We start from the raw sequence: 57,063 nt of genomic DNA, 5'->3' as shown, positions 1-57,063 counted from the left end.
CTGCACCGAGCAGTCGCGTTCGCCCAGCGCCAGCACGCGGCCCGCACCGTCGCCAAAGATCTGCACCTCGACGTGCCGCGCGTTGTCCACATACCGCTCGATGAACGCGCCGCCATCGCGAAAGAAGTGCTCGCCCATGCGCTGCACGCTGTCGAACGCCACGGTCAGTTCCGCCTCGTTCTCGCAGCGCGAGAGACCGATGCCGCCGCCGCCCGCCGTGCTCTTGAGCATGACGGGATAGCCGATGCGCTCGGCCTGCGACAGCGCCTCACCCAGGCTGGACAGGAGCCCGGTGCCCGGCGTCATCGGCACGCCGGCTTCCGCAGCCAGTTCGCGCGAGCGGTGCTTCAGCCCGAACTCGCGGATCTGCAGCGGCGTGGGGCCCACAAAGGCGATGCCTGCGGCCTCGCAGGCGTCCGCAAATTCAGCGCTTTCCGACAGAAAGCCGTAGCCGGGATAGATCGCCTGCGCACCCTGTTCGCGTGCGGCGGCCAGCAGCAGGTCCATGCGCAGGTAGCTGTCGGCCGCCTTCTCGCCGCCCAGCGCCACGGCCACATCGGCCTCGCGCACGTGCGCGGCGTTGCGGTCCGGGTCGGAATAGACGGCCACGCTGCGGATGCCCAGCCGCTTGAGGGTGCGGATGGCGCGGACGGCGATTTCGCCGCGGTTTGCAATCAGAACGGTATCGAACACGGTGCGACTCCCTGAGGTGAGGGCGGGGTTATCGAGTGGGTAGCGGGTAGTCAGCGGGTGGCGGCATTCAGGCTGGCCAGATAGGCCCGCCAGCCGCCGAACGCGGTGATGTCGCGCGCGCCCTCCAGGCCGCGCGGTTCGCAGATGAAGCCCTTGACCAGCCGGCCGTCGGCCAGCTCCAGCGTGCCGATGCCCAGCGGCGCGGGAATCTCGGCCACGAACGCGCCGAAGGCCGTCACCGGCACGTCCCACAGCTCGACCTCGATGGCGGCGCCGCTGTCCATCTTCACCAGCCCGGGCTTGGGCGGTGTAGTGTTGGCCAGGGCGAAGAGGCGGTAGTCGCCCGCCGTCGCCGTGTTCTCGACAAACACCGCGTGGCGCGACGTCAGTTGGTGGTTGAGCGGCATGCCGGTCAGATGCGCGCCCACGACGGCGACGCGCACGGTGTCCGCGGACGGTGCGCCATCCGCCGCCAGCGTGGGCAGCGGCATCCCGGTTGCGCCCAGCGGCAGCCCGCGCCGCGTCTGCCATTGCCTGCCGAACTGCGCCAGCGCGCGATCCTGCCACGCCAGTCCGATCAGCGTGATGCCGGACGGCAGCCCATCGGCTCGCATGCCGGCCGGCACTGCCAGCGCGGACAGATCGGCCAGATTGGCGAAGTTGGTGTAGATACCCAGGCGGGAATTGAGCGTGACGGGGTCCGCTTCAAGCTGGGCGATGGTGTAGATGGACGGAGAGGTCGGCACCACCAGCGCGTCAAAGCCTTCCAGCGCGCGATGGATCTGGCGGGTGAGCTCGGCGCGCCGGTACTCGGCCTTGAAGGCGTCCAGCGCGGTGTAGTTCGCGGCTTGTTCGACAATGCCGCGCACCACCGGATTGATGGCGCCGGGGTTCTCTTTCCACAGCGATTCCACGGCCGCAAAGCGTTCGGCGACCCATGGCCCTTGATACAGCAGCGCGGCCAGTTCGCTGAACGGCGCGAAGTCGATGGTCTCGACCTGGGCGCCCTCGGCACGCAGTGCACGCACCGCGTCGTCGAACACGGCGGCGGCCTGCGTGTCGCCAAAGAATTCCAGCGATGCGGGCACCGCCAACCGAGGCGCCTTCGGCCACGGCAGCGACGCGCCAACCGGCATGGGGCGCGAATACGGATCGGCATCGTCGTATCCGCCGGCCACTTGCGCCACCTTGTCGGCGTCGTCCACCGTCAGCGCAAAGATCGATACGCAGTCCAGCGTGCGGCACGCCGGCACCACGCCTGCGGTGCTGAGCCAACCCTTGGTGGGTTTAAGCCCGACGATATTGTTGAAGCCGGCCGGCACGCGGCCGGAGCCCGCGGTATCGGTGCCCAGCGAAAACGCCGCGATGCCGCGCGCGACCACCGATGCCGAACCGGAGCTGGAACCGCCGCTGACGTAGGCGGGATCGAACGTGTTGGCCACGGCGCCATGCGGCGATCGCGTGCCCACCAGGCCGGTCGCGAACTGGTCCAGATTTGTCTTACCGATGAGGATGGCGCCGGCCGCGCGCAGACGGCGCACGACGGTGGCGTCTTCCTGCGGTGTGTAGGCGAACTCGGGGCACGCCGCGGTCGTGGGCCAGCCGGCCGCATCGATGTTGTCCTTGATCGCGAAGGGCACGCCATACAGCGGCAGGCGCGAGATGTCGCCGCCCGCCGCGGCCAGCAAGAGGCGCAGGCCGTCGAGCTGGTCGTCGAGCTGCGCGCGGTCAACGCGCCGGATCCAGGCATTGTCTTCGACGTCATCCGGCGCGGCCACATGGCCGGCCAACAAGCCTTCAGGCTGCGCACCGTCGCGGTAGGCGGCCTGCCATTGCGCGATCGTCCAACCGGCGGGGTGCTTCTGCGTTGCTGCGGCATTCATGCTGGAATCCTTTCTTGTATACAAGTACGGATTCCCAAGCAAAGTGTGTGCCATGTTGGCCGCGCACGCCGATTTCCCTCTGACGCGCGGCAAGACCGCGCGCCTGCCGCTTTCGCATGCCATGGCATCGGCATGCACGCCGCACCGTCATCGCGCGCAACACGCACCGATTCTGTGCAGACGGCACCGTTCTGATCCCCGCCGCGCGGCGCCGCCATCGCCACGCGCCTTCGCGTAAACCCGCCCGCTTCATACAGCAGCCGCATGCCTGCCAAAACTTGGCATGCGTTTTGCTTTCGAGTCCCTGTGCGACTGCATTTTCAGAACGTTCTCTCGCCGGCCAAGCCGGCACCTTCCATCCAGGAGTCACCATGAAACGCAGACTAGCCCTTAAGCAACTGACCGCCGTGAGCCTGTTGGCCATGACAGGATGGATGCCGCAGGTCCATGCCGCCGAGGACACCATCAAGGTCGGCATCCTGCATTCGCTCTCGGGCACCATGGCCATCTCGGAAACGTCGCTCAAGGACGTGGCCCTGATGACCATCGATGAGATCAACGCCAACGGCGGCGTGATGGGCAAGAAGCTGGAAGCCGTGGTGGTGGACCCCGCCTCGAACTGGCCGCTGTTTGCCGAGAAGTCGCGCCAGCTGCTGGCGCAGGACAAGGTGGCGGTGGTCTTCGGCTGCTGGACCTCGGTTTCGCGCAAGTCGGTGCTGCCGGTGTTCAAGGAACTGAACGGTCTGCTGTTCTACCCCGTGCAGTACGAAGGCGAAGAGCTGGAGAAGAACGTGTTCTACACGGGCGCCGCGCCCAACCAGCAGGCCATTCCCGCCGTCGAATACCTGATGAGCGAAGACGGCGGCGGCGCCAAGCGCTTCGTGCTGCTGGGCACCGACTACGTCTATCCCCGCACCACCAACAAGATCCTGCGCGCCTTCCTGCATTCCAAGGGCGTGAAGGACAGCGACATCGACGAGGTCTATACCCCGTTCGGCCACTCCGACTACCAGACCATCGTCGCGAACATCAAGAAGTTCGCCACGGGCGGCAAGACTGCGGTGATCTCGACCATCAATGGCGACTCGAACGTTCCCTTCTACAAGGAACTGGGCAACGCCGGCCTGAAGGCCACCGACGTGCCGGTTGTGGCGTTCAGCGTGGGCGAAGAAGAACTGCGCGGCGTCGACACCAAGCCGCTGGTCGGCCACCTGGCTGCGTGGAACTACTTCCAGTCCGTCAAGAACCCCGTCAACGATGCGTTCATCGCGAAGTGGAAGGCCTACGCCAAGGCCAAGAATCTGCCCAACGCCAACACCGTCGTGACGAACGATCCGATGGAAGCCACCTACATCGGCATCCACATGTGGAAGCAGGCGGTTGAACAGGCCAAGACCACCGACGTGGACAAGGTCATCGCGGCGATGGGTGGGCAGAAGTTCAACGCGCCGGACGGCTACACGATCGAGATGGACAAGACCAACCACCACCTGCACAAACCCGTCTACATCGGCGAGATCAAGGCGGACGGCCAGTTCAGCGTGGTGTGGAAGAGCAAGGGTCCGATCCGCGCCCAGCCGTGGAGCCCGTACATCCCGGGCAACGAAGGCAAGCAAGGCCTGTAGTCTCAACCCCAAGGAAAAGGCAGCCATGCGCATCGCGGCAATCGCACACTTCTTGCGTCGTTTCCTCCTGGCATGGCTGATCGCCGTGCCGGCGCTGGCCGCGCCCGCGGCCGCCGCCGGCGTGGACCAGGCCCTGCTTGCGCCGCTGGCCGGCGACGACACCGACGCCAGGCTGCAGGCGATTGCCGCGCTGGGCCAACTGCCCGATCCCGCTGCGGCCGCGGTGCTGCAGGCGCTGGGCAGCGATCAGCTCTACGCCACTGCCGACGGCCGCGTGCTGATCGGCGCCGGCGGGTCGCGCGCCACTGACCCCTCCACGGGCGCTGCCGTGGACCTGCCCGCGGACGCGGGCACGATTTCCATCAACAACCGCCTGCGCCGCGCCATCGAGGCCGCGCTGGCGGGATCGCGCCTGTTCTCCGACAACGCCAACGAGCGTCTTGACGCGGCCCGGCGGCTGCAGCAGACCGGCGACCCGGCGCGCCTGCCGATGCTGGAAAAGGCGCTGGCAGCGGAGAAGAACGAGGCCGTGCGCGGCGCACTGCTGATCGCGCAGGCCAATCTGGAACTGAAAAGCGAAGACCCCGCCAAGCGCCGCCACGCGGTGCAGGTGTTGGGCGACACGAAGAATGCGGCCTTCCGGCCCACGCTGGCGGCCCTGACGCAAGAGCGCGACGGGACGTACACCGAACCCGACGCCGGCGTCCGCGAGGCGGCGGCCAATGCGCTCAAGCAGATCGATCGGCACCTGGCCACGATCGAATGGGCCGGCAATCTCTTTTACGGCGTGAGCCTGGGCAGCGTGCTGCTGCTGGCCGCGCTGGGCCTGGCCATCACCTTCGGCCTGATGGGCGTCATCAACATGGCGCACGGCGAACTGCTGATGATCGGCGCGTATGTGACGTACGTGGTGCAGACGGTGTTTCGCGCCTGGCTGCCGGGCTGGCTGGACTGGTATGTCGTGGCCGCGTTGCCGCTTGCCTTCGTGGTGACGGCGCTGGTGGGCATGGCGCTGGAACGCACCGTGATCCGCTGGCTGTATGGTCGTCCGCTTGAAACGCTGCTGGCCACCTGGGGCATCAGCCTGATGCTGATGCAGGGCGTGCGGTCGCTCTTCGGCGCGCAGAACGTGGAGGTCGGCAACCCCAGCTGGATGTCGGGCGGCGTGACCGTGCTGGGCGGGCTGGTGCTCACCTACAACCGGCTCGTCATCATCGGCTTTGCCTTCTTTGTCGTCTTCCTGGTGTGGGCGTTGCTGAACCACACGCGGCTTGGCCTCTTCGTGCGCGCCATCACGCAGAACCGGCGCATGGCCGACTGCGTGGGCGTGCCCACCGGCCGCGTTGACATGCTGGCCTTCGGCCTGGGCTCGGGCATCGCGGGGCTTGCGGGCGTGGCGCTGTCCCAGCTGGGCAACGTGGGGCCGGACCTGGGCCGCGGCTACATCGTCGACTCGTTCATGGTCGTGGTGCTGGGCGGCGTGGGCCAGCTTGCCGGCACCGTCATCGCCGCGCTCGGTCTGGGCGGCGTGAATAAATTCCTGGAGCCTTACGCGGGAGCTGTCATGGCCAAGATCACCATCCTGGTGCTCATCGTGCTGTTCGTCCAAAAGCGGCCACAAGGCCTGTTCGCCCCCAAGGGCCGGAGCGTCGAATGAAACAGACCGCGCTGACCGACCTGAACCTGCTGGCGCGCCGCCCGATCTTCTCGGGCCGCGTGTGGGCGGCGCTGGCCGCGGGCGTCGTCCTGCTGGCGCTGTTGCCGCTGATGAATCTGGTGTTTCCGCCCGGCCATGCACTGCATGTGTCGGCCTACGCCGTGGCCTTGATGGGCAAGTTCATGTGCTACGCCATGGCGGCGCTGGCGCTGGACCTGGTGTGGGGCTATGCGGGCATCCTGTCGCTGGGCCATGGCCTGTTCTTTGCGCTGGGCGGCTACGCGCACGGCATGTACCTGATGCGCGCCATCGGCCGCGACGGCGTCTACCAGAGCGACCTGCCCGACTTCATGGTGTTCCTGGACTGGAAGACCTACCCCTGGTACTGGTCGTTCACGGAACACTTCTGGTACGCGATGCTGCTGGTGGTGCTGGTGCCCGGCGTGCTGGCCTTCGTCTTCGGCTACTTTGCCTTCCGCTCGCGCATCAAGGGCGTGTACTTCTCGATCATCACGCAGGCGCTGACCTTTGCCGCGATGCTCCTGTTCTTTCGCAATGACACGGGGTTTGGCGGCAACAACGGTTTTACCGACTTCAAGCGCATTCTGGGCTTTGACATCACCGCGCCGGGCACGCGCGCCACGTTGTACTGGGTGACGCTGGCGGCGCTGGCCGGCGCGCTGATTCTTGCGCGCATGGTCACGCAAAGCAAGCTGGGACGCGTGCTGACCGCCGTGCGCGATGCCGAAAGCCGCGTGCGCTTCATCGGCTACGACCCGCTGGGCTTCAAGCTGTTCGTGTGGACGCTGTCGGCCGTGCTGTGCGGCATCGCCGGGGCGCTGTACGTGCCGCAGGTCGGCATCATCAATCCCGGTGAAATGTCCACCGAGAACTCCATCGAGATGGTCATCTGGGTGGCGACGGGCGGGCGCGGCACGCTGATCGGCCCCATCATCGGCGCGGGCGCCGTCAACGGCCTGAAGACCTGGTTCACCAGCGTGCTGCCGGAATACTGGCTGTACGCGCTGGGCCTCATCTTCGTACTGGTGACCCTGTTCCTGCCCACCGGCATCGTCGGTCTTGCCCGCCGCATCGCGGCCCGCGTCCAGGAGAAAAAGGCATGACCACCACGCACATCGAATCGGCCACGCTGGACGGCGGCCCGAGCGGCGACGCCGGCTATGGCCGCGTCAGCCCCAAGGGCCTGGACACCAGCCACGGCGCCATCCTGTACCTGGAAGCCATCACGGTCAGCTTCGACGGCTTCAAGGCGTTGAATGATCTGACGCTGGATATCGGCGTGGGCGAACTGCGCTGCATCATCGGCCCCAACGGCGCCGGCAAGACCACCATGATGGACGTCATCACCGGCAAGACGCGGCCCACTGCTGGCACGGCCTACTTCGGCCAGAGCATCGACCTGACGACGCTGAGCGAGGCGCAGATCGCGCACGCGGGCATCGGCCGCAAGTTCCAGCGCCCCACGGTGTTCGAACAGCACACCGTGTTCGAGAACCTGGAATTGGCGATGAAGACGGACAAGCGCGTGCGCCCCACCCTGTTCTCGCGGCTGTCCAGCGAACAGGCCGACCGGATCGGCGAAACGCTGGACCTGATCCGGCTGCGGCCCGAGGTATGGCGGCCCGCGGGCCTCTTGTCGCACGGCCAGAAGCAGTGGCTGGAGATCGGCATGCTGCTGATGCAGGAGCCGCAGTTGCTGCTGCTGGACGAACCCGTGGCCGGCATGACCGACGCCGAGACCGAACGCACCGGCGAACTCTTGAACGAACTGCGCGGCCGGCATTCCCTGATGGTGGTGGAACACGACATGGACTTCGTGAACCAGATCGCGGGCGATGGCAAGGTGACGGTGCTGCACGAAGGCTCGGTGCTGGCCGAAGGCCCGATGAGCCGTGTGCAGGCCGACCCGCGCGTGATCGAAGTCTACTTGGGGCGCTGAACATGCTGGACGTAAGCACGATCGACCAATACTACGGCGGCAGCCATACCCTGCGCGGCGTGTCGCTGTCGGTGCGGCAAGGGGAATGCCTGGCGCTCCTGGGCCGCAATGGCGTGGGCAAGACGACGCTGCTCAAGTGCGTCATGGGCGTGCTGCCCGTGGCGCGCGGCGGCATCGCCTTCGACGGGGCCGACATCACGCGCCTGGCGCCGCACCAGCGCGCCGCGCGCGGCATGGCTTATGTGCCACAGGGCCGCGACATCTTCGCGCGGCTGACGGTCGAAGAAAACATCCTGATGGGCATGGCGACCAAACCCGCGGCCCGCGCCCGCCGCATCAAGGAGGAAGTCTTTGAACTGTTCCCGGTGCTGAAAAGCATGCTGGCGCGGCGCGGCGGCGATCTGTCTGGCGGGCAACAGCAGCAGTTGGCCATCGCGCGGGCGCTGGTGGCCGAGCCCAAGCTCATCATCCTGGACGAGCCCACCGAAGGCATCCAGCCGTCCATCATCAAGGACATCGCGCGGGTGATCCACATGCTGCGCCAGCGCGGCGACATCGCGATCCTGCTGTGCGAACAGTATTTTGATTTTGCGCGCGAGCTGGCGGACCAGTTTGTCGTGCTGTCGCGCGGCGAGGTGGTGGCAAGCGGCGGGCGCGATGCCATCGACGGCGAGGACGTGCGGCGGCATCTGTCGGTGTGACGGCGGCGCGGCGCCGGACTGCGGCGCGGTGGATGGACTATGCTCCGGGTCTTGCCTTGCTCAATGGCATGGCGCAGTTGCATTGTGCAGATTCATCGCGCATCACCCGAAAGAGGAGCCCTCATGTCCGACGTCATCATCTATCACAACCCCAAGTGCGGCACCTCGCGCAACACGCTGGGCCTGATCCGCAACGCCGGCATCGAGCCGCAGGTCGTCCTGTACCTGGAAACGCCGCCCTCGCGCGACACGCTGAAAGCGCTGTTCAAGAAGGCCGGCGTCAGCGTGCGTGATGCCCTGCGCGAAAAGGGCACGCCCTACGCGGAACTGGGTCTGGACGACACGTCGCTGTCGGATGACGCGTTGCTGGACGCGATCGAGCAGCACCCGATCCTGCTGAACCGTCCCTTTGTGTCGACGCCGCTGGGCGCGAAGCTGTGCCGGCCGTGCGAGCTGGTGCTGGACATTCTTCCGTCGCCGCAGAAGGGCGCTTTCTCGAAGGAAAGCGGCGAGCCGGTTGTCGATGCGCAGGGCAATCGCATCCAGAAGTAGACACGGGCGTGCTCGCATCACTACAGCATCCTGGCCTGGATGCTGTGATTCAAGCCTCAACGATCGGGCCAGATTTGGCCTGCCCAAGCCAAAGCTGGCCCGGCCTTTTATTGTTTTTTTTCAAACGCTTATAAAACGGCGGGTAACACTTGGCCCGAAAAGTCATTGAAAAAAACACTTTTCGCCGTTTCGAGGATTTCGAGAACGGCAAATTTCCCGTCGAGGCATATCTAAGCGGTTGATAAGAAAGCGCAAGTTGCCGCCTGCGACCAAGCTGGCACGGAGATTGCAACAGACCCATGATGCTCTGGAGTCTGCCATGCCAACCCAATCCCATCTGCGCTTTACGTTTGCTGTCGGCGACAAGCTTTTCGAAGTCGTCAAGTTCTCGCTAACAGAAGGGCTGTCCGAGCCCTTCAAACTAGAAGTGGATCTAGCCAGCACCAATGCCGCCATCGATTTCGGCAGCGTGCTCGACCGTGCCTCGCTACTCACGATCTGGCATGGCGAAATCCCTGTGCGCTACGTGCACGGCGCTGTGTCAGCTTTCGTCCAGCACGAAACCGGCTTTCGCCGGACGCGCTATTCCGCCGTCGTCGAGCCGCGTCTGGCGCGCTTGCATCTCAGTTCTGATTGGCGCATTTTCCAGGGCCGCACCGTTCCGCAGATCGCCGAGGCCGTGCTCAAGGCACATGGACTGACCCAGGACTACGAGCTGCGCAGCACCACCGAGCACCGGTCCCGCGAATATTGCGTGCAAGCCGGCGACACCGACTACCACTTCATCGAGCGCATCATGCGTGAGGAAGGCTTCTTCTATTCCTTCCGCCATAGCGCGCAGGGCCATCAGCTGGTCCACAGCGATCGCCTGTTCATCCACGGCCGCGTGGGCGACGAGCCGGTGCAATACAACCCCACGCCCGGTGGCGACCAACCGCAACCCGCGCTGCGCCGCTTCGTCTACCGCGAAAACGTGCGCACCGCGCGCCAGACGCAACGCGACTACACCTTCCATCATCCCCGCTATACCCATCAACATTCCCGCGACGGACGCGACCTGGATCATCAGGGACGCCGCTACGAGCGCTATGACTATCCCGCCCGCGCCAAGTTCGATGAGGCCGGCAAGCCCTTCGCCGAGAACCGCCTGCGCGGGCTCCGCCGCGACTCGCGCGTCGCATTTGTGGAAGGCGATGACCCGCGGCTGCAACCAGGCATTTCCTTCACGTTGGCCGGTCATCCGCGCGAGGACATGAACCGCGGCTGGCGCCCAGTTCGCATCGTTCACCGCGGCACGCAACATACCAGTCAGGCCGAGGAAAGCGCTGACGCCTCGTTGGGCACGCATTACCACTACGGGGCCGAACTCGTGCCGGACGACGTCGAATGGCGCGCCGCGCCGCTGCCCAGGCCACACATCGACGGGCCGCAGAACGCCGTCGTGGTTGGCCCGCCCAACGAAGAGATCTACACCGATGAATATGGACGTGTGAAAGTCCAACTCCCATGGGACCGTCTCGGCAAGGAGGACGAACACAGCTCCTGCTGGATCCGCGTCTCGCAGAACATCGCCGGCGCCACCTGGGGCCACACGGCCATTCCGCGCATCGGTCAGGAGGTCATCGTCTCTTACTTCGATGGGGATCCTGACCAACCCGTCATCACCGGCCGCGTCTACAACCGCCTGCAATTGCCGCCCTACGAACTGCCGCGCCACAAGACGCGGATGACGATCAAGAGCAAGACGCACAAGGGCGAGGGCTTCAACGAACTGCGCTTCGAGGACGAGAAGGACCAGGAAGAAATCTACGTTCACGCGCAGAAGGACCAGAACATCCACGTCAATCACGACGAGACCACCTTTGTGGGTCACGACCGCAGCGAACAAGTCGAGAACGACGAGACCATCACCATCGGCCACGACCGCAAGGAAACTGTTGGCAACGACGAACAGGTGAATATCGGCCAGGACCGGCGCCTTGACAACGGGCGTGATGACTATCTGACCGTGGGCCGCAATCAGGTTATCCACACCGCCAAGGACCGCACTGAACAGGCCGGCGGCAACCGCCGCGACAAAACTGCGGCGAATCATTGGATGACCATCGGCGGCCACCAGGAACAGACGGTCGAAGGGCATGCCGAGTTACAGACGGGCCAGGCGATTCGCCAGCGCTCCCGCGTCGTCCAGTTGCAGGCAGGTGAGGTCTTCCGACTGCGCGGCCCGGGCGGAACCATCACCTTGCAGGACGGCGGCATCACGCTCGATGGCGTCGCCGTGGTCCTGAAAAGTTCCATTTCGCAGCAAGGCGGCGGCAAAGGCAACTCGCTCTCGATCACCGGCGCACCTGATGAAGCAACAGCCGCCGAAGAAAACTGGCTGTGGCAGTTCACGCGTTGATTTTGCAGGAGCACGACAAAGATGTCGGACACGCCTAAACCCACCTCTCGAATGGGTTATCCGTTCAAAGCGAAGGACGGCAAGCCGTTTGCGGACGCCCAGCCGGTGTACGAAGGGTTGGCGCTCGCACAGGGCGGCCACTTCCCCCTGGGCAGCAACGGCCACTTCCACGGCGGGATCCACTTCGACCGCACGACCGGCAACGTCTTTTCCATCGATGACGGTGTGCAGTGCCTGGCGGACGGAGAAATCGTCGCCTACCGGCTGGACAGCAGATACCCTGACGCCACGCCCACCGTCGACATCGGCGCGGACGAGTCCTCAACAGACAAGGCGGCCCGACGCCCCTACTCCACGGGCTTCGTGCTGGTACGGCACCGCCTCCAAGCGCCCGCACTGCCACCACCAGCAAGCAAGGATGAAGCCGCGCGGGTCATTAGCGAACAGGACTACGGAACCCGGCTGGCGGCCCGCGCCAATGGGTCCACCGTTGGCTGGATACCAGCACACGCGCGCGTGGCGCTGCTGGATATGCGGGACGGCTGGGTCAAGGTGCGCATTTTGCCGCCCTCAACTGCCACGTGGACTCATGAGCCCGTGGACACTCCCTGGCTACCCATCCTCAGCCTGGATACCGTGCCGGTCAGTCTGCCCATTCGGTGGTTCAGCGAAGGGCCGCTGACTGCCACGGTCCTGCAGCGCGGCCAACCCAAGCCGCCAGCGCCACCCGACGCCTCCGCAACGCATAACCCGCAGCCCGCCGCGCCCTCCCTGATCCTGTATAGCCTCTACATGCACGTGGCCGACGGCGCCAGCTATGCCGCAACGCCCAACCGCCCCAAACCGACGTGGTGGCCAAAAAAGCAATACCAAGTCCGTCAGACACCCAACAAATGGACGTTGCAAGGCAAGCGGATCGGCGGCCTCATGGTGAGGTCCGCGCCTGCCAGCAAACCCGACAATGAACTTGGCATACTGGTTCACGGCTCTGTACTGGAAGTCGAGGCCGTTGCCGGCAACGACAAGTGGGTCACCGTCAAGCGCATCATTAAGGGCGGCATCGCCACGAAGCCGGCCGGCACGCAAATCACCAGCCTGGACACAACGGGCTTCGTCTTCCTGAAGGAACTGGACGAACTCCGCACGCCTGCGTCGTTCGACAGAATTGAAACGCCCTCGCCGCCCATTCCTGTCAACAGGGGAGACCTGATCGGGCATATGGGTGAGCAAGTCTCAAGCGGCGAAGCGCTGATCGCCGGACAGCCCACCTCGCGCCCCACCCTGCATCTGGAAGTATTCAGCGGCGAAGACGTTCCGCGGTTTCTGCGTGACTGCCGGAAACACGCGGACAAATTGCCGGAAAGGCACTGGACGCTGCTGCGGTTGCGTAAGGACGATCAGATCAGGGGTGAACCCAACGACAGCGCCCCTGTGGCCGTCACCATGAGTAGCGATTGGACGATCGCCGTGACGCGCGAAACATCCCTGCAAAACGACGACAAGGGACAACGCTGGGTAAACGTAAAGGTTCACGCCGCAGATGGCTCACCCGTCGTTGGCTGGGCCAAAGACAAAGATCGTCGGTGCACGCCTTGGCATTGGCCGGACTTTGAAGTGGTGGATGCAGCCAGCAATGACGCGGGTACGTGGTGGGAGGGAACGGCTGAGGCGTTTATCGACTTTTTGCGTGGCGGTGCACGACTGGCGGAAAGTCCGTTCTTTAAACAGGTTCGCCGGCTGGCCGGGATGGATGAGGACAGGGAATGGGGTGAAGAGGCACTGGACGCGGCCTTGAGAGACAGGATTGCCTCCCGACGACTTGGCGGATTGATCGCTTATCACACCAGCGAATGGTTTGTGCCTTCATGGGCCAGTAAGTACGGCGTGATATCTGACGTCGCGATGGGGTTGGGAAAGCGGGCGATGGAGAACTTGAAAGCGGAGAAGAATTGCGTAATGCGGCTGCGGTGGTGGAGTGATGTGGCTGCAGATGTGGGTTTGCCGGACAAAGCGAAGGTTTATCACTTTCATCCTGCAGGTGTTGCCGCGAACTTGGCAAAGAAGTCTTGCATCAACATTGACGCATTCATGATCGAGTATCACAAACGCCACGGGGACTTTTCAAACTCTCGCGGTAAGAAACTCGACTCACACTCGACGCAAAACCTGCGGTTACTGATATCCGGAATTCTGGCCTACCATGAAGCGGAGACTAAGCCGTGCCAAATTCCACATATTGCATATATGCTGGCAACCGCCAGACACGAGACGCTCTGGAACGACGTTTATTTTCAACCGCGAAGTGAGGGAGGTTCCGCCGCTTACTTCAACAAGTACGATCCGGTTCTTGCGACGTTGGAGCGTCATAGAAGAAGAGCGCTAGATATGGAAAACACCAATGAAGGAGATGGATTTAAGTACCGCGGTCGCGGGTATGTCCAATTGACATGGAAGAAAAACTACAGGAGATGTGGGGAGCACCTCGGTTTGGACTTGATCAACTCACCCGATAGGGCGTCAACCGTCTCAGTTGCTTCTGGCTGCATGGTTTACGGAATGTATTCTGGAATATTCACTGGAAGGAAGCTCGAGACATATATCAACGATGCAAAAAAAGACTACATCAATGCAAGAATGGTGATTAACGGCACCGACAAAGCCGAACTGATCGCCAGCTACGCCTCCCTATTTGAAGAAATTCTGGAAGCCTCTCGATGAAACTTCTTATCTGCTCATTAGTGGCTATCCTCATGATCCAGGCGCCGATGGTCGTTCACGGTATCCCGTCTTACCTCGGTGCTATCCGAGCACACTCGCAGCCGCCCGGCATTCTTAAGCATGCCCATAATCTCGCTGAACAGCGCCAGATCGTGATGGATGGTCGGACGAATGGTGTTTTTATTGAACTGTCGGAGGACGGGGCGCCGATTATCATTCAGGAGACAACAAGCTCCATGACAAAATATCTTTCACTCACTCCCGCGGTTAACTTCGATGGACATTCGTTAACTATAGACTGTAGCTTCGTTAGGTCCAATAACGGCGACGAACTCTCGGTAGGCACTTATTGCAGGAACGAAACAGAGGCGACGGCAGACAACATAGAAGATTCAATTAACGATAAACACATGCTTGCCTATTCGAAGGATGCAAGTTGGCTGGCTAAAACTTACAAAATCGGCAATTGCCGAGACCGGCGCGGTCTCCAATATTTTGGGTTGTACGTCGTCCGCTGCTCCGAAAGCGCGAATGACGAGGTCACAGACGACATCACCATATTTTTCTTAAATGAAAAATTCGAAATCATTGAAAAATCAGAAGGCCTGGAGTTTTCGCCTCTAAAATCGGAAACGGAACCCGAATCCAGGTTTTTTTGGGGAATTTCTGCAGAGACCCCATATCGGATAATAAAAAAAAATGATAGCGCCGTTCCCAGCTTCCTGAGAAAGACTGCCGACAAGTAATTGGCGGAGAATGCTAACACGGCGCCACACACGACCGGAATCGCGTTAATTGGCGTCTCGGATCGACGAACTAAAAAATCGAAAACTGATGCCACACCGGTGCCATGGATGCTGAGTTCCGACGAGGCCGCGCCTGCCAGCAAACCCGAGAATGAACTTCGCATTCTGGTTTACGGCTCTGTACTGGAAGTCGAGGCTATTGCCGGCAACGACAAGTGGGTCACCGTCAAACGGATCTTTAAAGGTGGCATCGCCACCAAGCCGGCCGGCACGCAAATCGACAACCGGGACACAACGGGCTTCGTCTTCCTGAGGGAACCGGACGCACTCCGAGCGCCCGCGTCGTTCGACAGAATCGAAACGCCCTCGCCGCCCATTCCTCTCAACCTGGGAGACCTGATCGGGCATATGGGTGAGCAAGTCTCAAGCGGCGAAGCGCTGATCGCCGGACAGCCCACCTCGCGCCCGACCCTGCATCTGGAAGTATTCAGCGGCGAAGACGTTCCGCGGTTTCTGCGTGACTGCCGGAAACACGCAGACAAATTGCCGGAAAGGCACTGGACGCTGCTGCGGTTGCGTCAGGACGATCAGATCAGGGGTGAACCCAACGACAGCGCTCCTGTGGCGGTCACCATGGGTAGCGATTGGACGATCGCCGTGACGCGCGAAACATCCCTGCAAAACGAATGCGCAAAAACCGAACGAGCCGAAGCGGATACGCTGCTTAACGAAGCCTACAGACGCCTTGGCGATAGAATCAACACGCAATATAAATCGCACAATGACTTGGAGAAAACTCGAAGAATCGACGTTATGCAAGCTCAAAATTCCTGGATACGTCTTCGCGATGCCGACTGCAACTTGGAAGCATTTTTTAGAGACCGGATCCCAGACTTTCGAGACAACAATCAATCGCTGTGTTGCGGCGAAGTCATTTTCTCGATCGACGTATTTAGACCAGCTTTTCAAATAAAAGCCAGATGAGTATTTTGAGCATGCCTGCGCTGCCGATGCCACGCATTGCCGCCGAGCCGTCAGAACGCAGATCGCCAGCCTGGAAACAACAGGCTTCGTCTTCCTGAAGGGGAGGCCTTTGCAAGGAAACTGAAGGCAAACACGACTACGATCGCGACAAGCAAGTTATTACACAGCGATGACGCGTCATGGATTTCCTGGAAAGCCTCAACCAGTCCTTATTTCTCCTGATCAACGCCGACCCCGCCACGCCCGCGTGGCGGATCCACGCCGCCATGCTGGTGGCGAACAAGCTCATCTTGCTGCTGGTGCCGGGCGTCATGGCCGCCGTGTGGCTGTGGGGCAAGGAAGCCCACCGCGGCTTGATGCTCAAGGCGTTGGCCAGCATCGCCGTGGCGCTGGCCGCCAGCTATTTTTGCGGCTTGCTGTGGCCGCAGCCGCGGCCATTCGTTGTCGGCTTGGGGCATGCCTTCTTCACGCACAAGGCAACGTCGTCGTTTCCCAGCAATCACACGATCATCATTGCGACCTTCGCCTTCGCGCTGATCCTGGACCGGCGCTGGGCGGGAGGGGGATGGCTGACGTTGGCGGGCGCCTTGCTCGTGGGGACGTCGCGCGTGTACCTGGGCGTGCATTTCCCGCTGGATATCGCCGGCGGACTGGTGCTGGCGCCCTTGGCTGCGGCGGTCACGATCCCCGTGTGGCGACGTGCGGGCGCACCAGTGACAGCGGCGGCGCAGGGGCTGTATCGCAAGGTGCTGGCCCTGCCGATTGCGCGGGGATGGATTCGCGCGTGAAGGCCGGGCGATGATGGCGGGCGTGAAGGCGGGGCGTTGAACGCAGCCGTGAAAGCGGTGGTGAACGCCGGCCTGAAGGCAGGCGCAAGCGCAGCCGCAAAGGCTGCGCCCTTGCGGCCGTCCCGCCTCAATTCACCGCGACCTTCGCTTCCGTGACCAGCCTCGCGTAATTCGCGGTATCAGCGCCGATGCGCGCCTTCATCTCCGCGGGCGTGTCGCCGATCGGCACCGCGCCGATTTCCGCCATGCGGCGCGTGAAATCGGGTGATCGGATGATCTTCACCATTTCGGCATTCAGCCGGTCCACCACCTCCTTGGGCGCGGCGGCCGGCGCCAGCACGCCGAACCACGTGCCCATGTTGAAGGGCTTCAGGCCGGCCTCCTCCATCGTTGGCACATCCGGCAGCGCCGCGGAGCGCTGGTTGGTGGTGACGGCCAGCGCACGCAGCTTGCCGCTCTGGATGTGCGCCAGCACCGGCGTGATCGTGTCGAACGACATGTCGATCTGACCGCCCAGCAGATCTGTCGTCAGCGGACCGCTGCCCTTGTACGGCACATGCAGCAACTGCACATGGCCCGCGCGCTCGAACTGTGCGCCGATCAGATGCTGGCCCGTGCCCATGCCGTTGGAACCGTAGGTCAGCTTGCCGGGCGACGCCTGCGCCTGTTTCAACAGCGACGCCACGTCCTTGGCCTGCAGCTTCGGATTGACGACCAGCACGTTGGGCACCAGCGCCACCGTGGTGACCGGCGCGAAGTCCTTCTGGAAGTCGTAATGCAGGCTTTTGTAGACGCTGGTGGCGATGGTGTGATGCACCGCGCCCATCAGCAACGTGTAGCCGTCCGGCGCCGCCTTGGCGACATAGTCCGCGCCCAGCGTCGAACCCGCGCCCGGCTTGTTCTCCACCACCACCGGCTGGCCGAGGCTCTTGGCCAGCTCCTGCCCCAACGCGCGCGCCAGCACGTCCGTCGTGCCGCCCGCCGGGAACGGCACGATCAGGCTCACGGGACGCGCCGGGTAGGACTGCGCCTGCGCGCCGCCCGCGAATGCAACGCCGATCAGGCAGGCGAACGCCAGGGCGCGCGCGGTCATCGCTTTCTTATGCATGATTTGTCTCCTGTCTACGAATGAACTTCGCTTGTTGTTGTGTTGCCGGGCGCAGGGGTCGGATCTGATGTCCTCTACCTGACCGGATGTCCTGAAGCCGTAAGACAGATTCAGGTGTCTGACACCGGAAACGGTCCTACATCAAAGGGGGGTGTCTGACACCGGAAACAGTCCTACATCAAAGGGGGGTGTCTGACACCGGAATCCGTCCTACATCAACGAGGGTGTCTGACACCGGAATCCGTCCTACATCCGGAAGCTGTCTACGCCGCCTTGGCTTGCGCCGATTCCGCCAGCTTTGCGCAGACCGCCTTGGTCACCTGCTCGGTCGTCGCCCGTCCGCCCAGATCGCCCGTGTGCAGTGCGGGATCGGCCGTGACGCTTTCAATGGCCTGCATCAGCCGCGCCGCCGCATCTGTCTCGCCCAGGTGTTCCAGCAGCATGACCACCGACCAGAACGTCCCGACCGGATTGGCGAGTCCCTTGCCCATGATGTCGAAGGCCGAGCCGTGGATGGGTTCGAACATGGACGGGTAGCGGCGTTCGGGGTCGATGTTGCCGGTGGGCGCGATGCCCAGGCTGCCGGCCAGGGCGGCCGCCAGGTCGCTCAGGATGTCGGCGTGCAGGTTGGTGGCGACGATGGTGTCCAGGGTCGCGGGCCGGTTGACCATGCGGGCGGTGGCGGCGTCGACCAGTTCCTTGTCCCAGGTCACGTCGGGAAATTCGCGGCTGACCTGCACGGCGATCTCGTCCCACATCACCATGGCGTGGCGCTGGGCGTTGGACTTGGTGACAACGGTCAGCAGTTTGCGCGGCCGCGACTGCGCCAGCTTGAACGCGAAGCGCAGGATGCGCTCGACGCCGGCGCGCGTCATGATCGACACGTCGGTCGCGGCTTCGATGGGATGCCCTTGATGCACGCGGCCGCCAACGCCGGAGTACTCGCCTTCGGAGTTCTCGCGCACGATCACCCAGTTCAGCTGTTCGGGCGTGCAGCGCTTGAGCGGGGCGTCGATGCCCGGCAGGATGCGCGTCGGGCGTACGTTGGCATATTGGTCGAAGCCCTGGCAGATCTTCAGGCGCAGGCCCCACAAGGTGATGTGGTCGGCGATGTCGGGATCGCCGGCCGAGCCGAACAGGATCGCGTCCTTGTCGCGCAGCGCATCCAGGCCGTCGGCGGGCATCATGACGCCGTGCTTGCGGTAGTAGTCGCCGCCCCAGTCGAAGTCTTCAAATTCGAACCGCAGACCGCCCTGGGCCGCGAGTTCCTGCATGACGCGCTGGCCGGCGGGAATCACTTCCTTGCCGATGCCGTCGCCGGGGATGGTTGCAATGCGATAGGTCTTCATGGTGCCAGCGCTCCGTGCGGATGAGTCTGCTGGCACTGTACCGAGCGCGGCGCGTGGTGGACGCGCCGAAATTCACAACATTTTCAACTTGAAGTTAAAAGTGCGGAACCAGTCGACGACGACAGCGACGACGGCTGCGCGCTACGCCAGGCGGCCTCGTGCGCCAGCAGCCAGCGCTTGCGGTGCAGGCCGCCGCCGTAGCCCGTCAGCGTGGCGTTGGCGCCGATCACGCGATGGCAAGGAATGACGATGCCCACGGGATTGGCGCCGTTGGCCAGCCCGACCGCGCGCACGGCCGTGGGACGGGCGATTCGCGTCGCCAGCGTGCCGTAGCTGATGGTGCTGCCGCCTTCGATGCCGCGCAGCGCGTGCCAGACCTGCTGCTGGAAGCGCGTGCCGCCGAAGGCGACCGGAAGATCCGAAATGGCGTTCACGTCGCCATCGAAATACGCTTGCAGCGCGCGGCTTGCCTGCGAAGGCTGCGCGGCGTCCTGCAGTTGCACCGCGCCCCGGCCGTACTGGCGCTGCAACAGCAGGTGCATGCGGGATTCGTAGTCTTCCCAGTCCACGGCGCGCAGGTGGGCTTGGGCATCGGTCAGCACGAGCATCCGGCCAATGGGGGTGGGAACCCGTTCCAGCAAAAAGGTGTGTACCGGCATGATGTCGCTCCGGATAGGTGTGCAAGCCGCCAATATAGACTCGCCGCCCGACCGGGCGCTGGCGGTTTTCGGACAGCAGTGTGACATTCACAACCCTGTCCGAAATCCGCTAGATCTTGCCCGCCCGGCGGCGTTAGCATCGCTTCATGAACCTGAACCACGATGCCTGCTACAGCGCCATCCAGGTGCGCGACGCCCGCTACGACGGCCGCTTCTTCACGGCCGTCAAGACCACGCGCATCTATTGCCGCCCGGTCTGTCCGGCGCGCACGCCCCTGTCGAAAAACGTCACGTTCTTTACGACGGCCGCGGCCGCGCAGGAAGCCGGCTTCCACCCTTGCCTGCGCTGCCGCCCGGAAACGGCGCCCGAAGTCGGCCCCGGCCACGAGTTGCCGCCCACCGTGGCGCGCGCATTGCAGCGCATCGAACTGGGCGCGCTGGACGAGGCCGGCGTCGATGCGCTGGCGCAGCGCCTGGGCGTGGGCGAGCGGCAGCTGCGGCGCCAGTTCCGCCAGCACCTGGGCGCCTCGCCCGTCGCATTCGCGCAGACGCGCCGCGTGCTGCTGGCCAAGCAGCTCATTCATGAAACGCAGTTGCCCATGGCCGAGATCGCCTTCGCGTCGGGATTCGGCAGCATCCGCCGTTTCAACGAGGTGTTCCTCGACCTGTTCGGCCGGGCGCCCGGCGAACTGCGGCGTTCAGGCAAGCCGGAGGTCCCGGCGGGCCAAAATGGGGAAATCAAGCTGCTGCTGCGCTACCGTCCGCCCTACGACTGGGACGCCATGCTGGCGTTCCTGCGGCTGCGCGCCATTCCCGGCGTCGAGTCCGTGACCGGCGACACCTATGCGCGCACCGTCAGCCTGGATGGTGCGCAAGGCACGGTCATGGTGCGGCCGGGCGCGGGCGATGCGCTGCAGGTGGCGGTGCGCTTTCCTCATCTGCCGTCGCTGCCGGCCATCATCGCGCGCCTGCGCCGCGTGTTCGACCTGGCCAGCGACCCGGCGGCAATCGCTGCGCAGTTTGCCGCCGATCCGGTCATGACGGCGCTGATGCAGGCGCGGCCGGGGCTGCGCGTGCCGGGCGCGTGGGACGGCTTTGAACTGGCCATGCGCGCAGTGCTGGGACAACAGATCACGGTGGCCGCCGCCATCCGGCTGGCGGGCAAGCTGGTGGCGGCGCATGGCAAGCCGCTAGCGCAGCCGGACGGTGCGCTGACGCACGTGTTTCCCGAGCCGGACGTGGTGGCCGCCGCCGAACTGGCCTCGCTGGGCATGCCGCGCAGCCGGGCGGCGACGCTGTCCGCGGTGGCCGCGGCAGCGGTCGCGGACCCGCATCTTTTTGACGCCGCCGTCGACCTGGAAGACGCCGTGCGGCGGTTGCGCACGATACGCGGCGTGGGGGAATGGACGGCGCAATACATCGCGCTGCGGCAACTGCGTGAGCCGGATGCGTTTCCGCATGCGGATATCGGCCTGATACGCGCGCTGGAAAAGCTGGAATCGCGGGCCTACACACCCGCGCAACTGTTGGCGCGGTCCGAGGCCTGGCGGCCGTGGCGCGCCTACGCGGCGCAGCACCTGTGGACAGCGTGATCGAGGTTGAAGGAATCACGCGCAACGGGATCTCGCACAAAGGAACAGCGCTTCACCACCGCCCCTCCGACCCTTCGCCGAAATACGCCACCAGAAAATCCACAAACACCCGCACCTTGGCGGACAGGTGGTGCCTTTCCGGGAAAACGGCGTAGATATCCGCCTGCGGCAGCGCATAGTCCTCTAGCACCTGGACCAGCCGGCCGCTGCGCAGGTAGCGCGCCAGGTCCCATTCCGCGCGTTGCAGGATGCCCAGGCCGGCCAGGCCCCAGGTCAGGGTGACCTCGCCATCGTTGCTGCTGAGATTGCCGCGCACCTTCACGGTTTCGCTGCGCCGGCCTTTCGTGAAACGCCACAGCCCGTAGGCAGCGTCGTTCTGGCGCAGCACGATGCACTGGTGCCGCGCCAGATCATGCGGCGTGGCCGGCGTGCCGTGCTTTTTCAGGTAACCGGGCGACGCGCACACGAGGCGCCGGTTGGGCGCGATCTTGCGCGCGATGAGACTCGTGTCGGGTAGATCGCCAAAGCGCACCGCAACGTCAAAGGCCTCGCGCACGAAGTCGGCCGGCCGGTCGGTCAGCTGCAGTTGCAGCGAGACTTCGGGATACTGCTGCGCGAATTCCGCGATGGCCGGCGCGATATAGCTGCGCCCGAAACCCAGCGGCGCATTGACCTTGAGCAGGCCGCGCGGGGCGGCCTGACGGCTGGCGATGATCGCGTCCAGGTCGTCGATCTCGCCCAGGATGCGGCGGGCGTTTTCCAGATACACCTCGCCCTCGGCGGTAAGACTGAGGCGCCGCGTGCTGCGGTTGAAGAGCCGCACGCCCAGCCGCGCCTCGATCTGCGCCAGCCGCTTGCTGACTGCGGCAGGGGTGACATCAAGCTCGCGCGCCGCGGCCGACATGCCGCCCGCGCGCGCAAGCTCAACGACAAGGAGCAGTTCGCTGGAATGCCCCATCGGTGCGGCCCGCGCGGCTTAGTCGCGGAAGTTTTCGAACTGCAGCGGCAGCTCGACGTCGGTCTTTTTCAGCAATGCAATGGCGGTCTGCAGGTCGTCGCGCTTCTTGCCCGAGATGCGCAGCTTGTCGCCGTTGATCTGCGATTCGACCTTGAGCTTGGCGTTCTTGATGGCGGCGATGAGCTTCTTGGCAACGGGCTGTTCGATGCCCTGCTTGATGGTGACCTTCTGGCGGGCGCCGCCCAGGTTTTCGAGCGGGTCGGCCACGTCCAGGCAGCGCACGTCGATGCCGCGGGCAGACAGGCGGCCGCGCAGGATGTCCAGCATCTGCTTGAGCTGGAACGCGCTGGAAGCGACCTGGGTCACGACATAGCCCTCGAGTTCGAACTTGGCTTCGGTGCCCTTGAAGTCGAAGCGCGTGGACAGTTCGCGGTTGGCTTGGTCGACGGCGTTGGTCAGTTCGTGTTTGTCGACTTCGGAGACGACGTCAAAAGTAGGCATGACACGGGGTCCTGTGAAAATTGGCGGGAAAGTGCAATGCCCGCCATTTTACCGGCCCCGCGTCCGGCGTCACGCCGTCATGTCGTGACCACCAGCAGGCGCTCGGGCTGCAAGGGATGCGGCATGACATGGGCGTCGATACCGTAGGCCAGGAACAGGTTCTTCGGCGTCAGCACCTCGGCCGGCGTGCCCGACGCGATGGCCCGGCCGCCGCACAGCAGGAGCAAGCGGTCGCACCAGCGCGCCGCCAGGTTCATGTCGTGCAGGATCACCAGTACGCCGGTATCGCCGTCATGGGCAAGGCCCGCCGCGACGCGCAAGAGGCCGCCCTGGTGCTTGGGGTCCAGACTGGCGGTGGGTTCGTCCAGCAGCAGATAGCGCGGCTCACCCTGCGCCCGGGCCGCCTTGCACTGCACCAGCACGCGCGCAAATTGCACGCGCTGCTGCTCGCCCCCGGACAGCTCGGGATAGCGGCGCGCATTCAGATGCGACACGTCGGCCCAGCCCAGCGCCTGATCCACCAGCGTGTCCACCTGCGCGGGCGACAGTTCGGGAAACGGGTACGCCCCCATTGCCACCACGTCACGCACGTCCAGGTCGAAGCTCAACCCGGGCTTTTGCGGCAGCACGGCACGCAGGCGGGCCTGTTGGCGATGCGCCAATTGCTGCACGTCGGCATCGCCCAGGCGGACCGAGCCGGCTTCCGGCGCCAATTCGGCGGACATCGCGCCCAGCAGCGTCGACTTGCCCGCGCCGTTCGCGCCCAAAAGGCCGACCACTTCGCCGGGCCGCACCGCCAACGACACCTTGTCCAGAATGCGGTTGCCGCCCCGCGTCAATACGAGATCGTCGGCTGCAAGCATCAACCGTGCCTCCGGCCGCGCGCCAGCAGCCACAAGAAAAAGGGTCCGCCCACCAGACTGGTCACCAGCCCGATTGGCAGCTCGGCCGGCACGACGGCGACACGCGACAGCCAGTCGGCCAGCGTCAGCGCCAGCGCCCCGCCCAGCACGCAGGCCGGCAGCAGCCAGCGGTGATTCGCGCCCAGCGTCATGCGCACCAGATGCGGCACCACCAGGCCGACAAAGCCGATACCGCCCGTCGCGGCAACCAGCGGCCCAACGATCAGCGCGCACGCCAGCACCAGCTGCGCGCGCACGCGCTTGAGCGCGTAACCCAGGTGCTGCGCTTCGCGCTCGCCCAACAGCAGGGCATTCATGACGCGCCACTGGCGCATCAGCCACCAGGACATCAGCAGCACCCACGGGCCCAGGAACGCCAGCAACGTCCACTTGGCGCCGGCCAGGCTGCCCATGGTCCAGAACGTGAGGTCGCGCAACTGCGCGTCATTGGCCACGAATGTGAACAGGCCGATCATGGCGCCCGCCACCGCGTTGATGGCGATGCCCGCGAGCAGCAGCCCCGCCATGCCGGGCACGCGCCGGCCCAGCGCGTATGCGCAGAAGGTGGCAAGCAGGCTGCCGGCGAACGCGGCCGGCGCCAGCACCCAGAAGCCGCCCGAGGTCAGCACGATGGCGGCCACCGCGCCCAGCGAGCCGCCCGCCGAAATGCCGATAAGGCCGGGCTCGGCCAACGGATTGCGAAACAGCGCCTGCATCGCCGCACCGGATATGGCCAGCGCGGCGCCCGCCACCATCGCAAACAACACCCGGGGCAGCCGGATGTCGATCAGGACGTTGCGCCACAGCGCATCGCCCGGCGCGGGGTCGCCAAACAGCAGCGTGGGCATGTCGCGCAACGGAATCTGGACCGCGCCGCTGCTGCTGGCGGCCAGCGCCACCAGCGCCAGCACGGCGCCCAGCACTGCCAGCGCCAGCGGCGCGGAGACGCGCTTTGCGCTAGCGCCCCATGACACCGGCCGCCTCCCGCTTGAGTTCGGTCAGCGCCAACGGCAGGCGCGGGCCCATGCCCAAGAGGAGCAGGTCGTCCATGACGATGACGCGCTTGTGCGCGGCGGCGGGCGTGGAAGCCAGGCCCGGCAGCGCCAGCAGCTTGTCCACGCCGCCGGAAGCTTCGAGCGAAGTGCGCGTCACCACGATGACGTCGGGCGCCAGCGCGCTGACCGCTTCGGCCGAGAGCGGCTTGTAGCTCTGCTGGTCCTTGAGCACATTGGCCAACCCCGCCATCGTCATGACTTCGTTGGCCGCCGTGCCGCCGCCCGCGCCTTGCAGCGTGCCGGTGCGGTTCATCACCAGGATGGCGCGCGCGCCAGTGCCCGGAATCGCCTCGACCGCCTTCAGGTCGCGAGTGATCTCGGTCACCAGCGCTTCACCCGCCGGGGCCACGTCCAGCGCCTCGGCGATGTTGCGGATGCGCGCTTTCAGCGAATCCACCGACGGGGCGTCCGGCACGGTGACGATGCGCACGCCGACGTCGCCCAGCCGCTTGAGCGCGTCCGGCGGACCGGCCTGCTCGGACGCCAGCACCAGATCCGGCTTGAGCGCCAGCACGCCTTCCACCGGCACCGCACGGTAATAGCCGACGCGCGGCAGCTTGGTCGCGGCCTCCGGGTACAGGCTGGAGAGATCGTCTCCCACCAGCTTGCCGCCCTGCCCGAGCTGATACACGATCTCGGTCACGGTGCCGCCCAAGGTCACCACCCGTTCGGGCGGCGCCGCCTGCGCGCCTGCCGCCAACAACCAGGCCGCCACTGCCAACCATTTCTTCATCGCTCTCGTTTCCTTATGCGCTCAAGCGGCCAGCGGCGCGCTGCACAGGCTGACCATCAGGTCGCGCCATTGCGGGATTTCCCGCTGACCGGGTTTGCGTTCACCGAAGAACTGCACGATCAGGTCGCCCGTGCTGGCGTACACCTCCAGCGAGGTGACCCAGCCGTCGGTCGTCGGCTTGTTGACCACCCAGGCCGACGCGATGGCCGTGGTGTCCAGGTGCAGGTTGAACTTGGGATCCAGCACGTTGAACCACGGGCCGGTGCGGCGCAGCGACTGCACCGGACCGGAGTGGATCTGGATCATGCCGCGGTTGCCCACGAAGCACATGATGCGCAGGCCCGCTTCGGCCGCCGATTGCAGCATGCGCTCCACGGCGTCGGCAGGCACCGGCTGCGCCAGGTCTTCGCCGGCCGCCGTCAGGGCCGCCAGGCGCGACACCTTGAACTTGCGCAGCAGCGGGAAGAACTCGTGCGTGTCCTTCATGCCCAGCCACGCTTCGCGCCAGGCGGAAGCGTCCTCGACCTGCTCGGCGTCGGCGGACGGCGCGTAGGCTTGGGCCACGGGCCATTGCGACTCGCCCGCGAAGCGCGCAACCAATGCATCCCACGCGGCAGCGTCCGTGCCGTCAGTGCGGTAGACCTTGTGCACCGCAACGCCCGCGCCGTCGAAGAACTGCAGACTCTGGCGGCCATCCTGCTCGACCGCCCAGGCCGACTTCCAGGCGGTGAAGAACACGCGCAGGTCGATGTCCGGTCCCAGCACCAGACCTACCGGACCGTCGGCCTGGATGTCCTGATACACGCCATGGCGCTCGTGCACACACCAGTCGTTGCGCGTCAGCGCCATCACTTCGCCCAGCGTGCCCAGTTCGTGGAAGATCTCTTGCGGCGTGCCACGCAGCGCCGTCGCCTTCACGCCGCCACAGCCCGCGGCCACCCACTCGGCCTCGGACACGCCCAACGCTTGGGCCAGATTGCGGGCGCGCAGCCCGGGTTGCGACGCCGCCAGCGCCTCATTGCGGGCACGCAGTTCTTCAGCGCGGGTCGAGAAATCATTATTCGTCATCGTAGGCCCTCCGGCCGGTGCAAAAAAACACTGCAGAAAACCGCCGCCGGTCCGGTCGCGCCGAATGGGCGGCGGACCGAACTCAATATTGATATGTCAGTGAGACGCGCACGCTGCGTCCCGGTTCCGTGTACCAATCCACCGCACGCGGGATCGCGGTGGCGCCCGCGGTCGGCACGTTGATGGCCTCCCAGTACTTCTTGTCGAACAGGTTGAACACGCCCGCCTGCACCTGCAAGCCCTTCACCGCAGCCGGACGCCAGTAGCCCATCAGGTCCACCACGCCATAGCCCGGCGCCTTGAAGTCGGGATTGGGCGCGTCGGGCGACGCATCGGGATACTCGACCTTGTTGCGCTGCATGGCCGTGGTGAGCATGGCGTCCACGCCCCACACGTCGCGGCCATACCCGACGCCCAGTATCGCCTTGAGCGGCGCGACGGAGTTCAGGTACTGCCCCGTGCCCTCGTCCTTGCCCACCGCCCAAGCCAGCGAGCCCCACGTGCGCCAACCCGGCGCAAACTTCCAGTGCGCGCTGGCCTCGGCGCCGTAGATGCGGACCTTGGCGCGGTTGACGTTGCCCGTCACGCCCAGCGGATACTGCCCCGCCCAACCCAGCTGCCACTGCGGCGAATTGGGATTCAGCGGCACATCGCCATCGATAAAGTTCTGATAACGATTATCAAAGAACGATACCGCACCGCCGAGGTCGTCGGTACCGAGCTTGGCGCCCAGTTCCCAGCCCTTGCTGGTTTCGGGTTTCAGGTACGGGTTGCCCACGCGCAGATAGGTGCCGGGGCCGCCGTAGTTGGTGTAGAGCTGCGTGGCGCTGGGCGCCTTGAAGCCGTAGGCGTATTGCGCATAGAGGCTGAGCTGCTCGGCCGCCCGCCACGTGCCCAGCAGCTTGGGCGAGAAGCGGCTGCCGCTGTTGCTGGGCGGCAGCGCGGCCGCGTTGGGGTTGCTTTCATAGCCGGCGGTGGACTGCGGCCGTTGCTCGTAGTGGTCGTAGCGCAAGGCCGGCGCCAGCGTGTATTTGCCATCGGCAAAGCTGAACTCGTCCTGCACCCACAGCGCCCACTGATTGCCCTTGGACTGCGGCACGTCGGCCTGGTTGGTGTGCAGCATGTCGCACGCGCGCGGGCCGAACGGCGCGAGCGTGCCGGGTCGGATCACCGGGCAGTTGTCGTAGCCGCTGGAATTCTGCTCGGTCTTGTTGCCGTACCACTCGCCGCCGAACGACCACAGCTGGGACACCGACGCGCCCGCGATGCGCTTGGTGAACTCCGTGCTGGCGCCGAAGAGCGTCTGCTGGATCGAATTGCTGCGGCCGTAGGGACCGTTGGGAAAGCCGTAGCGGAACGGATCGCCCGGCCTGATGAACGCGCGCGCATCGACGCCCCGGATGCCGTCCAGCGAATTGTCCAGTCGCACGCGCTGCCAATACACAACGGCGTGTGCGGTGTCGACCAGGCTGCCCGAGTCCGGCGCCGTGTACGTGTAGTCGAACGACACGCGCTCGCGCTCGGTTTCCTTGCGGGTGCTGTTTTCGCCGATGAGGTAGCTGGTGCCGGGGCCCTGCTCCCACTTGTTGTCGATGTCGGCATTGCGCTTGAAGTATTCGCCCGTCAGGCCGAACACATGCGCGCCGTCCACGCGCTGCTGCAGCTTCATGAGGAAGCTGCGCTGATCGTAGTCTTCGGGGCTGGGCTTGCTGCGCTTGGCGCCGTACCCGCCGGCGTCGCCGCGGTTGTCCAGTTCGTGGCCGTTGCGCACGCCGGCCTGCACCAGCCAGAACGTATTGCTGTGGATCTGGCCCGCCAGCGCGGCGTTGGCGCCCCAGCTGTTGTCGGCGGAGTCGTAATCGGTCTTGGCCAGCGCGCCAAAGGTCTTGCCGCCGCCCAGCAGATCCGCCGGATTCAGGGTGTGCAGGTCGGCGATGCCCGAAATCGCGCCCGAGCCGCCGCCCGTGGCGTCCGCGCCGCGCACAATGTCCAGGCGCGACAGGCTGTTGAAGTCCACCGCTTCCAGGCCGCCCTTCACGCCGCGCGCGCCGTCGTCCAGCCACGGCAGGCGGATGCCGTCCACCCGCGTCAGCACACGGTCCTGGTCCAGGCCCCGGATGTTGATGCTGTTGGTCGTGCGATTGAAATTCACGCCCGGTTCCGCGCGCCGGCTCAGGTCGGTCCAGTTGCGGATCTGCAGATCGTCCAGGCGGCGGCGATCGGTGCTGGTTTCCCAGGCCGGCGTGACGACGGCCGCTTCGCCGTCGATCTGCACCGGCGCAAGCTGCGTCACGCTGCCCTGCGGCAACGCCTGCAGCACGAAGACGCCCGCGCTGCGTTCCTGCACGCCCAGCCCGCTGCCCGCCAGAAGACGCGCGAACCCTTCATGCACGGAGTACGCCCCCTGCAGTCCGGCGGTGCGGCGCCGGCCCACCAGCGCCGCATCGAACAGCACCGTCACGCCGGCGCTGTCCGCAAAACGCGGCAGCGCGTCCGCCAGCGATCCCGCCGGGATGCTGTAGCCGCGCGCCCCGGCCTGCGTCACCGCGGCGCCTTGCGCCTGCGCGGCGGAGGCCGGCAGCATCGCGGCGGATGCAGCGGTCAGGGCCAGCGCCGCATGCACGGCAGCGGTAAGACGGGTCAGCCGGCATTGCGCGCCTCGGGCTGCTCGGGAGCCGCTTGCGCGGCCGGCGGGGTAGTAAGCCATGGTCGTCCTTTGGATCCAACAGGTATCGGCATCCGTGTGCCTATACAGACCATGACCCGCGTGAAATCAAAACCGGACAGCATTTTCAAAAATATTTTCAGCGCGCCGGAAAAAGGCGGGGCAACGCCGTGAACGTGATCCGCCATGCCGACCCCGCGCCTCACGCCGAGGTGTCGCGAGGCACGATCGTTACCCAATACGGCGTGCGGTAGCGCACCTGCACGGGCAAGGTGGCGGGCAGCGCCGCCAGCACCGCGTCCGTGTCGTGCAACTGGAAGGCGCCGGAGATGCGCAGGTGCGCGATCTCCGGCGCGCAGCGCAGGATGCCCTGCCGGTAGCGGCCAAGCTCGGCCGCGAAGGTGTCCAGCCGCAGTGCGCTGGCGTACAGCACGCCGCGCAGCCAGTCGCTGGCATGCGGATCGGCGGGCGTCGCGGGGCCGGCGCCATCGGGCGACAGGCTGCGCTGCTCGCCGGCCGCCACGTCCACGTAGCGCCCCGGCTGTCCGGCGCTGCTGACGCGCACGCGCCCTTCCTGCACGCTGAGCTGGCAACGCCCGCTCTCCTCGCGCACACAGAAGCGCGAGGCCTGCGCCTCGATATCGCCCAGCCGCGTCCGCACGATGAAGGGACGCGGATGGCTGGCGGGGTCCGCCACCGCATGGACGGCGATCTCGCCGGCGCGCAGGCGCAAGAGGCGCGTCGCGTCGTCGAACAGCACGTCGACGGCGCTGGAGGTATTCAGGTGCAGCGTCGAGCCGTCGGCCAGGATCACGTCGCGCCGCTCGCCGGCGGCGCTCCGGTAATCGGCGCTCCAGTCCAGGGGATCGGCCCGCCAGGCAGCCCAGCCGACCGGCGCGGCCACAATCAGGGCAACCAGCGTCTTGAGCGTGGCGCGGCGGCTCTTGAGGTCCGGTCGATTCAGCGTTGCCATGCCCAGCGCCGACGGAATGAGGCCGAAGCGCGCATTCACGCGCTGCGCCCGCTGCCAGGCATGTTCGTGCTCGGCCTTGCTGGCGCGCCATTGGTCGCAGGCATGGACGTCCGCGTCGGTAGCCCGGCCTGAGCTCAGCCGCATCAGCCACCGCGCAGCCTCGCGTGCGACGTTGCGCTCGACGGCGGGCAGCTCGGCTGCCGGTTCCGCTGGCGCGCTCACATCACCGCCATGATGCATTGCTCGTATCCCTTGGTGATGTAGCGGTGCACGGTGCGCAGCGACACGTTGAGCTTGTCTGCGATTTCGCCATGGCTCAGGCCTTCCAGTTGCGCCATCAGGAACGCCTGGCGGGCGGGCAGCGACAGGCCGGCCAGCATTTCTTCAATTTCCTGCAGCGTCTCCAGGATGATGAAGCGCTGTTCGGGGGAAGGAGCGAGCGCCTCGGGCATCAACGCCAACGCTTCCATGTAGGCCTGCTCGACCGATCGGCGGCGATGGTGGTTCAGCAGCAGGCGCTTGGCGATGGTGGTCAGGTACGCGCGCGGCTCGCGCAGCGCGTCCAGTTCGTGCCGGTGCCGCAGCACGCGCACGAAGGTGTCCTGCGCAAGATCGGCGGCATCGAAGCTGTTGCCCAGCTTGGCGCGCAGCCAGCCGTGCAGCCATCCGTGATGGGTGCGGTACAGCATGTTGACGGCGTCGCCCGAGGCGAGCACGGAATTCGGCACGGACGGCTCCCTGACTCACTAACTACAAAATTCATAACTACAAATAACAATCGTTCTCATTCTAAATGCAAAACCATGATCCTGGTCAAGTCCGCGCGTCGGGTTTGCGGAGATATCATCCGTACGACGTCCGCCGCCTCCCGCGGCGGCGCTTTCCACAGGCTGATCCCATGCTCTACGCCGTCCTGCAATTTCTCCACGTCATGGCCGTGATCCTCTGGGTGGGCGGCATGCTGTTCGCCCACTGTTTTCTGCGGCCGGCGGCCGCGAAACTGGATCCGCCGGTGCGGTTGCCGCTCTTGGCCTCGGTGCTGGGCCCCTTTCTGAATGCCGTGCTGGCGGCCATCGTGCTGATTCTCGTGACCGGCGCCTGGATGATCGGCTCGTCGGCCAGCCAGGCCGCGCAGACGGGCGGCTCGTTCTTCATGCCCCGCAACTGGACGCTGATGGCCAGCGGCGGCATCGTCATGGTGGCGATCTTCGGCCACATCCGGTTCGCGCTGTTCAAGCGGCTGGCCGCTGCCGTGGCGGCGTCCGACTGGCCCAGGGGCGGCCAGGCGATGGCCGGCATCCGGCGCTGGGTCGGTGTGAACCTGCTGCTCGGCATCGCCATCGTGGCGGTCATGTTCCTGGGCTAGCGAATGACTGGCTCCCGCCAGGACCAATCGGATAAACGCCGGTTGGTATCGGAAATCTTGGCCTTGATGCAATACGGCGTACATCCGCGCTGGCCACACTGCGGATGACTCTCGCGGGTCACGTCCACGACAACCGGGAAATCCCATGATCAAACGTGCATTGCATCTGGCCCTCTTCGGCCTGTTCACCGCCGGCGCCGCCCAGGCCGCCGCCATCGACAACAGCGCTATCGGCCAGCCCGAGTTCCGCGCGCACAAGGCCACCTACGGCGTGGTCTACCGCCTGCCGGCAGACGTGAACGCCGTGCTCGACGCCAAGATCACCGGCGTCCTCAAGGAAGATCTGATCAAACTCGGCCTGAAGACCGAAGCCGACACGCCCAACCTGCCGCACGTCACCGTGGTCCACATCCACAACGCCGATCCGCAGACGCCCGCGCGCATGCTGAAAGCGTTGCCCAAACCGCCGGCGCCGCTGCGCGTCACGCTCAAGACCTTCTATCCGACCGAGGCCGCCAAGGGCGCGGGCCATCCGTGGTGGCTGGACCTGGGTGTGGTCAAAAGCGGCCAGGGCTTCGAGGACATGATGCGCTACAACACCGTGGCCACCGCCGCCCTCGCCCCGCTGCGCGACGGCCCGCTGCCGCGCGTGACCGGCCCGGTCTACGCCAAGATGGGAGATGCCGGCAAGGAACTGGTCAAGACGCTGGGCGTGAGCGGCGTGAACGTCATGCAGGACGGCAAGGAAGTGCGCGCGCACAACCCGCACACCACGCTGGTCTACAGCATGACGCCGTACGACGCGCGGCTGCAGGACGCCATGAAGGCGGAATCCGACAAGTTCAACGCCGTGCTGCCCGAGGGCATCGAGACGACCTTCAAGGACGTGTCCATTGTTGAGATCGGCTTTGCAGGCAATGTCGTGCGCGAGATCTACCGCGTCAGTCTGGAAGACGGGTCGGTGCTGGACGTGGCGTCGGGCAAGCCGGCCGCCAAGTAAGACTGCGGATCCGGGGCTCAAATCCCGGGCAGGACATTCGCCGCCTGCTGCCAATCCATGGCAGTATTGCGCCGTCTGCCCTTCCCCCGCCCCCATGTCCCGCACCGAACGCCTCCTGGAGCTGCTCCAGACCCTGCGCCGCCACCGCCTGCCCGTCAGCGGCCATCGGCTTGCGGCCGAGATGGGCATCAGCCTGCGCACGCTGTATCGCGACATCGCCACGCTGCAATGCCAGGGCGCGGAAATCGAGGGAGAACCGGGCGTGGGCTATGTGTTGCGGCCCGGCTTCATGCTGCCGCCGTTGATGTTCAGCACCGAAGAAATCGAGGCGCTGGTGCTGGGCACGCGCTGGGTGGCCCGCCGCTCGGACGAACGCCTGGGGCTGGCCGCGCGCAATGCGCTGGCCAAGATCGGTGCGGTGCTGCCGCAGGAACTGCGCGACGAGCTTGACGCCATTCCGCTGCTGGTTGCCCCCAGCGCCGTGGCCGTCACGGACCGCGTCGACGTGGCGCTGATCCGCCAGGCCATCCGCGGCGAACAGAAGCTGGAAATCACGTATCGCGATGACAAGGGATCCGATTCCAGCCGCGTCATCTGGCCGTTCGCGCTGGGCTTTTTCGACAGCGTGCGGCTGGTGATGGCCTGGTGCGAATTGCGCGGTGACTTCCGCCATTTCCGCACCGACCGCATCGCCACGCTGGCTATCGGCGCCAGGTATCCCAAACGACGGCACATCCTGCTCAAGGCGTGGCGCGCGCTGGATCACGAGGCGCGCAAGGACTGATGTTCACTACTGCCAAAAACTGACAGTACCTCTGCCTATCATGAGCGCATCCAACCCCCGGAGCGCATCATGTCAGACACCAATTTCGTCATTCTGTATGTGGAAAAGCCGCAGGCCAGCGCCGCGTTCTACAGCGCGCTGCTGCAGCGCCCGCCCATCGAATCGTCGCCCACGTTTGCGCTGTTTGCGCTGGACTCAGGGCTGATGCTGGGCTTGTGGTCGCGCTACACGGTGGCGCCGGCAGCCGCCGGACGCGGCGGAGCGTCCGAACTGGCGTTCACGGTGGCCGATGCCGATGCGGTCAACCAGCGTCACGTGGACTGGAGCCTGCGCGGCCTGCCCATCCTGCAGGCGCCGACCGACATGGATTTCGGCCGCACCTTTGTGGCGCTCGACCCCGACGGCCATCGACTGCGCGTGTTCGCCCCGGCCCCCGCGCCGGCGCCAGCCGCGCCCCGCACCGAGCGCGCCGTCGCGGCCGTCTGATGACAAACGGCCGCGCCGAAAAGCGCGGCCGTTGACGACCCATCACGCACGCTGCCGCGTATTCATGGCGACCGCTTCGCCGCGTTTCTTGAACAGCAGGTAGTACGCCGCGGCGAGCAGCACCAGGAACGGCACGCCAAACACCAGCGTCAGCTTGAAGACGCTGGTGAAGTACGTGGTCACCAGAATCGCCAGCATTGCCCCCGCGCCCAGCAGCGTCAGCACCGGAAATCCCGGCATGCGGAACGACAGCTTTGCGCCGCCTTCGCGGACCCAGCGGCGGCGGAAGAAATAGTGCGTGACGAAGATCATCATCCAGGTAAAGAGCGCGCCGAACATCGAGATGGCCATCATCAGCGTGAAGGCCGTTTCGGGGTACAGCACGTTCAGCACTGTGGCGATGGCGATGCCGCTGGTCGACAGCAACAGCGCGTTCAGCGGCGTGCCGTTGCTGGACAGCCGGCCCAACGCCGACGGCGCATGGCCCGCGCGCGACAGGCTGAACATCATGCGCGTGGTGATGTAGAGCTGGCTGTTCATGGCCGACAGCGCGGCCACCAGGACGATGAAGTTGATGACACCTGCCGCGCCCGGAATATCAAGCACCTCCATCACCTGCACGAAGGGGCTGCCGCCCTTGCCGGCATCATCCCACGGCACGATGGCCAGGATGAGCGCCAGTGTCAGCAGGTAGAACACGACAAGCCGGACAATGGTGGCGCGAAACGCCTGCTTGACCGCGCGTTCCGGATCCTCGGCTTCACCGGCTGCCACGGCGATCATCTCGACGCTCAGGTAACTGAAGATCGAGATCACGACCGCGATCCACATGCCCCACACGCCGTTCGGAAAGAACCCGCCATGCGCGGTGTAGTTCGCGGTGCCGTACTGCGGGTTGCCCCAGACCACATAGGCGCCCAGGATGATGAAGCCGATGATGGCGCTGATCTTGATGGTCGAGAACCAGTATTCGATCGTGCCGAAGGCCTTGACGCTCAGGGCGTTGATGAGGATGAGCGCCGCGGAAAAGATGCACACCCATAACCATCCGGGCACGCCGGGAAACCAGAAAGCCATGTATTTGGCCACCGCCGTGACTTCCGTGCCCACGGCCAGCACCACGCAGGACCAATACGCATAGCGCACCAGAAAGCCCGCGAGCGGGCCGATGTAGTGTTCGGCATAGGCGCCGAACGAGCCGGACGTGGAATGCGCGACCGTCATTTCGGCCAGGCAGGCCATGAGCAGCAGCGTGATCACGCCGCCGATGGCATAGCTGATGAGCACGCTGGGCCCGGCAAAGCCGATGGCGAATTTACTGCCCAGGAACAGGCCCGTGCCGATGGCTCCGCCGATGGCAATCATGCTCATCTGGCCGGACGTCAGCCGGCGCTTGAGCCCCTGTTCGCGTTCGGCAATCTGGCCGAACCCTTTCTGTTGTTGCATTGTCTCCTCCTGTACTGCGCATTTTTGTGTGATGTACGGCCCGCGAGGCCGGCGCGACGAGGCCTGATACCGGAATCAGGTCACGGCGGAACGCTGCTTGAACTCGGGCTTGTCCCACGCGCGGGTATCCAGCACGTCCTTCAGGATGTCGACCGCGTCCCAGACGTCGGCGTAGCCGAAATACAGCGGCGTCAGGCCGAAACGCAGGACCTCGGGTTCACGGTAATCGCCGATCACGCCACGTGCGATCAGGGCTTGCATGACTTCGAAGCCGTTGGGATGGCGGAAGCTGACGTGGCTGCCGCGATCGGCGTGCGTGCGCGGCGTCACCAGCGTCAGCGGATGGCCGGCGCAACGCGATTCGACCAGTTCAATGAACAGGTCGCTCAGCGCCAGCGACTTCTTGCGCACTTCGTCCATGCCGGCGGCATGCGCGACATCGAGGCCGCATTCGACCATCGACAGCGACACGATGGGCTGCGTTCCGCACAGGTAGCGGCGGATGCCGCCCGCGGGCTCGTAGGCCACGGCCATGTCGAACGGGCGGCTGTGGCCCCACCAGCCGGACAGCGGCTGCCAGAAATCCTTGGTGTGACGCGGGGCCACCCAGATGAACGCGGGCGAACCGGGGCCGCCGTTCAGATACTTGTAGGTGCAGCCCACGGCGAAGTCGGCATTGGCGCCATTCAGGTCGACGGGCACTGCTCCCGCGGCGTGCGCCAGATCCCAGATGGCCAGCGCGCCGTGTTCGTGCGCCTGCGCCGTGACGGCGGCCATGTCGTGCATCTGGCCGCTGCGGTAATTGACGTGGGACAGCAGCATGACGGCAACGGAGTCGTCCAGCGCCTTGTCCAGCGGCAGGTCGTCGTCGATCAGGCGCATTTCGTAGCCCTGCTGCAGCAGGTCGATCATGCCCTGGATCATGTAGAGGTCGGTGGGGAAGTTGTCGCGCTCGGACAGGATGACGCGGCGCGCGGGGTGCTTGTGCTGCTGGATGCGCAGCGCGGCGGCCAGCGCCTTGAAGATGTTGAGCGACGTGGTGTCGGTGACGACCAGCTCGCCCTCGCGAGCGCCCAGCAGGCGGCCCAGCTTGTCGCCCAAGCGCGCAGGCAGATCGAACCAGCCCGCGGTGTTCCAGCTGCGGATCAGGCCCGTGCCCCATTCTTCGGTGATGACCTGCGCGGCGCGGGCCGCGGCGGTCTTGGGCAGCACGCCCAGCGAATTGCCGTCTAGGTAGAGCACGCCGGGCGGCAGGTCGAATTGTTCTTTCACGTGGGCCAGGGGATCCTGGCGGTCGGCGTTGACGCAGGCTTCACGAGTGTTCATGTTCCATTCCTTCAGCAAATTTCCGGATACATGCTATCAGCGCAGTCAGTCCGAAAAATTGCAAATACCGTCGTGACTTACCCGCGTTTTCCGCATTAAATTGCATCCATCATCATTTTTTCGAACTGGATTGCGCCATGCAGATTGACGTCATAGACCAGCGCATTCTGGCCCGCCTGCAGGAAGACGGCCACCTCAGCAATCAGGACCTGGCGGAACAGGTGGCCCTGTCGCCCTCCGCCTGCCTGCGCCGTGTGCGCGCGCTGGAAGAAGCCGGGCTCATCCGCGGCTACCGTGCGCTGCTGGACGCCGAGAAGCTGGGCTTCGAGCTGGAGGCCATCGTGCATGTGTCGCTGGACCAGTCGCGCGCGGGATGGCACGAGGAGTTTCTGGCGGGCATCGCGCTGCACGACGAGATCACCGAGGCGGCCATCGTCACTGGCGCGTCCAACTACATCCTCACCGTGCGTACGCGCAACCTGTCGGCATTTTCGAATTTTGTCGAGGACAAGCTCAGCAAGATCCCGGGCGTGCGCGATCTCTGTTCGCATATCGTCATGCGCAAAGTGAAAGACCGTGAAGGCATGCTGCCGCTGGCGGCCTGGCGCTGAGGGGACCTCGCCGTCGGCGTGAAGCAAGGCGCGCTAGCTTGGCGCGTGCTCCAGAAAGCCGAAGACCGTCACGAAATGGCAGGCCGTGCCGCCCATGACGAACAGATGCCAGATGCCGTGCGCATGGCGCCAGCGTTTGTCGTTGGCATAGAACAGCGTCCCGATCGTGTAGATGGCGGCGCCCGCCAACAGCCACGTCAGCCCCGCCGTCGATAGCGCGCCCGCGATCGGCGCGGCAAAGGCCACACCCAGCCATCCCATCAGCAAATACAGCGGCAAGGCCGGCGGCGCGTTGCGCGCCCACCAGAGTTCGCGGCTGATGCCCACGAAGGCCAGCAGCCAGATCGCCACCCCCATCGCGGCGCCCCACCGATGATCCACGGGGCCGTACGCCAGCGGCGTGTACGTACCGGCTATCAGCAGATAGATCGCGCAGTGGTCCGCCTTGGCCCACATCGCCTTGCGGCGCCCTTGCGTGCAGTGGAACAGCGAAGACGACGCATACACCGCGATCATCGACGCCGCGAACACCGCGCAACTGACGATCTGCCGCGTGTCCACGCGCAGCTCGGCCGCGCGGGTGATCAAGGCGCCGGAAGCCAGCACCGCCAGCGCCAGCCCGGCCAGATGCGTCACGCCATTGAGTCGTTCGCCTTCCTGCATGTGCGCCCCCGCCCCGGCGTCGTGCCGGCGCCTGTCATCATGGCGGGCTTGTGTGACAGGCGCGGGTCAGCGGCATCACCCCACGAAATCCACCGCGGCCGGATAGCCGTCAATGGCGCGCGCGGCCAGGATCGCGCGCTGCACCGCGATCGCCATGACCTCGGCGGCCATGACACCCAGCAGCATCACGTTGGCGGATTTGCCCGACGCGCCCGTGCCCAGCGCGAAGATCGTGTCGCCGTCGAGCATGGTGTGGATGGGGTTGATCGTGCGCGCCAGGCCGTCGTGCGCCATGCCGGCGATCTTCTGGGCTTCGGCCTTGGTGATCCGCGCATCAGTGGCCACGGCGCCGATGGTGGTGGCCGCGCCCGCGCGCATTGACTTGGGCAGGTCGCCCGCCAGGATGGCCGCGCGCGTGTCGAACAGCATCTTGCCGTCTTCGGTGCGCGCGCCGGCCAGGATGCGCCCGGTGGCCGGGTCCAGCACATCGCCCACGGCATTGACCGCAACGATGGCGCCCACCGTCACGCCCGCCACCGTCAGCGACGCGCTGCCGATGCCGCCCTTCATGGCGCGCTTGGGGCCATACAGCTTGCCCACCGTCGCCCCCGCGCCCGCGCCCACGTTGCCTTCCTGCGGCGCGTCGGCGGTAGCCGACCGGCAGGCCTGGTAACCGGCGGCGGCATCGGGCCGCACCGACGCGTCGCCCACGCCCAGGTCGAACAACACCGCGCTTGGCACGATCGGCACGAAGGCCACGCCTACGTCAAAGCCGATCTTCTTTTCTTCCAGATAGCGCATCACGCCCGACGCCGCGTCCAGGCCGAACGCGCTGCCGCCTGTCAGCACTACCGCGTGCACCTTGTCGACCATGTTGATCGGGTTGAGCAGGTCGGTCTCGCGCGTACCGGGCGCCGCGCCGCGCACGTCCACGCCGCCCGTCGCGCCGGCCTCGGCAATGATGACCGTGCAACCGGTGGGCCGGCGCGTCTCGGTGTAATGCCCCACCCGCAAGCCCGCCACATCGGTGATGCTGCCGCCGCCCGGCATGGGCGCCGCGCCGCCAGAGGCCTGCGTGGGCATTGCCCCCGCCGCGGCAGCGCCCGCTGCCGCCACCATGAACGCACGCCTGTTCCATTGCTGTTCCACACCCGTCTCCGCCAACGTAACGCCAGAAGGATCCCGGACCGACTGCCCCGGGCTTTCGTGCCCCGGGCTTTCGTGCCCCGGGCTTTCGTGCCCCGGGCGTTCGGTAAAGCTATATGACTTGTAGCTATATTTTTACTATTCCATATGCTTTGTGGAAAAATAGGCCGGTTGTTAGAGTGCCGCTACGCCGGAGGGCATTGCAGGCCCACATGCTCTCCACAGTGATCATCCGTGGAGCATTGCCATGAAACTCTTCCGTACGCTGCTCATCGCCGGCCTCGTGCAGGTCGCCGCCCTGTCCGCCGCCCATGCCCAGTCCGAACTGGACCAGATCAAATCCGCGGGCGTCTTCAAGATCGGCACCGAAGGCACCTACGCGCCTTTCACCTTCCACGACGCATCGGGCAAGCTTACCGGCTTTGACGTGGACATTGGCCGCGCCATCGCCGAGCGCCTGGGCGTGAAGGCGCAATTCGTCGAAGGCAAGTGGGACGGCCTGATCGCCGGTCTGGACGCCAAGCGCTACGACGCCGTGATCAACCAGGTGGGCATTACGGATGCGCGCCGCGCCAAGTACGACTTCTCCGATCCCTACATCTCGTCCGCCGCCGTGCTGATCGTGCGCGACGACAACACCAGCATCAAGTCCTTTGCAGACCTGAAGGGCAAGAAGTCCGCCAACACGCTGACCAGCAACTTCGGCAAGCTGGCGCAGAACCACGGTGCGGAAGTGGTCGCCGTGCAGGGCTTCAATGAAGCCATCGACCTGCTGACCTCCGGCCGCGTCGAAGCCACCGTCAACGACAACCTGTCGTTCCTGGACTTCAAGAAGCAGAAGCCCAACGCCCGCGTCAAGATCGCGGCCACCGACAAGACGGCGGAATTCAGCAATTCGGGCGTCCTGATCCGCAAGAACAACCCCGAGCTGCAGGCCGCCATCAACAAGGCGCTGGCCGACATCAAGGCTGACGGCACGTACAAGACCATCTCGGTCAAGTACTTCGGCACGGACCTGTCCGCGCAATAAACCACTGGAGCGCCCATGACGCTGCCCCCCTGGCTGCACGCCGTCCTGCCCGACTGGCTGCTGGCAAAAATAGGTGAATGGTCGGTGCCGGCCTGGGTGCAGCTGATGGCGGACTCGTTCTGGCCGCTGCTGCACGCGGGGCTGGTCTTCACGGTTCCGCTGACGTTGATGTCGTTTGCGCTGGGGCTGGCGCTGGCGTTCGTGGTGGCGCTGATCCGGCTGTTCGGGCCCGCGCCGCTGGTGGCGGTGGTCCGCTTCTACGTCTGGCTCATCCGCGGCACGCCGCTGCTGGTGCAGCTGTTCGTGATCTTCTACGGCCTGCCCAGCGTGGGCATCGTGCTGGACCCGTTGCCCGCGGCGCTGATCGGCTTCACGCTGAACGTCGGCGCGTACAACTCCGAAGTGATCCGCGGCGCGATCGAATCGATTACCAAGGGTCAGTGGGAAGCCGCCTATTCGCTCAGCATGACGCGCGGCCAGGCGTTGCGCCGCACGATCCTGCCGCAGGCGGCCCGCGTGGCCGTGCCGCCGCTGTCCAATTCGTTCATCGCGCTGGTCAAGGACACGTCGCTCGCGGCGGTGCTGACGGTGCCGGAAATCTTCCAGGCCGCGCAGCGCATCGCGGCCGTCACGTATGAGCCGCTGATTCTCTATACGGAAGCGGCGCTGATCTACCTGGCGTTCAGTTCCGTCCTGTCCGCCGCGCAAGTGCGGCTGGAACGGCGCTTCGGCCAGCATGCGATGTTTAGCGAGAAGACCCGATGATCCGCCTTGAAAAGATCGAAAAGTCCTTCGGCGGCAATCCCGTGCTCAAGCAGGTGGATGTCCAGATCGACGAAGGCAGCGTCACGGCGTTGATCGGCCCGTCGGGCAGCGGCAAGAGCACGCTGCTGCGCTGCGTGAACCTGCTGGAAGTGCCGGATCGCGGACGGCTGGAGATCGGTCCGGAAACGGTCGACTTTGAACCCGGCCGCAAGCTGGCGCGCGAACAGGTCCAGGCGGTGCGCAAGCAGACCGGCATGGTGTTCCAGAACTTTCAGCTCTTTCCGCATCAGACCGTGATCGGCAATGTGATGGAAGGGTTGGTGACGGTACAGAAGTGGCCCGCCGACCGTGCACGCGCGCGGGCAGAGGAATTGCTGCGCAAGGTGGGGATGCTGGAAAAGGCGGAAGCCTGGCCGGCGAATCTGTCCGGCGGCCAGCAGCAGCGCGTGGCGATCGCCCGCGCGCTGGCGCCGGCGCCGCGGGTTCTGCTGTGCGACGAGCCGACCTCGGCGCTGGATCCGGGATTGGCGGCGGAAGTGGTGGATGTGCTGCGTCAGTTGGCCGCGGAAGGCATGACGATGCTGATGGCCACGCATGATCTGCGGCTGGCGGCCAGCGTGTCGCGGGAAGTGGTGTTTCTGCTGGATGGCGTGGTGGTGGAGGCCGGGGATTCGCGGTCGGTGTTCACGAATCCGAGTGATTCACGCACGGCGGCGTTTGTATCGACGCTGACGCAGGAAGCGCCGTAGATCCGGGTGTCTGACACCCGATGAAAGAACTCGGTGTCTGACACCCTCCGAGACGCTGCACCATGGTGTCAGACACCTGCCGCAAGTTGGAGACTGTTTTACTTGGCGCAAAGCCGCCGTCTGCTACTTTGGCGGCAGCGAGCCCGCCGGGTCGACCGCCTGACCGTCGTAGCGCAGTTCGAAATACAACCCGACCTGCTTGCTGTCGCTGTTGCCCATCTCGGCGATCTTCTGGCCCTGCGACACGCGTTGCCCTTCCTTGACCAGCAGCTTGCTGTTGTGCGCGTAGATGCTGAGGAAGCTGGCATTGTGCTTGACGATGACCAGATGCCCGTAGCCGCGCAAGCCGCTGCCCGAATACGCCACCGTGCCGGGCGCGGCGGACACGACGGGCGTGCCGGCGGAATTGCTGATGACGATGCCGTTTGAATGGGAACCGTCGTAGCCGCGCGTGACCTTGCCCTGCGCGGGCCAGACCAGCGAGATCGCGCCCGGCGGCGCCGTGCGCCGCTTGCCGGATGACGCGGTGGCGCGCGGCGCGGGTTTGGGTTTGGTGCTGGCCTTGCTGGGAGGCGAGGTGCGCGCCTGCCCGGCGGGCGGCTCGACCCGCAGCAGTTGGCCGACTTCGATCGAATTGGAGTTCGACAGCTTGTTCCACCGGACCAGGTTGCTGACGGTCGTGCCTTCCTTGCGCGCAATCTGGTACAGCGTGTCGCCCGACTGGACCCGGTAATAGCCCGGCTGGACCTTGGTCGTGCCGCAGGCGGTCAGCAACACCAGCAGCGCCACCATCAGCGCGCCCAGCCACAGACGGGAATATGAGCCCGCGCGTCCCGGCCCGGCGGACGGGTCGGCATTGGACAAACTGGCGGCGGACAAAGTCGAAACGGACAAGGAAAGCTCTGAAACCTGGGGCACGGGGTCGCGTGTCGGAAAGAAGTGCGTTCAAGGGTACCAAGAAATCGGGAACGCTTGGCATAGAATGCCTGCATGCCTTCGTCGACCCGCCTCCTGTGCACGCTGCGCGCCCTGCGCGCCGACGCCGTGCTTTGGCTGGCGATTCTGGCATTGACGCTGCGGGCGCTGGTGCCCGCTGGCTACATGCCGGACGCCCGCGCGCTGCACGATGGCCGGCTCGAGGTCACATTCTGCTCGGCGGCGGGCAACGTGTCGTCATTCACCGTGGCGCTGCCAGCCGATGACGGCGGCAAGGCCACGCACGACAGCGCCAACACCGGCGCGCAATGTCCCTTCGGCCTGCTTGTCCACGTCACGCCCGCCACCGCGCCGGCCATGACTCCGCTGCTGCTGACGGCCGCCGGACATCCTGTCTTCCCTCCTGCGCATCGCGCCCTGCCCGCGCAGCCCGCCCACGGTCCGCCGCTGGGTTCGCGCGCACCGCCACCGCTGGCATGACTTTGTCCAGGATCGTCCACGCCCCTTACTAATTAGTAAGGCGCTGCGGACGGCACTTGCCGCGCGGCCAGACCGCGTGGCCGACTCGTCAATCCAGAGGTTTCAATGAATTCCCTTTTTTCGCGCACGACCGCCGGCGTGACGCCCGCCGTCCCGGCATTGGGCGCTCCCGACCCGCGACGGCGCCTGCTGCTGTCGACGCTGGCGCTGCTGCCGCTGGCGGGCTGCGGTCCCGACGCCCCGCCGCTGCACGGTATGGACCTGTCCGGCATGACCACCGGCGATTTCCAGTTGCAGGACACCGACGGCAAAACCCGCACCCTGGCCGACTACCGCGGGCATCCAGTCATGCTGTTCTTCGGCTTCACCCAATGCCCGGACATCTGCCCGACGGCGCTGACCCGCGCCGTCGAGATCAAGACGCTGCTGGGCAAGGACGCCGACAAGCTGCGCGTTCTCTTCATTACCGTGGATCCCGAGCGCGACACGCCTGAGATCCTGCGCGCCTACACCCAGGCCTTCGATCCCGGCTTCGTCGGTCTGCGCGGCACGGCGGAACAGACCCGCGCCGCCGCCCAGGCCTTCAAGGTGTTCTACCAGAAGGTCCCGACCGGCTCGTCCTACACCATGGACCACACCGCGCTGACGTACCTCATCGACGCCGAAGGCAAGCTGCGCGTGGCGCTGCGCCATCAGCAGAGCGCGCAGGAATGCGCGCAAGACCTGCGCACCGTGCTCTGACCCAACAAAGGAAACCCTCATGAAGAAGCTTTCGATCAAACCCTTGGCCGCCGTCTTCGCCCTGGCCCTGGCCGGATTCAGCCATATTGCGCTGGCGCAGGACGCCGGCCTGTCCGTGCAGGACGCCTGGGTGCGCGCGACCGTGCCCAACCAGCACGCGACCGGCGTGTTCATGCAACTGACGTCCAAGGAAGCCGGCCGGCTGGTCGGCGTGGAATCGCGGGCGGCCAAGCACGTGGAAGTGCACGAGATGGCGATGCAGGACAACGTCATGAAGATGCGCCAGGTGGCCGGCATCGACCTGCCCGCCGGCCAGGCGGTGGACCTGAAACCCGGCGGCTACCACGTCATGCTCATCGACCTGGCCAAGCAGATCGTGCCGGGCGATCACGTCGCGCTGACGCTGATCGTGGAAGACGCGGCCCGTCAGCAGCGGCGCGTGCCGATTGACGCGGTGGCCCGGCCGCTGAATGCGACCGCCGCGCCGGCGGCCGGTCACGGCCACTGATGACGGGCGGCAGGCGCTCATCGCGCGCCTGCCGCGTGGCGGGGTCGCACCGCGATCTCGCCTTTTGAATGCCTATCGCCGGCGCTCCATGCTCGCATGTTCACCTATCGGCGGCCACATATCAGGGACGCATCGCCCCGCCGCCGCGACAGCGCCGCCCTCCGATTCACCATACAATGCCTGCACGTCCGAATCCCGCGCCTTCCGGCCCGGGCAGCAGCCGGCCACCGCCGCCGCGCTCCGGATGCCAGCGTTCCGCGCAGCCGGGCGCCCGTAACTGCCGGCAGGCTGGCCGGCCCTCTGTATCTGGATATGCCCGGTAGTTCCGCCTTTTCCTTCCTGCGTACCCTCTGCAGCCTGCGCTGGCTCGCCATCGCGGGCCAGGCCGCCACCGTCCTCGTCGCCAGCAGCGTGCTGGGCCTGGATCTGCCGCTGGAACCGCTGTGGCTGGGCGTGGGCATGCTGATCGGCTTCAACGTCTACGCCAGCCTGCGCCTGCGCCATCCGCGCGACCTCTCCCACGCCACCGCCTTCGGCCACCTGTTCATCGACATGGCGGTGCTGGCCTGGATGGTGGGCTGGAGCGGCGGCATCAGCAATCCGTTCGGCACGATGTTCCTGATCCTGACCGCCCTGGCCGCGCTGGCGCTGCCGCGCAACTGGGCGCTGGCTGCGGCGCTGGCCGGCGTGCTGGGCTATGGCGCCGCCGCCATCTTCGGTCAGCCCCTGCGCGGCGACGTGGACCCCCACACCCTGCTGCTGTGGGGCCTGGGCGCCAATTTCCTGATTTCGGTCGTCGTGGTGCTGGTGTTCTCGACCCGCCTGGCCGCCGACATGCGCGCCCGCGAGCGCGAACTGGCCCGCCTGCGCGAACGCTTCACCCGCAACGAAGGCATCGTCGCCCTGGCCACCCACGCCGCCGCCATGGCGCACGAGCTGAACACGCCGCTGGCCACCATGACGCTGCTGACCGACGAGATCGCCGCCGAGGTCCAGGATGACGAAGACCTGCGCGAAGACGTCACTACCCTCAGCCAGCTTCTGGCCCTGTGCCGGGAACGCATCCGCAATCTGGCGGTCCCAACCGCCGTGGATCTGGTTCGCGTCGTGGGGCAGTGGCGTTTGATCCGGCCGACCATCGACCTACAACGCTCGGGCACGCTGCCCACCAGCCTGCGCGTCGATCCCGCCATCGCCCACCTCTTGCAGGCGTTGCTGAACAACGCCGCGGACGCGGGGGAATCCGCCGACGCGCCCCGCGTGGACCTGCATCTGGAATACGGTTACGGCGCCCTGCGCGGCGAAGTTCGGGACTACGGACGGGGTTTCGATCCCGATCATGCCGTGCTGCCGGCGACCAGCCTGTTCAACAGCGGCAAGCCGGGAGGACTGGGCGTGGGCCTGGCCCTGTCGCATGCCACCGTGGAACAGATGGGCGGCGAAATGACCATGACCGCGGCCGAAGGCGGCGGCACCCGCATCCGCTTTTATTTGCCTCTCGGCAACCCCGGGACCTGAATGTGATGAATGCAAACGATCTTGGCCTGCTGATCGACGACGACGAACTCTACGTGCGCACCCTGCAGCGCAGCCTGTCGCGCCGCGGCCTGGAAACCCGAACCGCCACCGGCATCGCCGAGGCGCTACGCGTGGCCGAGGAAATCCGTCCGGCCTTTGCCCTGGTCGACCTGCGCCTGGGTGAAGACTCCGGCCTGACCCTGATCCGCCCGCTGCGCGCGCTGCGCGAAGACATGCGCATCCTGCTCGTCACCGGCTATGCCAGTGTGGCGACCGCCGTGGAAGCCATCAAGCGCGGCGCCGACGACTATCTGCCCAAGCCGGCCACGGCGCCCATGATCCTGCGCACGCTGGGTCTGGTGAAGCCAGAAACAGTTACGATCGAAACGACCATGACGCCGTTGCACCGCCTAGAATGGGAGCACATTCACCAGGCCCTGCACGAGACGGGCGGTAATGTTTCCGCCGCGGCGCGCCTCCTGGGCATGCACCGGCGCTCGCTGCAACGCAAGCTGGCGAAAAAACCGGGGCCGGAACGCGAGGTGCTTCCGGAATGAGTTGTGCGGGGCGACACATCTTTACAACACCCCCATGTGCACGTGCGACATATCGTCGCACCCCCTCCCTCCCCTCGGGGCTTCTGCTCCCCTAGGAAAACCCTGAATCCGCCGCCATTGGGCCGGATTTCTCCCAGGCAATGCGACCTTTCGTCGCAGGCTTGACCCAGATCAAACCGATAGGATGGACGTTGCTGCCTAGCAGCATTCCAGTCTGCTGCTTTGCAGCATTTCCCACCTTCCATCCAAGGCTGTACGTGAAACACCCCCTCCTTGCGACCCTTACGCGCATATTTGGCGTCGGCGCGGTCATGCTGCTTGGCGGCTGCAACATGGAAATCCTCTCCCCCAAGGGAGATATCGGCATCCAGGAAAAGACGTTGCTGCTGACGGCGACCGGGCTCATGCTCATCGTCGTGATCCCGGTCCTCATCATGATCGTGGCGTTTGCCTGGAAGTACCGCGCTTCCAACACCAAAGCTGACTACCAGCCCAAGTGGGCCCACTCCACGGCAATCGAAGCCGTCGTCTGGACCGTCCCTTGTATCATCGTGGCGATTCTTGCCGTGATCACCTGGCGCTCCACGCACGCGCTGGATCCCTACAAGCCGCTCGTGTCCGAACACAAGCCGGTGACCATCGAGGTGGTTTCACTGGATTGGAAGTGGCTCTTCATCTACCCCGAGTACGACATCGCCACGGTCAACGAGATCGCGTTCCCCGTGGACGTTCCGGTCAACTTCCGGATCACGTCGGCTTCGGTCATGAACTCGTTCTTCATTCCCCAGCTGGGCAGTCAGATCTATTCGATGGCCGGCATGGAAACCAAGCTGCACCTGAACGCGCGCGAAATCGGCACCTACGCCGGCATTTCGGCCAACTACAGCGGCGGCGGTTTCTCGGGCATGCGCTTCAAGGCGCACGCCATGTCGCAGGAAGGGTTCGACAACTGGATCAAGGAAGCGAAGGCTGCTCCCACCGCGCTGACCCCCGAGGTCTATGCGGAACTGACCAAGCGCAGCGAGCGCAACCCGGTCGTGAAGTATTCGTCGGCGCCGCCCGCCATGTTTGATTTCATTCTGGGCAGCACGATGACCAAGATGGCCGGCGTGGACTCCGCCACGTGCACCTCCACGTCGAATAATCTGATCGCAGGAATCAACTAACAATGCTCGGGAAACTTACCCTCGAGGCCATTCCGTACCATGACCCCATCGTCATGGTTACGCTGGCCGCCGTGTGCCTGGGAGGCCTAGCGGTCTTCGGCGCCATCACCTACTTCAAGAAGTGGAAGTACCTGTGGACGGAGTGGCTCACCACCGTCGACCACAAGCGCATCGGCGTGATGTACATCATCGTCGCCCTGATCATGCTGCTGCGCGGCTTTGCCGACGCCATCATGATGCGCACGCAGCTTGCCGTCGCGTCCGCGGACTCGGCCGGCTTCCTGCCGCCGCACCACTACGACCAGATCTTCACCGCCCACGGCGTCATCATGATTTTCTTCATGGCGATGCCCTTCATCACCGGGCTGATGAACATCGTCGTGCCGCTGCAGATCGGCGCCCGCGACGTGGCGTACCCGTTCCTGAACTCGCTGAGCTTCTGGCTGTTCGCCGCCGGCGTCGTGCTGATGATGCTGTCGCTGTTCGTGGGCGAATTCGCCGCGACCGGCTGGCTCGCGTATCCGCCGTTGTCCGGGCTGGACTACAGTCCAAGCGTGGGGGTGGATTACTACCTCTGGGCACTGCAGATATCAGGGCTGGGGACAACACTTAGCGGCATCAACTTCATCGTCACCATCCTGCGCATGCGTGCGCCTGGCATGACCCTGATGAAGATGCCGATCTTCACGTGGACCTCGCTGGTCACCAACGTCCTGATCGTCGCCGCCTTCCCCGTGCTGGCCGCGACCCTGGCGCTGCTGACGATGGACCGCTACCTGGGCACGCACTTCTTCACGAACGACGGTGGCGGCAACGTCATGATGTACGTGAACCTGATCTGGATCTGGGGCCACCCCGAGGTCTACATCCTGGTGCTGCCGGCCTTCGGCGTGTATTCGGAAATCGTTGCCACGTTCGCCCGCAAGACCCTGTTCGGCTACAAGTCCATGGTTTACGCCACGGCCGCCATCGGCGTGCTGTCGTTCCTGGTCTGGCTGCACCACTTCTTCACCATGGGAGCGGGGGCCAACGTCAATGCCTTCTTCGGCATAGCGACAATGATCATCTCGATCCCGACCGGGGCCAAGATCTTCAACTGGCTGTTCACCATCTACCGCGGCCGCCTGCGCATCACGACGCCGGTGCTGTGGACGCTGGGCTTCATGATCGTGTTCGTCATCGGCGGCATGACCGGCGTGATGCTGGCCATCCCCGGCGTGTCGTTCATCCTGCACAACAGCCTGTTCCTGATCGCGCACTTCCACAACACCATCATCGGTGGCGTGGTGTTCGGCTGCATCGCCGGCATGGTCTACTGGTTCCCGAAGGCGTTCGGCTTCACGCTGAACGAGCGTCTGGGCCGCTACTCGTTCTACTGCTGGTTCGTCGGCTTCTTCCTGGCCTTCATGCCCCTGTACGTCCTGGGCTTCAAGGGCATGACGCGTCGCCTGAACCACTACGACAACCCCGAATGGCAGCCGTACCTGCTGGTCGCGCTGGCTGGCGCCGCGCTGATCATGCTGGGCATCTTCTTCCTGCTGCAGCAAGTGTTCGTCTCCGTGCGTCAGCGCAAGCAGAACCAGGACGTCACCGGCGATCCCTGGGATGGCCGCACTCTGGAATGGTCGATCTCGTCGCCCGCGCCTTTCTACAACTTCGCCCACGTTCCTCACGTTGATGAACTGGACCAGTTCTGGGAAGACAAGCAGAGCGGCAAGGCGTACAAGCGCCCCGCCAAGTACGAAGACATCCACATGCCGAAGAACACCGCCGCAGGTGTCTGGATTGGCGCCTTTGGCCTGGTCATGTGCTTTGCGCTGATCTGGCACATCTGGTGGCTGTCGATCGTCGGTTTCGTGGGCATGATCGGTTCGTTCATCGTTCGCGCCTATGACCGCGACGTCGACTACTGGGTCCCGGCCGCGGAAGTCGAACGCATCGAAAACGCTCACTTTGACAAAATGCAGAAGGCCGCCTGAGCCATGATTCAAGCCGTAGCCACTCACCCCCACGCGGGTCACGACGATCACGCGCATCACGACGATGGATCCAAGACCGTTTTCGGTTTCTGGGTCTATCTGATGAGCGACTTGCTGATCTTTTCGGTGCTGTTTGCCACGTTCGCGGTGTTGTCCAACGCCACCGCGGGCGGTCCGTCCGGCAAGGAACTGTTCGACCTGAACTTCGTCCTGGTCGAAACGCTGTTGCTCCTGGTGTCCAGCTTCACCTTCGGCATGGCCAACCTGAACGTGCACGCCAACAACAAGAGCCGTGCCATGGGCTGGTTGATGGTCACGTTCCTGTTCGGCGCGGGCTTCATCGCGATGGAAATCTATGAATTCCATCACCTGATCAGCATCGGCGCCGGTCCGGGCCGCAGCGCCTACCTGTCCGCGTTCTTCACGCTGATCGGTACGCACGGCCTGCACGTGACCTTTGGCCTGATCTGGATCATCGTCATGCTCGACATGATCCGCCGTCATGGCCTGGACTCGATCAACAAGCGTCGTCTGGCGTGCCTGAGCCTGTTCTGGCACTTCCTGGACATCGTCTGGATCTGCGTCTTCACCTTTGTCTACCTTCTGGGAGCCCTCTGATGTCGCACTCCGCTGCGGCCGCACACGGCCACGACGATCACGCCGCCGATCACGGCAGCCTGAAGTCCTACATTATCGGTTTCGTGCTCTCGCTGCTGCTCACCTTCGGCTCGTTCGGCCTGGTGATGCACGGCGCGCTGTCCCACACCGCCACGATCATCGGCGTGGTGGCGCTGTGCATTCTCCAGCTGCTGGTTCAGCTGGTGTACTTCCTGCACATGGGCGCATCGAAGTCGTCCCGCGACAACCTGGCCACGTTTGTCTTCACCGTGCTGATCATCTTCATCATCGTCGGTGGTTCGGCCTGGGTGCTGTACAACATGAACGTCAACATGGGCCACGCCATGTAATGACCGCTTGCCGTTCAGGCATGCAAAAACGGGCGCCTTCGGGCGCCTGTTTTTTTGGGGTGGGATTGCGCGGAAGGCGCTGGGGCGTCGCCGGCAGGCAAGCTGGCCGCAGCCGCTGCGCAGCGCGCGCCGGATCCGCGCGGCGGCTCAGTATGGCGATTCAGCGCGGCGGCGCCGGCAGGTCCACCTCGGCGCGCCGTGCCAGCTCGGTTGCCGTCACGCCCTCGAAGGGCTGCACGCGCGACGTCTGGTTCAGATCGCATCCAGCCGGGCCAGCGGCTGCATCGAGCACCTGCTTGACCGCACGTCCGCCCATCGGGCTGACCGGGCCGTTGTTGCCAAGCTGCCAGGCCAGCACGTCCGCCACCGCCATGCCGCAACGGGCCGGCGTCTTTGGCGCGCCGCCGTGTTCGAGCAGCAACTGAACCTTGTTGTCCATGCCCAGGTTCAGCATGATCACCAGCGGCAGCGCGTCCGCCGCCGCAACGCCCTCGAGCCGCATGTCGAAATCGCTCCGGTCGGTCGGGTCCGCACCCGCCTTCAGCCAGGCCTCGTACAGATCGTCGGGCAGCCACGGCAGGCTGAGCGGCGCGATCCGGTTGCGCAGCGGCCCCGCCGTGTCGGCCGGCGCCGCCAGCGGCACGCCTGCGGCCACCAGCCGGTCCGCGATGGCGCGCAGCCGCGCGCGCTGGCCGTCCCACGCCGCGCTATTGCCGTCAGCCGCCGCGCGTTGCTCCACCTGATTCCACATCGACAGCAGACTGGACAACGGCTCCGTCGAAAGCGGCGCTTGCGGCGGGCGAGCAGCCTGCACCAGTTGATCGATGAGGCCAGGCTGCAGGTAGCGGACCGCCAGCGACAGGCCTTCATTCATCCCGTTACGGTCGGGCGCGTCCTTGCTGGCGCCGTAGCCGCCCACCGCGGGATCGGCGCCATGGGCCAGCACGTATGTCACGCGCTCGGGCACGGCATAAGTCGCCGACGGGGTCAGGTCGCCGCCCGGCGATTCACGCAGGGCCTCAAGCAAGGGCGTTTCCCACATGGGACTGTTGCCGTAGTACATGCGGGTGTAGGCGGCATTGATGTCCGCCCCCCGCGCGAGCAGTTTCTCGGCAAACCAGAAATTCTTTGGCGTTTGCAGCGCGGCATGCAGCAGCGAGCGCCCGTTCTTTTCGCGCGCGTTCGGATTGGCGCCCTTTTCAAGCAGGTAGACCAGGTTTTCCTTGCTGTCGCTGTAGTACGAAATCCGGCGCATCAGCAGCGGCGTGCCGTTCGAGTCCAGCGCATCCACCGGCGCACCCGCGGCGATCAGGATGTCGGCCAGCGCGTAGCGCTCTGCGGCCGGGCGGGTGTCCTTGGCGTCCGGCAACGCGCTGGCGACCAGCGAGAACCCGTTGTCGGGGCCGTCCGCCTTGGCGCCCGCGTCCAGCAGCACGCGCACCATCTCAAGCTGCTTGCGCGACACGGCCACCGACAGTGCGGACCTGCCGTATTCGTTCGCGCCGTTCGGATCCTGTCCGCCCGCAAGCTGGGCGCGCACCGCGTCCAGATCGTTCGCCTGGATCGCCTGGAAGATCGCCAGGCGCGGACGGCAGACCTGCGCATCCAGTGCCGAGGCCTCCAGCGCCGCGCCGATGCGGGACGCGATGTTGGCCGGAATGGCTTCCTTGCCGGCAAGGCGCTTTGCGCAATACAGCCGGTAATCCTCGCGCGCCAGCGCTTCGTAGTAGGCCCGCTCCTCGCGCGATTTCTCGCGCTGTTTCCAGCGGGCGTCGGCGCGGTTCAGGTAGGCGGCGGTGCGCGACGGATCGCGCCGCAGCACGTCGGTCAGGATGCGTTCCGCCTGCGCCGTGTCGCCTGACTCGGCCAGCCAGAAGCCGTAGTCGTTCAAGGCGGTCAGCATCTCGGCGTCCTTGCCGTCCGGATCGATCTCGCGATAATCCTGCGCCATGACGAATCGGCGCAGGTCGGCCAGCGCACGGTTGAACTCGGCGGTCTTGGCACGCGGAATGGCGCGCGCCACCTGGTGCAACGTGCGGAACGTGGCCGTCACGTCCGGCGCCGTCTGGTGCTCGAAGCGCACCTGCGCGGGAAACGGGTCCAGCCGCGGGGGATAGTCGCGCAGCGCCGCCTGCAACGTCGCCAGCGCCTGTGCGCGGCGCGCCTCGTCCCACGGGCGGCTGCTCGTGACGACAGCAAGCTGCGTGTCGGCGTTGACCGACGCGGCCTCACCTTTGTCGTCCACCAGAAAACCCGTGGCCTTGCCGGCGCCGGCGCCGCGATCGGCATAACCGACCCAGTAGAACGCTTCGCCTGCGCGCGGGGACCGGACCGCCACGTTGTCCTCGCGCGACGCCTTCCAGCCTTCGGGATCGATCACCAGCGGCTGCGAGCGGAAATCCAGCTTGAAGGTCTTGGCCCCCTCGCGCACGTACCGGTACAGGTACAGCCGGTTTTCCATCTGACCAACAAGGACGGCGTCCTTGACGTTCTCGGTGCCCCACACCCGGCGCTCGGGCTCGCGCAGCGGATAACGGGAAAGCCGGATCGAATCAATGACAGCGCCGACGTCAAAGGCCAGGGCGGGCGGCGGCGATGCGGCCATGCCGGCCAATGCCAGCGCGACGGCGCCGAACAAACGGGTGACAGCGGGACGAAAACGGCGCGACATAGGGACAGAACGCTGATGGGAAAGCGCCGATCATACCGTCCCCGGAAAACACCCTCGGGTATGTCCCAAGACCGATTCCCGTCCGATGTCAAAAACTGGACAACCTTTCGTTATATATTCGCGCTTACAACGTTTAGTTAACAGCTTAATTACCCGTTTGCGCTGTTGGCGTCTTTCCGCTTTCAACCGTTACTTCAGAATCTTCATGGACGCCGTCGTGCCCGTGCCGCCCTCCCACCCCGACCCTCACATCGCCGATCGGGCGCAACGGTTTGCGCAGGCGCTGCTGCGTCATGCCCCGCCCGTGCATCCCGACGCCGGCTTTTTCGCGGCGGTCATCGGCACCAGCATTGCGCATCAGGATCTCGCGCGCAGCGGCCTGTCGCCCGCCGAGCTGCACGAGCTGCTCGACTATCTGTTCCCGGGTGCGCTGGCCGGCTTCGACACGCCCCTGGCCCCGCTGCGCGAGCTGAACGCCGCCTACGCCGGCACGGGCGCGAGCGATCCGCAGCCCGGTTTCACGCTGCTGATGCGCGTCCTGCTCGACGCCTACAGCGCACCCGGCCCAGACACCACGCCATGGGTCAGCAGCATCCTCGCGCATGCATGCCTGCGGCCCGATCATCTGTGGCGCGATCTGGGCCTGTCCGGCCGCGAAGACGTCACCGCATTGCTTGCGCGCCACTATCCCGGCCTGGTGTGCCGCAACGTGGACAACCTGCGCTGGAAGAAATTCCTGGCGTACTCGGCGCGGGAACACGCCGGCCTGCCGGTCGCCGCCGCCCCCGGATGCAGCGATTGCGAGGACAACGGATTCTGCTATCCGGCCGCCGCTTGAAACGCGCGCTGCGGCTCAGAACCGATACGTCGCCCCCACGCCCACGCCCGCATTCCGTCCGGGCGCCGGTTCGTAATAGCGCCCGTTGCCTTCGTTGACGATGACCGAACCTGCGTAGTCGCGGTCGAACAGGTTGTCGACGCGGGCGTAGGCGTTCAGCTCCCACGGGCCCGCGCGCTTGATATAGCCGACGCTGGCGGCCGCTACAAAATAGGCGGGCGCGTCGCCATTGTTGGCGTCGTTGACGTAGATCTTGCTCAGGTAGCGCCCTTCCACCCCGGCCTGCCAGCCTTCGGGCGGCGCCCAGGCCAGCGAGGCATAGGCCGCCTGGCGCGCGATGCCGGGGATCTTGTTGCCCGCGCGGATATCGCCGCTGCCGTCGTCGGCGTAGCGTGCGTTGAGCAGCGTGTACGCGAGCTGCGTGCGCCAATGGCGCGCAAATTCGCCGGACCAGCTCAGTTCCAGGCCATCGCGGCGCGTGCGGCCGGCGTTCTGGTAGCTGGTGCGCCCGCCCAGGCTGCCCGCAGACACGATCTCGTCGTCGGTGCGGGTGCTGAACACCGCGGCCGTCAGCAGGCCGCCGGCCATGCGCGCCTTGACGCCGGCTTCGACGTTGGTGCTGACCGATGGCATCAAGCCGAAGTTCAGCCCCGGGGCGCCGCCGGGCCGGTACGAGATCTCGTTCAGCGTCGGCGTTTCAAAACCCCGGCCGTACGAGGTGTAGACGCTGACGTCGTCGTTGACGGCGTAGCGCAGCGCGGCCACGGGCAAGGCCTTGCGATAACGCGCGCCGCCGCTGTCATCAGTATTGCCGGCGGTGATGTAGTGGTCGTCGGAGTCGAAGCGGACCGTGCTATAGCGCAGGCCTGCGTCCAGCGTCCAGCGGTCGGCGAAATTCCAGGAGGCCTGCGCATAGGGGTCGGCGTTGTAGACGCGATTGGTTTCATCGCGGCGCAACGCGCCTTTCACGCCCAACTGGCGGCTTGCGCCCGAACCGACGAAGTTCTCGTAGCCCTTGCGGTCTTCCTGCATGGTGTCGTACGAGAAGCCGCCGATCACGGTCAGCGCGCGGCCCGCCAGCGTCAGTTCCGAGGTCCAGCGCACGTCCGCGCCGCCGTATTGGCGCTTCAGATCGATGACGCCGCCGGCCTGCGTCGTCAGTGTCTGTGCCTCAGGCCGAATCGATTGATACTGCGTCGTGTCACGCTGGCCGTAATAAAGCATCACGCGCAGCGCATTACGTCCATCGACTTGGTGGTCGAGAACCAGCCCGCCCTGCGTCTGCTTTACCGTCTTGCGCGTGTTGAACTCCTCAGCGAGCGGCGCGCTGCGCGGGTCGTCCTGAAACTGCTGGTAGGTCAGGCCCAGCGGGTCCTGCGCCTTCAGGTCGACGCTATTGACGACGAGGGTCAGGCGGCTGTCGTCGTTCAGTTGCAGGCCCAGCTTGGCGTTGCCCAGATTCTTGCGCGCGGCGCTGTGGTCGCGATAGCCATCGGTGGTGAAACGCGACAGGTCCAGCACGTAATCCAGCTGACCCGCGCCCGTGCCCGTGACGCCGCTGGCCTGCGCGCCGTAGCGCCATGTGCCGTAGCTGCCGCCCCAGCCGCTGGCGGTGATCTCGGGCGGATTGGCGCCGTCCTGCGTGAACACCTGGATGACGCCCCCGGAGGAATTGCCGTACAGCGCCGAGAACGGCCCGCGCAGCACCTCGACGCGGTCGATGGAGCCGATGTCGATATTGGAGGTCTGCCCCTGGCCATCGGGCATCGTCGCGGGAATGCCGTCGACATACAGCCGCACGCCGCGCACACCGAACGTGGACCGCGCACCGAAGCCGCGGCTGGAAATCTGCAGATCCTGCGCGTAGTTCTGGCGGTTCTGGATCTGCAGGCCGGGCACGCCGGCCAGCCCTTCAGACAGGTTGATGCCGGGCTGCTGCCAGCGCATGGCGCTGCCCTGCACGACATCGACGGAGGCCGGCGTGTCCAGCACCGCGGTGCCGAGCCGGGTGCCGGTCACCACCACCGGGGCCAGCGTCTGGGCTTGCGCCAGCGCGGTCGCAGCCGGTGCAAGCGCCAGTATCGTGCTTGCCGTCCACCACCACGTGCCGCTGTCCCGCCATTGCCGCTGTACCAAACTTCTCTCCTGTGATCGGGCGGGAATGGGTTCTAATACCCGCCATGGAAAATACGCAAGACATCGAACGCCGGCTGATGGACCTGGAGGTCAAAGCCAGCTTCTCGGATGATCTTCTGGAGCAGTTGAACCAGATCATCGTCCGCCAACAACAGCAGATCGACCGGCTCATGCGCGAGGTCGCCGACCTGCGCCAGCAGGCGCCTGAGGGGGCAGCCCCCTTCCGCAGCCTGCGCGACGAACTGCCGCCGCACTACTGATCGCCAATAGTGATAGCGCAGCAGCCTGGTCATACTACCCAAGGGCTCGACCCGGCGCATCAGCCATAACGCCGCCTGCGCCGGCAGCGAATATCGTGCCCGCTGCGCGGGGTCGTCGGTTTCGTACCCGCCGCGCACCGTTCGCAGCAAGGTCAGCAGCGCGTCCTCCGGCACATCAGGCGCGAAAAATCGTAGTCGATGCGGGCGACGGCATCGGCGGCGTGATGGTCCTGCAGCACGGAATTGGGTAGCTGGCTTTCTCGAGCCTTGGCGTACAGCGTGATGAGAAGCGTGGCCTTTTCTCGGGTGAGGTCGATTTTTTCCATGCACAAGTCCGGTCGATCTGCCCCGCCTCGGTATTCCAACAATGGTGACTTAGCCTATTTAGAGGCCAAATCTTTCCACTGATGGAATTATCTTTTACCGATTTCCGGGTTTATCCGCATTCTAGATCGGCGCAAGATTCAACCCATCGGGAAACAGCAAAGAACCACGACGGAAAGGCCGCCGGATTCGCTCCCAGGCTCTAGAAATCGGAGGTTTACCATGAAGACCCTTGCTACCGCTTTGATGTTCTCGCTGGCTGCACTGAGCGCCGGCGCCTACGCCTCGCCCAACATCGAACCCAACAACGTGCCCTTCCAGGGCGTCTACGGCACCCC

54 protein-coding genes (2 of these 54 running past the window's edge) are annotated in these 57,063 nt (G+C 65.4%); 32 read left to right on the top strand and 22 right to left on the bottom strand.

All coding sequences use genetic code 11. The annotated features are described in order from the left end of the window. Positions 1-693, bottom strand: partial view of an urea carboxylase gene (gene uca, locus B3098_RS16795; protein WP_286897882.1) — the 5' portion only. 2,946 nt of this gene lie to the left of the window's left edge; only the first 693 of its 3,639 coding nucleotides appear in the window; the start codon lies at positions 691-693; the stop codon falls past the left edge of the window. A gap of 50 nt (positions 694-743) precedes the next feature. Next, entirely contained in the window at positions 744-2,576 is a 1,833-nt protein-coding gene (gene atzF, locus B3098_RS16790) for an allophanate hydrolase (RefSeq protein WP_286897879.1), read from the bottom strand. Between the two features lie 371 nt (positions 2,577-2,947). Between atzF and urtA the strand changes: the two genes are divergently transcribed. The 11 genes from urtA (at position 2,948) to B3098_RS16735 (ending at position 16,708) form a co-directional block, all read left to right on the top strand. Further along, positions 2,948-4,201 carry an urea ABC transporter substrate-binding protein gene (gene urtA / locus B3098_RS16785; RefSeq protein ID WP_128827272.1) on the top strand — a complete coding sequence of 418 codons (1,254 nt, stop codon included), beginning with the start codon at positions 2,948-2,950 and terminating at the stop codon, positions 4,199-4,201. A gap of 25 nt (positions 4,202-4,226) precedes the next feature. Next, complete coding sequence (gene urtB / locus B3098_RS16780; protein WP_175137723.1) at positions 4,227-5,858, top strand: urea ABC transporter permease subunit UrtB; 1,632 nt, start codon at positions 4,227-4,229, stop codon at positions 5,856-5,858. Then, positions 5,855-6,982, top strand: coding sequence for an urea ABC transporter permease subunit UrtC (urtC, locus tag B3098_RS16775; protein ID WP_175137722.1), 1,128 nt, complete (start codon positions 5,855-5,857; stop codon positions 6,980-6,982). Before urtB ends, urtC begins: the two co-directional genes overlap by 4 nt. Then, positions 6,979-7,818, top strand: coding sequence for an urea ABC transporter ATP-binding protein UrtD (urtD, locus tag B3098_RS16770; protein WP_286897875.1), 840 nt, complete (start codon positions 6,979-6,981; stop codon positions 7,816-7,818). The genes urtC and urtD overlap by 4 nt, the downstream gene beginning before the upstream one ends. Before the next feature lie 2 nt (positions 7,819-7,820). Next, entirely contained in the window at positions 7,821-8,519 is a 699-nt protein-coding gene (gene urtE, locus B3098_RS16765; protein ID WP_175137720.1) for an urea ABC transporter ATP-binding subunit UrtE, read from the top strand. Positions 8,520-8,642: 123 nt separating this feature from the next. Beyond that, positions 8,643-9,071, top strand: coding sequence for an arsenate reductase (glutaredoxin) (arsC, locus tag B3098_RS16760; protein ID WP_175124473.1), 429 nt, complete (start codon positions 8,643-8,645; stop codon positions 9,069-9,071). Between the two features lie 319 nt (positions 9,072-9,390). After that, on the top strand, positions 9,391-11,472 hold the full coding sequence (locus B3098_RS16755) for a type VI secretion system Vgr family protein (protein WP_286897872.1): 2,082 nt from the start codon (positions 9,391-9,393) through the stop codon (positions 11,470-11,472). Positions 11,473-11,493: 21 nt separating this feature from the next. Further along, a complete protein-coding gene (locus tag B3098_RS16750) occupies positions 11,494-14,190 on the top strand; it encodes a glycoside hydrolase family 19 protein (RefSeq protein WP_286897870.1) in 2,697 nt (898 codons plus the stop codon). Next, positions 14,187-14,936 carry a hypothetical protein gene (locus B3098_RS16745; protein ID WP_286897869.1) on the top strand — a complete coding sequence of 250 codons (750 nt, stop codon included), beginning with the start codon at positions 14,187-14,189 and terminating at the stop codon, positions 14,934-14,936. The genes B3098_RS16750 and B3098_RS16745 overlap by 4 nt, the downstream gene beginning before the upstream one ends. Positions 14,937-15,044: 108 nt before the next feature. Then, the gene (locus tag B3098_RS16740; RefSeq protein WP_286897868.1) at positions 15,045-15,920 is read left to right on the top strand and encodes a lysozyme inhibitor LprI family protein; all 876 of its coding nucleotides are present in this window, start codon (positions 15,045-15,047) and stop codon (positions 15,918-15,920) included. 179 nt (positions 15,921-16,099) lie between these two features. After that, positions 16,100-16,708 carry a phosphatase PAP2 family protein gene (locus B3098_RS16735; RefSeq protein WP_286897866.1) on the top strand — a complete coding sequence of 203 codons (609 nt, stop codon included), beginning with the start codon at positions 16,100-16,102 and terminating at the stop codon, positions 16,706-16,708. 127 nt (positions 16,709-16,835) lie between these two features. Here B3098_RS16735 and B3098_RS16730 read toward each other — a convergent pair whose 3' ends face one another. The 3 genes from B3098_RS16730 to B3098_RS16720 form a co-directional block, all read right to left on the bottom strand. Further along, positions 16,836-17,816, bottom strand: coding sequence for a Bug family tripartite tricarboxylate transporter substrate binding protein (locus B3098_RS16730; RefSeq protein WP_286897865.1), 981 nt, complete (start codon positions 17,814-17,816; stop codon positions 16,836-16,838). 263 nt (positions 17,817-18,079) lie between these two features. After that, positions 18,080-19,165, bottom strand: coding sequence for a tartrate dehydrogenase (locus B3098_RS16725; protein ID WP_175137718.1), 1,086 nt, complete (start codon positions 19,163-19,165; stop codon positions 18,080-18,082). Positions 19,166-19,248: 83 nt separating this feature from the next. Continuing rightward, a complete protein-coding gene (locus tag B3098_RS16720) occupies positions 19,249-19,824 on the bottom strand; it encodes a methylated-DNA--[protein]-cysteine S-methyltransferase (protein ID WP_286897864.1) in 576 nt (191 codons plus the stop codon). A 146-nt stretch (positions 19,825-19,970) separates the two neighbouring features. On the opposite strand from B3098_RS16720, the gene B3098_RS16715 reads away from it, so the two are divergent. Beyond that, positions 19,971-21,416 carry an AlkA N-terminal domain-containing protein gene (locus B3098_RS16715; protein WP_286897862.1) on the top strand — a complete coding sequence of 482 codons (1,446 nt, stop codon included), beginning with the start codon at positions 19,971-19,973 and terminating at the stop codon, positions 21,414-21,416. Between the two features lie 52 nt (positions 21,417-21,468). Here the strand turns inward: B3098_RS16715 and B3098_RS16710 are convergent, their stop codons facing one another. From B3098_RS16710 to B3098_RS16670, 9 genes are all read right to left on the bottom strand, one after another. Further along, on the bottom strand, positions 21,469-22,374 hold the full coding sequence (locus B3098_RS16710; RefSeq protein WP_286897860.1) for a LysR family transcriptional regulator: 906 nt from the start codon (positions 22,372-22,374) through the stop codon (positions 21,469-21,471). Between the two features lie 18 nt (positions 22,375-22,392). After that, positions 22,393-22,875, bottom strand: a complete 483-nt coding sequence (locus B3098_RS16705; protein ID WP_056571865.1) for a YajQ family cyclic di-GMP-binding protein — start codon at positions 22,873-22,875, stop codon at positions 22,393-22,395. A gap of 77 nt (positions 22,876-22,952) precedes the next feature. Then, positions 22,953-23,738 (bottom strand): heme ABC transporter ATP-binding protein, encoded by a 786-nt coding sequence (locus B3098_RS16700; RefSeq protein WP_414631289.1) that lies wholly within the window; start codon positions 23,736-23,738, stop codon positions 22,953-22,955. Then, the gene (locus B3098_RS16695; protein WP_414631294.1) at positions 23,738-24,700 is read right to left on the bottom strand and encodes a FecCD family ABC transporter permease; all 963 of its coding nucleotides are present in this window, start codon (positions 24,698-24,700) and stop codon (positions 23,738-23,740) included. The genes B3098_RS16700 and B3098_RS16695 overlap by 1 nt, the downstream gene beginning before the upstream one ends. Positions 24,701-24,734: 34 nt before the next feature. Further along, on the bottom strand, positions 24,735-25,565 hold the full coding sequence (locus tag B3098_RS16690; protein ID WP_286897855.1) for a heme/hemin ABC transporter substrate-binding protein: 831 nt from the start codon (positions 25,563-25,565) through the stop codon (positions 24,735-24,737). A gap of 21 nt (positions 25,566-25,586) precedes the next feature. Further along, positions 25,587-26,633, bottom strand: coding sequence for a hemin-degrading factor (locus B3098_RS16685; protein ID WP_286897853.1), 1,047 nt, complete (start codon positions 26,631-26,633; stop codon positions 25,587-25,589). Between the two features lie 82 nt (positions 26,634-26,715). Further along, positions 26,716-29,340 (bottom strand): TonB-dependent receptor, encoded by a 2,625-nt coding sequence (locus tag B3098_RS16680; RefSeq protein WP_414631288.1) that lies wholly within the window; start codon positions 29,338-29,340, stop codon positions 26,716-26,718. A gap of 160 nt (positions 29,341-29,500) precedes the next feature. Beyond that, entirely contained in the window at positions 29,501-30,493 is a 993-nt protein-coding gene (locus B3098_RS16675) for a FecR domain-containing protein (protein WP_414631287.1), read from the bottom strand. Further along, positions 30,490-30,999 (bottom strand): sigma-70 family RNA polymerase sigma factor, encoded by a 510-nt coding sequence (locus tag B3098_RS16670; RefSeq protein ID WP_175124461.1) that lies wholly within the window; start codon positions 30,997-30,999, stop codon positions 30,490-30,492. The genes B3098_RS16675 and B3098_RS16670 overlap by 4 nt, the downstream gene beginning before the upstream one ends. A gap of 170 nt (positions 31,000-31,169) precedes the next feature. On the opposite strand from B3098_RS16670, the gene B3098_RS16665 reads away from it, so the two are divergent. The 4 genes from B3098_RS16665 (at position 31,170) to B3098_RS16650 (ending at position 33,907) form a co-directional block, all read left to right on the top strand. Further along, complete coding sequence (locus B3098_RS16665) at positions 31,170-31,637, top strand: CopD family protein (protein WP_286897849.1); 468 nt, start codon at positions 31,170-31,172, stop codon at positions 31,635-31,637. Between the two features lie 145 nt (positions 31,638-31,782). Continuing rightward, positions 31,783-32,637, top strand: coding sequence for a hypothetical protein (locus B3098_RS16660; protein WP_286897847.1), 855 nt, complete (start codon positions 31,783-31,785; stop codon positions 32,635-32,637). A gap of 94 nt (positions 32,638-32,731) precedes the next feature. Further along, positions 32,732-33,421, top strand: coding sequence for a helix-turn-helix transcriptional regulator (locus B3098_RS16655; RefSeq protein WP_286897846.1), 690 nt, complete (start codon positions 32,732-32,734; stop codon positions 33,419-33,421). Positions 33,422-33,490: 69 nt separating this feature from the next. Then, positions 33,491-33,907, top strand: coding sequence for a VOC family protein (locus tag B3098_RS16650; protein WP_175124455.1), 417 nt, complete (start codon positions 33,491-33,493; stop codon positions 33,905-33,907). 42 nt (positions 33,908-33,949) lie between these two features. Here the strand turns inward: B3098_RS16650 and B3098_RS16645 are convergent, their stop codons facing one another. Together B3098_RS16645 and kynU are read right to left on the bottom strand one after the other, a co-directional pair. Then, positions 33,950-35,353, bottom strand: a complete 1,404-nt coding sequence (locus B3098_RS16645) for an amino acid permease (RefSeq protein ID WP_175186322.1) — start codon at positions 35,351-35,353, stop codon at positions 33,950-33,952. A 75-nt stretch (positions 35,354-35,428) separates the two neighbouring features. Next, positions 35,429-36,679 (bottom strand): kynureninase, encoded by a 1,251-nt coding sequence (gene kynU / locus B3098_RS16640; RefSeq protein WP_286897843.1) that lies wholly within the window; start codon positions 36,677-36,679, stop codon positions 35,429-35,431. A gap of 137 nt (positions 36,680-36,816) precedes the next feature. On the opposite strand from kynU, the gene B3098_RS16635 reads away from it, so the two are divergent. Further along, a complete protein-coding gene (locus B3098_RS16635) occupies positions 36,817-37,290 on the top strand; it encodes an Lrp/AsnC family transcriptional regulator (protein ID WP_175124452.1) in 474 nt (157 codons plus the stop codon). Between the two features lie 33 nt (positions 37,291-37,323). Here the strand turns inward: B3098_RS16635 and trhA are convergent, their stop codons facing one another. Both trhA and B3098_RS16625 read right to left on the bottom strand, forming a co-directional pair. Beyond that, the gene (gene trhA, locus B3098_RS16630) at positions 37,324-37,953 is read right to left on the bottom strand and encodes a PAQR family membrane homeostasis protein TrhA (protein WP_286897840.1); all 630 of its coding nucleotides are present in this window, start codon (positions 37,951-37,953) and stop codon (positions 37,324-37,326) included. Positions 37,954-38,028: 75 nt separating this feature from the next. Then, a complete protein-coding gene (locus tag B3098_RS16625; protein ID WP_414631293.1) occupies positions 38,029-39,072 on the bottom strand; it encodes a P1 family peptidase in 1,044 nt (347 codons plus the stop codon). 274 nt (positions 39,073-39,346) lie between these two features. Here B3098_RS16625 and B3098_RS16620 point away from each other — a divergent pair, with 274 nt between their 5' ends. The 3 genes from B3098_RS16620 (at position 39,347) to B3098_RS16610 (ending at position 41,643) form a co-directional block, all read left to right on the top strand. Further along, entirely contained in the window at positions 39,347-40,129 is a 783-nt protein-coding gene (locus tag B3098_RS16620; RefSeq protein ID WP_286897837.1) for an amino acid ABC transporter substrate-binding protein, read from the top strand. An 84-nt stretch (positions 40,130-40,213) separates the two neighbouring features. Further along, positions 40,214-40,894 carry an ABC transporter permease subunit gene (locus B3098_RS16615; RefSeq protein WP_056327000.1) on the top strand — a complete coding sequence of 227 codons (681 nt, stop codon included), beginning with the start codon at positions 40,214-40,216 and terminating at the stop codon, positions 40,892-40,894. Further along, positions 40,891-41,643 (top strand): amino acid ABC transporter ATP-binding protein, encoded by a 753-nt coding sequence (locus tag B3098_RS16610; RefSeq protein WP_218343061.1) that lies wholly within the window; start codon positions 40,891-40,893, stop codon positions 41,641-41,643. The genes B3098_RS16615 and B3098_RS16610 overlap by 4 nt, the downstream gene beginning before the upstream one ends. A gap of 123 nt (positions 41,644-41,766) precedes the next feature. Here B3098_RS16610 and B3098_RS16605 read toward each other — a convergent pair whose 3' ends face one another. Beyond that, positions 41,767-42,435 carry a peptidoglycan DD-metalloendopeptidase family protein gene (locus B3098_RS16605; RefSeq protein ID WP_279970947.1) on the bottom strand — a complete coding sequence of 223 codons (669 nt, stop codon included), beginning with the start codon at positions 42,433-42,435 and terminating at the stop codon, positions 41,767-41,769. A 198-nt stretch (positions 42,436-42,633) separates the two neighbouring features. On the opposite strand from B3098_RS16605, the gene B3098_RS16600 reads away from it, so the two are divergent. From B3098_RS16600 to cyoD, 9 genes are all read left to right on the top strand, one after another. Continuing rightward, entirely contained in the window at positions 42,634-43,059 is a 426-nt protein-coding gene (locus tag B3098_RS16600) for a DUF2946 domain-containing protein (RefSeq protein WP_286897834.1), read from the top strand. Between the two features lie 105 nt (positions 43,060-43,164). After that, positions 43,165-43,800 carry an SCO family protein gene (locus tag B3098_RS16595; protein WP_286897832.1) on the top strand — a complete coding sequence of 212 codons (636 nt, stop codon included), beginning with the start codon at positions 43,165-43,167 and terminating at the stop codon, positions 43,798-43,800. A gap of 19 nt (positions 43,801-43,819) precedes the next feature. Further along, positions 43,820-44,308 carry a copper chaperone PCu(A)C gene (locus B3098_RS16590; protein ID WP_279970877.1) on the top strand — a complete coding sequence of 163 codons (489 nt, stop codon included), beginning with the start codon at positions 43,820-43,822 and terminating at the stop codon, positions 44,306-44,308. Positions 44,309-44,620: 312 nt separating this feature from the next. Continuing rightward, positions 44,621-45,826 carry an ATP-binding protein gene (locus B3098_RS16585; protein ID WP_175124446.1) on the top strand — a complete coding sequence of 402 codons (1,206 nt, stop codon included), beginning with the start codon at positions 44,621-44,623 and terminating at the stop codon, positions 45,824-45,826. Between the two features lie 5 nt (positions 45,827-45,831). Further along, the gene (locus B3098_RS16580; RefSeq protein ID WP_056558235.1) at positions 45,832-46,383 is read left to right on the top strand and encodes a response regulator transcription factor; all 552 of its coding nucleotides are present in this window, start codon (positions 45,832-45,834) and stop codon (positions 46,381-46,383) included. Positions 46,384-46,640: 257 nt separating this feature from the next. Beyond that, the gene (gene cyoA, locus B3098_RS16575; protein WP_175124445.1) at positions 46,641-47,549 is read left to right on the top strand and encodes a ubiquinol oxidase subunit II; all 909 of its coding nucleotides are present in this window, start codon (positions 46,641-46,643) and stop codon (positions 47,547-47,549) included. 2 nt (positions 47,550-47,551) lie between these two features. After that, positions 47,552-49,528 (top strand): cytochrome o ubiquinol oxidase subunit I, encoded by a 1,977-nt coding sequence (cyoB, locus tag B3098_RS16570; protein WP_175124444.1) that lies wholly within the window; start codon positions 47,552-47,554, stop codon positions 49,526-49,528. 3 nt (positions 49,529-49,531) lie between these two features. After that, positions 49,532-50,146, top strand: coding sequence for a cytochrome o ubiquinol oxidase subunit III (cyoC, locus tag B3098_RS16565; RefSeq protein ID WP_056326361.1), 615 nt, complete (start codon positions 49,532-49,534; stop codon positions 50,144-50,146). Next, a complete protein-coding gene (gene cyoD / locus B3098_RS16560) occupies positions 50,146-50,496 on the top strand; it encodes a cytochrome o ubiquinol oxidase subunit IV (RefSeq protein ID WP_175124443.1) in 351 nt (116 codons plus the stop codon). Before cyoC ends, cyoD begins: the two co-directional genes overlap by 1 nt. 160 nt (positions 50,497-50,656) lie before the next feature. On the opposite strand, the gene B3098_RS16555 is transcribed toward cyoD, so the two are convergent. Further along, positions 50,657-53,167, bottom strand: a complete 2,511-nt coding sequence (locus tag B3098_RS16555; RefSeq protein ID WP_286897820.1) for an ankyrin repeat domain-containing protein — start codon at positions 53,165-53,167, stop codon at positions 50,657-50,659. Positions 53,168-53,372: 205 nt separating this feature from the next. On the opposite strand from B3098_RS16555, the gene B3098_RS16550 reads away from it, so the two are divergent. Then, positions 53,373-54,005: a nitrogen fixation protein NifQ gene (locus B3098_RS16550; RefSeq protein WP_279970874.1), complete on the top strand. Its 633-nt coding sequence runs from the start codon at positions 53,373-53,375 to the stop codon at positions 54,003-54,005. Between the two features lie 15 nt (positions 54,006-54,020). Here B3098_RS16550 and B3098_RS16545 read toward each other — a convergent pair whose 3' ends face one another. Continuing rightward, a complete protein-coding gene (locus B3098_RS16545; protein ID WP_286898196.1) occupies positions 54,021-56,087 on the bottom strand; it encodes a TonB-dependent receptor in 2,067 nt (688 codons plus the stop codon). Positions 56,088-56,185: 98 nt separating this feature from the next. On the opposite strand from B3098_RS16545, the gene B3098_RS16540 reads away from it, so the two are divergent. Further along, entirely contained in the window at positions 56,186-56,401 is a 216-nt protein-coding gene (locus B3098_RS16540; RefSeq protein WP_056558252.1) for a SlyX family protein, read from the top strand. A 152-nt stretch (positions 56,402-56,553) separates the two neighbouring features. Here the strand turns inward: B3098_RS16540 and B3098_RS16535 are convergent, their stop codons facing one another. Beyond that, positions 56,554-56,727 (bottom strand): hypothetical protein, encoded by a 174-nt coding sequence (locus B3098_RS16535; RefSeq protein WP_246282880.1) that lies wholly within the window; start codon positions 56,725-56,727, stop codon positions 56,554-56,556. Positions 56,728-56,947: 220 nt separating this feature from the next. On the opposite strand from B3098_RS16535, the gene B3098_RS16530 reads away from it, so the two are divergent. Further along, a protein-coding gene (locus B3098_RS16530) for a DUF4148 domain-containing protein (RefSeq protein WP_191576118.1) crosses the window boundary here: on the top strand, positions 56,948-57,063 show its 5' end (the start). It continues 250 nt past the right edge of the window; only the first 116 of its 366 coding nucleotides appear in the window; the start codon lies at positions 56,948-56,950; its stop codon lies off the right edge, out of view.

The sequence above is a fragment of the Achromobacter sp. UBA2119 genome (assembly GCF_002331005.1).
In the GTDB taxonomy this organism is placed as follows: domain Bacteria; phylum Pseudomonadota; class Gammaproteobacteria; order Burkholderiales; family Burkholderiaceae_B; genus Achromobacter; species Achromobacter animicus.
This window is presented reverse-complemented; position numbering and strand designations above follow the sequence as displayed.

Bases quoted from the DNA above. Each gene is read 5' to 3' on its own strand.
- atzF (WP_286897879.1), bottom strand. From the start codon at position 2,576: ATGAATGCCGCAGCAACGCAGAAGCACCCCGCCGGTTGGACGATCGCG.
- urtA (WP_128827272.1), top strand. From the start codon at position 2,948: ATGAAACGCAGACTAGCCCTTAAGCAACTGACCGCCGTGAGCCTGTTG.
- urtB (WP_175137723.1), top strand. From the start codon at position 4,227: ATGCGCATCGCGGCAATCGCACACTTCTTGCGTCGTTTCCTCCTGGCA.
- urtC (WP_175137722.1), top strand. From the start codon at position 5,855: ATGAAACAGACCGCGCTGACCGACCTGAACCTGCTGGCGCGCCGCCCG.
- urtD (WP_286897875.1), top strand. From the start codon at position 6,979: ATGACCACCACGCACATCGAATCGGCCACGCTGGACGGCGGCCCGAGC.
- urtE (WP_175137720.1), top strand. From the start codon at position 7,821: ATGCTGGACGTAAGCACGATCGACCAATACTACGGCGGCAGCCATACC.
- arsC (WP_175124473.1), top strand. From the start codon at position 8,643: ATGTCCGACGTCATCATCTATCACAACCCCAAGTGCGGCACCTCGCGC.
- B3098_RS16755 (WP_286897872.1), top strand. From the start codon at position 9,391: ATGCCAACCCAATCCCATCTGCGCTTTACGTTTGCTGTCGGCGACAAG.
- B3098_RS16750 (WP_286897870.1), top strand. From the start codon at position 11,494: ATGTCGGACACGCCTAAACCCACCTCTCGAATGGGTTATCCGTTCAAA.
- B3098_RS16745 (WP_286897869.1), top strand. From the start codon at position 14,187: ATGAAACTTCTTATCTGCTCATTAGTGGCTATCCTCATGATCCAGGCG.
- B3098_RS16740 (WP_286897868.1), top strand. From the start codon at position 15,045: ATGCTGAGTTCCGACGAGGCCGCGCCTGCCAGCAAACCCGAGAATGAA.
- B3098_RS16735 (WP_286897866.1), top strand. From the start codon at position 16,100: ATGGATTTCCTGGAAAGCCTCAACCAGTCCTTATTTCTCCTGATCAAC.
- B3098_RS16730 (WP_286897865.1), bottom strand. From the start codon at position 17,816: ATGCATAAGAAAGCGATGACCGCGCGCGCCCTGGCGTTCGCCTGCCTG.
- B3098_RS16725 (WP_175137718.1), bottom strand. From the start codon at position 19,165: ATGAAGACCTATCGCATTGCAACCATCCCCGGCGACGGCATCGGCAAG.
- B3098_RS16720 (WP_286897864.1), bottom strand. From the start codon at position 19,824: ATGCCGGTACACACCTTTTTGCTGGAACGGGTTCCCACCCCCATTGGC.
- B3098_RS16715 (WP_286897862.1), top strand. From the start codon at position 19,971: ATGAACCTGAACCACGATGCCTGCTACAGCGCCATCCAGGTGCGCGAC.
- B3098_RS16710 (WP_286897860.1), bottom strand. From the start codon at position 22,374: ATGGGGCATTCCAGCGAACTGCTCCTTGTCGTTGAGCTTGCGCGCGCG.
- B3098_RS16705 (WP_056571865.1), bottom strand. From the start codon at position 22,875: ATGCCTACTTTTGACGTCGTCTCCGAAGTCGACAAACACGAACTGACC.
- B3098_RS16700 (WP_414631289.1), bottom strand. From the start codon at position 23,738: ATGCTTGCAGCCGACGATCTCGTATTGACGCGGGGCGGCAACCGCATT.
- B3098_RS16690 (WP_286897855.1), bottom strand. From the start codon at position 25,565: ATGAAGAAATGGTTGGCAGTGGCGGCCTGGTTGTTGGCGGCAGGCGCG.
- B3098_RS16685 (WP_286897853.1), bottom strand. From the start codon at position 26,633: ATGACGAATAATGATTTCTCGACCCGCGCTGAAGAACTGCGTGCCCGC.
- B3098_RS16680 (WP_414631288.1), bottom strand. From the start codon at position 29,340: ATGGCTTACTACCCCGCCGGCCGCGCAAGCGGCTCCCGAGCAGCCCGA.
- B3098_RS16665 (WP_286897849.1), top strand. From the start codon at position 31,170: ATGCTCTACGCCGTCCTGCAATTTCTCCACGTCATGGCCGTGATCCTC.
- B3098_RS16660 (WP_286897847.1), top strand. From the start codon at position 31,783: ATGATCAAACGTGCATTGCATCTGGCCCTCTTCGGCCTGTTCACCGCC.
- B3098_RS16655 (WP_286897846.1), top strand. From the start codon at position 32,732: ATGTCCCGCACCGAACGCCTCCTGGAGCTGCTCCAGACCCTGCGCCGC.
- B3098_RS16650 (WP_175124455.1), top strand. From the start codon at position 33,491: ATGTCAGACACCAATTTCGTCATTCTGTATGTGGAAAAGCCGCAGGCC.
- B3098_RS16645 (WP_175186322.1), bottom strand. From the start codon at position 35,353: ATGCAACAACAGAAAGGGTTCGGCCAGATTGCCGAACGCGAACAGGGG.
- kynU (WP_286897843.1), bottom strand. From the start codon at position 36,679: ATGAACACTCGTGAAGCCTGCGTCAACGCCGACCGCCAGGATCCCCTG.
- B3098_RS16635 (WP_175124452.1), top strand. From the start codon at position 36,817: ATGCAGATTGACGTCATAGACCAGCGCATTCTGGCCCGCCTGCAGGAA.
- trhA (WP_286897840.1), bottom strand. From the start codon at position 37,953: ATGCAGGAAGGCGAACGACTCAATGGCGTGACGCATCTGGCCGGGCTG.
- B3098_RS16625 (WP_414631293.1), bottom strand. From the start codon at position 39,072: ATGGTGGCGGCAGCGGGCGCTGCCGCGGCGGGGGCAATGCCCACGCAG.
- B3098_RS16620 (WP_286897837.1), top strand. From the start codon at position 39,347: ATGAAACTCTTCCGTACGCTGCTCATCGCCGGCCTCGTGCAGGTCGCC.
- B3098_RS16610 (WP_218343061.1), top strand. From the start codon at position 40,891: ATGATCCGCCTTGAAAAGATCGAAAAGTCCTTCGGCGGCAATCCCGTG.
- B3098_RS16605 (WP_279970947.1), bottom strand. From the start codon at position 42,435: ATGGTGGCGCTGCTGGTGTTGCTGACCGCCTGCGGCACGACCAAGGTC.
- B3098_RS16600 (WP_286897834.1), top strand. From the start codon at position 42,634: ATGCCTTCGTCGACCCGCCTCCTGTGCACGCTGCGCGCCCTGCGCGCC.
- B3098_RS16595 (WP_286897832.1), top strand. From the start codon at position 43,165: ATGAATTCCCTTTTTTCGCGCACGACCGCCGGCGTGACGCCCGCCGTC.
- B3098_RS16590 (WP_279970877.1), top strand. From the start codon at position 43,820: ATGAAGAAGCTTTCGATCAAACCCTTGGCCGCCGTCTTCGCCCTGGCC.
- B3098_RS16585 (WP_175124446.1), top strand. From the start codon at position 44,621: ATGCCCGGTAGTTCCGCCTTTTCCTTCCTGCGTACCCTCTGCAGCCTG.
- B3098_RS16580 (WP_056558235.1), top strand. From the start codon at position 45,832: ATGAATGCAAACGATCTTGGCCTGCTGATCGACGACGACGAACTCTAC.
- cyoB (WP_175124444.1), top strand. From the start codon at position 47,552: ATGCTCGGGAAACTTACCCTCGAGGCCATTCCGTACCATGACCCCATC.
- cyoC (WP_056326361.1), top strand. From the start codon at position 49,532: ATGATTCAAGCCGTAGCCACTCACCCCCACGCGGGTCACGACGATCAC.
- cyoD (WP_175124443.1), top strand. From the start codon at position 50,146: ATGTCGCACTCCGCTGCGGCCGCACACGGCCACGACGATCACGCCGCC.
- B3098_RS16555 (WP_286897820.1), bottom strand. From the start codon at position 53,167: ATGTCGCGCCGTTTTCGTCCCGCTGTCACCCGTTTGTTCGGCGCCGTC.
- B3098_RS16550 (WP_279970874.1), top strand. From the start codon at position 53,373: ATGGACGCCGTCGTGCCCGTGCCGCCCTCCCACCCCGACCCTCACATC.
- B3098_RS16540 (WP_056558252.1), top strand. From the start codon at position 56,186: ATGGAAAATACGCAAGACATCGAACGCCGGCTGATGGACCTGGAGGTC.
- B3098_RS16535 (WP_246282880.1), bottom strand. From the start codon at position 56,727: ATGGAAAAAATCGACCTCACCCGAGAAAAGGCCACGCTTCTCATCACG.